This is a genomic window from Ralstonia sp. TCR112, assembly GCF_007997035.1.
GTDB classification, from domain to species: Bacteria; Pseudomonadota; Gammaproteobacteria; order Burkholderiales; family Burkholderiaceae; genus Ralstonia; species Ralstonia edaphi.
This window is the reverse complement of sequence record NZ_VOSS01000001.1, coordinates 1-56,215: the sequence shown is the minus strand read 5'-3', so window position 1 is coordinate 56,215 and position 56,215 is coordinate 1. Positions and strand designations below refer to the sequence as shown.

Genomic DNA, 56,215 nt, shown 5'->3' with positions numbered 1-56,215 from the left:
CTTCTCTTGCACTTCCTTGACCGGCAAGCCCTTGCCAAATTGCTTTTCGATCTGGATTTCGATCGGCATGCCGTGGCAATCCCAGCCCGGCACGTAGACGGCGTCCAGGCCGGTCAGGCCGCGCGCCTTGATCACCATGTCCTTGAGGATCTTGTTGACCGCGTGGCCGATGTGCAGATCGCCGTTGGCATACGGCGGGCCGTCGTGAAGGATGAACTTCTTCGCGCCTTTACGCGCGGCACGGATCTTCTTGTAGAGCTGCTTGTCCTGCCATTGCTTGACCCACAGCGGCTCGCGCTTGGGCAGGTCGCCGCGCATGGGGAAGGGCGTGTCCAGCAGGTTGACCGGGTACTTGCTCTTCTCCGGCGTAGGCTTCTTGGAATCGGACATGGTGTGATGTGGGGCAGATTCGGGCAATTCGGGTGGGTGCAGGCGCGGCTGACAGTGCAGGACGCGCGTGCGCAGCGTGTGGCTTCTGGGCGGCGAACGTGTCGGCCGCCTACTGAATTCGGTCGGTGGCGGAGGTGGCGAAGTCGCGCCGAAGCGTTGGCGACTCGCCGGCCGGCGGAACGGGCAGGCCGAAGAACTGCCGCGCGTGAACGCAGTCCTGCGCGATGGCGTCCTTCAGCGCATCGAGCGAATCGTAGCGAGCCTCGTCGCGCAGCTTCTTCATGAATTCCACGCGGACCAGCTTGCCGTAGACGCTGGCGTTGTAATCGAAGACATGCACTTCCAGCAGCACGCGGCCGGAGTCGTCCACCGTCGGGCGTACGCCAATGCTGGCGACAGCCGGCAGCGGCTTTTCGGCCAGCCCGTGCACCTGCACGACAAAGATGCCGGCCACTGCGGGCTTGCGATGCGAAATGCGCAGATTCAGCGTTGGGAAGCCCAGGGAGCGGCCGAGCTTTTGCCCATGCACCACGTGCCCGCTGATGGCATAACCGTGACCGAGCAGGCGGCGGGCATGTTCGAGGTCGCCCGCGGCCAGCGCCTCGCGCACGGCCGAGCTGGAGATGCGGATGCCGGATTCCGACACCGAGCCCATCTGCTCGACTTCAAAGCCGAACTGCGCGCCGGCGGCTTGCAGGTAGGTGAAATCTCCGGCGCGCTTGGCGCCAAAGCGGAAGTCATCGCCCACCAGCAGCCAGCGCGCGTGGAGACCATCCACCAGCACATTGCGGACGAATTCATCGGGCGTTTGGCCGGCAAAATGCGCGTTGAAATGCTCCACCACCACGCGGTCGACGCCCTGGCGGCGCAGGCTTTCCAGCTTGTCGCGCAGCAGCGCGATGCGCGTGGGCGCGCGGTCCGGCATGAAGAATTCGCGCGGATGCGGTTCGAACGTCATCACCGTGAGCGGCAATCCGCGTGCGTCGGCCGCCGCGCGTGCGCGGGCCAGCAGAGACTGGTGCCCGCGGTGCACGCCGTCGAAGTTGCCGATGGTCAACGCGCAGGGCGCGCGACTTTCGGCATTGGGCAGGCCGCGAAAGACTTTCACGAGAAGCGTCGGTGGTCGAGGAAAGGAGGAGTGCGTTTTTGTGCCGGATGGGCTGACAGCCAGCCAAAATCCAGCAAAACGCACATTATATAAGGGATTGCCCCATCCCCGGCGGGTCAAGGGAGGATGAACCTGGGTGTTGCACAATCGTCCGAACGATGCGCCCGCGCGGTTCATGCTTGCGGCACAATCCGGTATCCAGTTTCTTGCCGACATCTCCTTGAACGCCTCGCTGCGCCTTTTCTTCGCCAAGTTCGGGCTTGCCAGCCGCGCGCCGCTTGAACTGGACGCCCGAGCCAAGCTGCTCGCCGCCGTGCATCGCGGGGCGCCCATGGGGATTGCCGCCTCCGTTGTCCTGCCTGCTTTGACGGTCGCCGCGTTCTGGGACGCCTCGAACCGCCCGGTGCTGCTGGGCTGGTGCCTGATCATGCTGTGCCTGACGGCGTCGGGCCTGCGCTTCTATTTCGGCTACCGCTACGACCTGACCCGCATGACGCTGGCCGCGCACACCCGCAAGTGGTGGACGGGCATGCACGTCATGTCGGCGGTGGGCGGGGTGGCGTGGGGCTGTTCGGCGGGGCTGTATCTGATGTCGCCGTCGCTGGAGTTCAGCAGCCTGCTGATGATCGTGATCATCGGTGTGGCGGCGGCGGCGGTGTTGTCGCAGGCGCCGGTGCCGTCCAGTTTGCTGATCCTCGGGACGGGCATCCTGGCGCCGCACTTTGTGCTGGCCGAGCAGGCGTTTCCGGGGCACGGGCTGTATTTGCGGGGCGTGCTGCTGTTCTTTGCGGCGCTGCTGACTCGGCATGCCGTGAACATCCACAACACGCTGGTGCGCGAAATCCAGCTTGAGAACGAGAGCCGCCAGCTCGCGCGCCGCTACCAGGATGAAAAGCAGCGCGCATTGTCGGCGTCGGAAGAAAAATCGCGCTTCCTCGCCGCGGCCAGCCACGACTTGCGCCAGCCGGTGCACGCGATCGTGCTGCTGGTGGAGGCGCTGCGGGCGCGCAACCAGTCGGAATCCTTGGCGCCGCTCGTGGAGCAACTCGCTTCGGGTGCTGCGACCATCGATTTGCTGTTCCGCTCGCTGCTGGACCTGTCCAAGCTGGAGAGCCGCAAGACCTCGCCGACGCTGGAGCCGGTGGATCTGGGCGAGGTCATCACCGAAGTGGTTCAGCAGTTCATGCCGGATGCGCGCGCCAAGGGCCTGACGCTCGCGGCGCGTATTCCGCCGCTGCCCGTGTTCGGGATGGCCGAGCCGGTGCTGCTGCGTCGGGCGCTGTTCAACCTCCTGCAGAACGCGCTGCGCTATACCGAGCGCGGCGGCGTGATGGTGGCGCTGCGCGTGCGCCAGAAGCATCTGCGGATCGAGGTCTGGGATACCGGCATCGGCATCGCGCCGGAGCACCAGAAAGACATCTTCTCGACGTATTACCAGGTCGAAAACCCCGAGCGCGATCCGAGCCAGGGTCTGGGTTTGGGCCTGTCGATCTACAAGGAATGTGTGCGTCTGCTGCGCGGCACGTTTGGCGTGCGCTCGGTACCGGGGCGCGGCTCGATGTTCTGGATGGCGCTGCGGCCCGTGCCCGCCGAGATCAAGGCGCCGCTGGCGACGCAGCCGCGCGCCGAGCAGAAGCGCGCCGTGCTCGACCAGCCGCGGTTCTCTGGCGTGGTGCTGGTGGTCGATGACGACCCGCAGATCCGCAAGGCTTGGCACGCGCTGCTCGAAGCCTGGGGCGTCGAAGTCCATAGCGCCGCAGATGGCCGTTCCGCCGAGCAACTGCTCGCGCGCGGCATCCGTCCGCAGATCATCTTCTGCGACTTGCGCCTGCCCGGCGAGGAAGACGGCCTGCAATTGCTCGAGCGCTGGCAGGTCAGCCACCCCGATGCCCACGCCGTGCTGCTGACCGGCGATCGCAACTCGGCCGCCCTGGCGCGCGCCGAAGAAGCCGGCTATCTGCTGCTGGCCAAGCCGATGGACCCGAACATGCTGCGCGTGCTGCTCAAGCGCTGGCTGCGCGGCCGCTCGGCCGAGCCCCAGGTCGCTTACTGATACGGACGGGAATGTAAAACGGCGCCGTCGATGGCGGCGCCGTGATGGTCAGGCCAAGCGTGCAGATCAGGCCGCGCCTGTCAGGCGGAAGCGCTCCATGCGCGAGATGATCTGGATGCGCGTGCGCACGCCGAGCCGCTGCAAAATCGCCGAGACGTGCTCTTTGACGGTGTTTTCGGTCAGGCCCAACTGGCGTGCAATCGACTTGTTTGGCAGACCTTCGAGCAGCAGTGCCAGCACCGAGCCCTGACGCGGCGTCAGCCCCAGTTCCGCCGGCGTGATGGGGATGCCGTGCGAGGCGCCGCCCTTGCCGTTCGTGCCGCCCATATCGTCTTCCGACGGGAAGGATGCATCGCCGCCAAAGATGCCGGCGACTGCCTTGGAGAAGGCATGCGCATCGGCGTGCTTGCCGATGAAGCCGATGGCGCCCAGCGCTTGGGCCTTGGCGACGATTTCCGGCGTGTTTTCCGCCGACATGAAGGCAAAGCGCGCTTCCGGCAGTTTGCCGCGCAGCTCGCGCATGGCGTCGAAGCCGGTGCAGTCGGACAGCCACACGTCCAGCAGCACAACGTCCGGCCGGACGCCTTCTTCCACCAGCGCAAGCGCCTGGCGCCGGCCAATGGCCGCGTGCACCTGAACTTCAGGCAAGGCGTGTGCAAGAAACGTGGTCGTGCCAGACAAGGCGAGAGGGTGGTCGTCGACCACCAGCAGGCTACGCAGCGAGCTCGTCATTCTTATTCCCCGGTGAGGGCACTGCCCTCTTGTTGTTGTACGCGTGTCGACCCGGCGCGGGCGATGGCCGACGGGCCGGGCGTCTCACCCGGTGCCGATCGACCGTCACGGTATCGTCCGCACGATGTTGCAGCGCACGATGAACGGACGCTGGATGCGCGTCGGATCACCGCTGGCTGCCCACCCGACCCCTCGGGAGCGCGGACAATTATGGCGCTGAGATTATCAGAGCGCGCCAAAGCACGCCAACGGTTGCCCCTTCCTTTTATCGGCGCGACTGGGTTTTTTCCGGCACGCGTCGGCAAAATGCCACGGTGGCTGCAAAAGCGCCCGCGGCATGGCCGCGCAGGCGTCACACCCGATTTTCTCGGGGAACTCCGGCGCACTTGATAAAATGCCGCGATGAAAAACATCGTCATTCTCATTTCCGGACGCGGCTCCAATATGGAAGCCATTGTCCGCGCCTGTCAGGCAGAAGGTTGGTCGGGACGCATTGCCGCCGTCATTTCTAATCGGCCCGATGCGGCAGGACTTAAATTTGCCGCGTCGCACGGCATTGCCACCGCGGTGGTCGACCACAAGGCTTTCCCCGATCGCGACAGCTTCGACGCCGCCCTGGCGCAGGTGATCGACGGCTTTTCGCCTGATCTGGTGGTGCTGGCCGGCTTCATGCGCATCCTTACGCCCGGCTTTGTAAAGCGCTACGCGGGCCGCATGCTGAACATTCACCCGTCGCTGCTGCCGTGCTTCCCCGGTTTGCATACGCACGAGGCCGCGCTGGCCATGGGCGTGAAGGCGCACGGCGCCACGGTGCATTTTGTTACCGCTGACCTGGACCACGGCCCGATCGTGCTGCAGGCCATCATTGACGTGCGTCAGAACGACACGCCAGATTCGCTGGCCGGGCGGCTGCTGGCGCAGGAACACACGATTTACCCCCGTGCCGTGCGCTGGTTCGTGGAAGGGCGGTTGTCGGTCGAAGACGGTGTGGTGCGCGTCTCGCCGGACGAATCGCAGCTTGTCATTGGCGTCAACGCCCGGGAGGCAGCATGAGCCAGGATCGTCAGCGTTCGCGCGGCAACGGAAACGGCGGATCGGGCAACAAGCGCGCGGGTTCCGGTGGCGGTGGCTGGTATCGGGCGCCCCAGGGCAAGCCCGCGCCGCGCAGCGCTCCGCGTCCCCGCACGGGCGTGCATGGCAGCCATCTGGAGCACCTCGACAAGGTGCTTGCGCGCCTGCTGCACTTTGCGGCGCCCGCCGACATGGTGGTCAGCCAGTACTTTCGCGAGCACCACGAACTGGGCCACCGCGAGCGCGGCATCATCGCCGAAGCGGCGTTTGCCGTGCTGCGCCGAAAAGTGGAGTTCGGCCAGTTTGCCGAGAGCGGCACCGGCCCGGCGCGCCGTCGCCTCGTGCTGCTCGGCTTGTTGCAGACTGCCGGACGCGAGGCCATTGCCCCGTTCCTGAACCCGGCCGAAGCAGAATGGCTCGACCGCTGGGAAAACCGCGACCGCGCCGCGCTGGCGGCCCGCGTGCGCGCCAATCTGCCCGACTGGCTGTTCGACGCGCTGGTTGCCCAGCACGGTGCCGAGTTCACCGAAGCGCTGGCGCAAGCGTGGTTGACGCCAGCGCCGCTGGATCTGCGCGTGAACACGCTCAAGGGCGAGCGCGACGCCGTGCTCGCCACGCTGGCCGAAGCGGGCATTGAAGGCGCTGCGGCGCCGCTCTCGCCAGTGGGCATCCGCCTGGCGGGCAAGCCGGCGCTGAACAAGCTCGACATCTTCACCAACGGCACGGTCGAGGTGCAGGACGAGGGCAGCCAACTGCTGTGCCAATTGCTGGCGCCCAAGCGCGGCGAGATGGTGGTCGATTTCTGCGCCGGGGCCGGCGGCAAGACCCTGGCGATTGGCGCAGCAATGCGCTCGACGGGGCGCCTGTATGCCTTTGACGTATCGGAAAAGCGCTTGTCGAACCTCGGCCCGCGCTTGGCGCGCAGCGGCCTGTCAAACGTGCATCCGAGCCGTATCGACAGCGAGCACGATGCCAAAGTCAAGCGCCTGGCGGGCAAGATTGATCGCGTGCTGGTCGATGCGCCGTGCAGCGGCTTGGGCACGCTGCGCCGCAATCCGGACCTGAAGTGGCGCCAGTCTGCGCAGGCCGTCGAGGAAATGTCGGCCAAGCAGCTGTCGATCCTGACATCGGCGGCGCGGCTGTTGAAGGCGGGTGGCCGCCTCGTCTACGCGACTTGCAGCGTCCTGGCGCGCGAGAACCAGCAGGTGGTGGAGCAGTTCCTGGCCGCGCATGAGGACTTCGTGCTCGTGCCCGCCGGTGAAGTGCTGGCCGCGCAGAAGATCGCGCTGGAAATGGGGCCCTACCTCGAGCTGTATCCGCACACGCACCAGACCGACGGCTTCTTCGCGGCCGTGCTGGAGCGCCGCGCATGATGGTGCGCCGCTTGAGTTGGCTGCTGGCCGCATGGCTGTTGTTTGCCGCAGGTGGCGTGGCTCAGGCCCGCAGCGCGCCGCCGGTGCAGCCGGCCAAGGGCACGGTGCAGGCCGCGTTCACGCCCGACGACGACATCGAAGGGTTGTTGGCCGATGCCATCGACCAGGCTCGCGAGCAGGTGCTGGTGCAGGCGTATCTGCTGTCGAACAAGGCGATTACCCGTGCACTGCTGGCGGCGCATCAGCGTGGCGTGGATGTGCGCGTGCTGGCTGACCGCGAGCAGATGACGCGCTCCGGCGGCAGCCGCGTGCCCGAGGTCGCCAATGCGGGCATCCCCGTCTGGCTGGAGGTGCGCTACAAGAATGCACACAACAAGGTCATCGTGATCGACCCGCGGGGTGCGCATCCGGTGTTGGTCACCGGCAGCTTCAACTTCACGCAGACTGCGCAGCGCGGCAATGCCGAGAACGTACTGATCGTGCGCGGCGACGCCGATCTCGCCCAGCGCTATGCCGCCAACTGGCAGAAGCATGCGGGTGACGCGTTGCCCTATCGGACCCAGTAAGGGTTCGCAATCACCCGTCAACCCAATGAACGGATTGCCGCTGAACCTGAACCACATCGCGCTGGGCCACATGCTCGACGACATCGTGTCCGATCTCGGTGGCCCGCGCTTCATCTGGCAGCTGGGCGTGCTGGTGCTGGTGCTCGTTGCCGCCTGGCTGGTTGCACGCCCGATTTCGCGGCGCCTGCATGCAGCGCATGTGAACGAGACGTTCGCCCTGCGTTTTGCCTGGTCGAGCCTCGAGCGGGCGATGTTCCCGCTGATCGGCTGGCTGCTGGTGGTGGGCGCGCGCTATGCCCTGGTCGGCACCATGCCGATCAGCGTGTTCCGGCTGGCCGCGGTGCCGCTGTTTGGCCTGGCGATCCTGTATCTCGGCTTCTACGTATTGCGCCGCGTGCTGTCGGCCAATGGCGAGCTGCATGGCATGCTGGTCGTTGCGGAGCGCGTGCTGACCACGCTGATGTGGATCGGCATGGTGCTCTACGTGCTGGGCGTGCTCGGCGATGTGGTGGATTACCTCGACGGCATCCGTTTTGCGCTGGGCGGCAAGCAGAAGGTGAGCCTGGCGGCCATGCTGATGGGCGTGGTGTGGATTCTCGTCACCGTGTTGGTGGCGATGTGGTTCGGCTCGTGGCTGGACAGCCGCATCACGCGTGCTTCGGCCATTGATGCCAACCTGAAGGTGGTGCTGTCGCGCGTGACCAAGGCGGTGCTGCTGCTGGTGTCGCTGCTGCTCAGCCTGTCGCTGGTGGGCATCGACCTGACGGTGCTGTCGGTGTTTGGCGGCGCGCTTGGCGTCGGCCTGGGCTTCGGCCTGCAGAAGATCGCCAGCAATTACGTCTCGGGCTTCATCATCCTGCTGGAGCGCTCGCTCAAGCTGGGCGATCAGATCACGGTCAGCACGTACACCGGCATCGTTACGCAGATCCGCACTCGCTACACCGTCGTGCGCAACGGCGATGGCGATACGCTTGTCCCCAACGAACTGATGGTCGCGCAGGCCGTGCAGAACCACAACGAGCGCGGCACCGTGCGCGTGGCGGTGCGCGTCCAGGCATCGTATGCCGCCGACCCGGAAGCCGTGCTGGCGCTGCTGGTGCAATGCGCCGAGAGCATCCCGCGTGTTCTTCCCGAGCCGGCGCCCGCCGCGTTCATGGCCCTCTTTGCCGACAGCGGCATCGAGTACGAACTCGGCGTGTGGATCGGCGATCCGCACAACGGCAAGCTTGGCGTGCAGTCCGACCTGAACCGGGCGATCTATCGCCGCTTCAAGGAGGCGGGTATCGACATTCCGTATCCCCAGCGCGAAGTGCGTGTCCTCGGGTCGCTGGCCTTGCAGGGCGCGTCAGGCACTTCAGGTGATGCGGCAGCCGCATTTGGCTCCTCCGTGCCCGCCTAACATATCTGCAGGGGGAACGGGGCGCCCTTGTCTGAGGTCAAATCGGCGGTTTTCCCCCATGGAATAGAGGGGCTATTCGGTTAAAATGCTGAATGCTCCCTCGCAGGATCAGACGGCCCCTCGCAAAGGCATAGCACTTGCGACAAGGCGCCGCGAATACCTTGTATTGCGCTGGGGCGGAGGTCATATAAGCGGCGGCCGAAAGCTCGCCGATGTGACGCGCAAGTCGGGTGCCAGCACCCGAGTCCCCGCCAACCCGACCCCATTGTCGTAACGCTGCGACAGCGGATGGCCTTAAGAGGCAACCAAGTCTGGTTTATGGACCAAGGGTTGCTTTGATCACCCGAGTTGACCACGGAGAACACTTTGATCGACTCCTTTCTGACTTTCCTTGCTAACGGCACCCTGGATTGGGCCTGGTGGCAAGTTCTGATTTTCACGCTGGTGATGACGCACATCACGATCGCCAGCGTCACGATTTTTCTGCACCGCTGTCAGGCGCACCGGGCGCTGGACGTGCATCCCATCGCCGGACACTTCTTCCGTTTCTGGCTGTGGCTGACGACGGGCATGGTCACCAAGGAATGGACCGCCATTCACCGCAAGCACCACGCCAAGTGCGAAACCGAAGATGATCCGCACAGCCCGCAGACCCGGGGCATCCGCAAGGTGCTGATGGAAGGCGCAGAGCTGTATCGCGCCGAGGCCAAGAACAAGGAAACGATCCAGAAGTTCGGCCACGGTACGCCGGACGATTGGGTCGAGAGGAACGTGTATTCGAAGTTCACGTGGCAAGGCGTCGGTCTGATGCTGATCCTCGACGTGCTGATGTTCGGTGCGCTCGGCCTGACGGTGTGGGCCGTGCAGATGCTGTGGATTCCGATCCACGCTGCCGGCATCATCAACGGTCTGGGCCACTTCTGGGGCTACCGCAACTTCGACTGCGAAGACGCTTCGACGAACGTGTCGCCGTGGGGCATCATCATCGGCGGCGAAGAGCTGCACAACAACCACCACACGTACGCCACGTCGGCCAAGTTCTCGGTCAAGTGGTATGAGTTCGACATCGGCTGGGGCTACATCCGCGCGCTCGAAATCGTCGGTTTGGCGAAGGTCAAGAAGGTGGCGCCCAAGGCCCGCTTTGGCGACGTGAAGCCGGTCGACCAAAACACGCTGGAAGCCATCATCGCAAACCGCTACGACGTGATGGCCCGCTACGCCAAGACCGTCAAGGCGGCCTATCGCCAAGAGCTGGCCAAGCTGAAGGATTCGCGCGCTGTCGAGTACCGCGCGCTGAAGCCCGCCCGCAAGTGGTTCCACCGCGACGAGACCAAGCTGGGCGCGCCGCAGCGCGAGCAGCTCTCGCAAATCGTGTCGGACCACTCGGCGCTGCACACCTTCGTTGAGATGCGCCGCGAGCTTGGCGCCCTCTGGGGCCGTTCGAACGCCACGCGCGAGCAGCTGCTGCATCAGCTGCAAGAGTGGTGCAAGCGTGCCGAGGAAAGCGGCATCCACGCGCTGCAGGAATTCGCTGTTCGCCTGCGCCGCTACGCCTGAGTTTCTTGTTTCATAGGTGAAGCCCCGCTCCGCAGCGGGGCTTTTCTTTTGGGTAAACTGCCCCAACTCACATTTTTAACAAGCCGCGACAATGTATCGCGGTGCCAGTCCTCCTCACACGCTGTCCGTTTCATTGCCGCGCCAGCTTCTTGGCGCCTTCATAGCGCGAATGGACGCGGAGACCACCATGGAAACCCACATCAAGACGGTTGAATTCGAGCGCCCGGATATGCTTTCCGAGGCGCAATCCGGCGCAAGCTGCGTCGCCCACGCCTGGGCCAAGGTGCCGCCGGTGCTGTCGCGCGAGGAACGCGACGACCTGAAAGCCCGCATCAAGCGCCTGCTCAAGGAGCGCGAGGCCGTGTTGGTTGCGCACTACTACGTTGACGCCGACCTGCAGGACTTGGCCGAAGAAACCGGTGGCTGCGTATCCGATTCGCTGGAAATGGCGCGCTTTGGCCGTGATCATTCGGCCAAGACATTGGTCGTGGCGGGCGTGCGCTTCATGGGCGAGACCGCCAAGATTCTGAGCCCCGAAAAGACCGTGCTGATGCCGGATCTCGATGCGACGTGCTCGCTGGATCTGGGTTGCCCGCCGGATGAGTTCGCTGCCTTCTGCGATGCGCATCCGGATCGCACCGTGGTCGTCTATGCCAATACCAGCGCCGCCGTGAAGGCGCGCGCCGACTGGATGGTGACCTCGTCCATTGGCCTGAAGATCGTGCAGCACCTGCACGCCCAGGGAAAGAAGATCCTGTGGGCACCGGATCGCCACCTCGGCAGCTACATTCAGAAGCAGACCGGTGCCGACATGCTGATGTGGCAGGGCTCGTGCCTGGTGCACGACGAATTCAAGGGCGTCGAGCTTGACCTGCTGCGTGCCGAACACCCGAACGCGAAGATTCTCGTGCATCCGGAATCGCCGGAATCGGTGGTGGCGCAGGCTGATGTGGTGGGTTCGACTTCGCAACTGATTGCCGCGGCGCAGTCGTTGTCGGCGCAGGAATTCATCGTCGCGACCGACAACGGCATCCTGCACAAGATGCGGATGGCCGCCCCGGGCAAGCGCTTCATCGAGGCCCCGACGGCTGGTAACGCTGCCACGTGCAAGAGCTGCGCGCATTGCCCGTGGATGGCGATGAACGCGCTGACCAATCTGGCAGAGGTGCTGGAAACGGGTCGCAACGAAATCCACGTCGATCCGGCCATCGGGCAGCAAGCCGTGGTCTGCATCGACCGCATGCTCGACTTTGCCGCGCGCGAGAAAGCCGCGGTTCGCCCGCAAGGCGACCTGGCCGCCAACGCACAACTCTTTCAAGGAATCGGCCCGGCATGACGGCAACACAGATGAACACGACAAGTCTTGCCCCTTCGGCTGAGGCAATTTTCGATAGTTTTGGTCCGGCGCTGCGCGAGGCGTTGTCCGCCAACGTGGCCGCAGCCATTGCAGAGGACGTCGGCACGGGCGACCGCACCGGCTTGCTGATCCCTGCCGATCGCCATGCGCGGGCGCGGGTGATCGTCCGAGAGGATGCTGTGCTGTGCGGCACGCCCTGGTTTGACGCGTGCATGCGGGCCGTTGATCCGACGCTGCGCGTTACGTGGCGCCAGCACGAAGGCGACCGCATGGCGCCCAATTCGGTGGTGTGCGAGATCGAAGGCCCGGCGCGCTCGCTACTGACGGCCGAGCGCCCGTCGCTGAACTTTCTGCAATTGCTTTCCGGTGTGGCGACAACGACGTCGCGTTACGCCGAGGTCATTGCCGGCACGCGCGCCCGCGTGCTCGACACGCGCAAGACGCTGCCGGGGCTGCGCCTGGCGCAGAAGTACGCCGTGCGGATCGGTGGCGGTGAGAATCAACGCCTGGCGTTGTACGACGGCATCCTGATCAAGGAAAACCATATCGCTGCGGCAGGTGGTGTGACGGCGGCCCTGCGCGCGGCGCAGGCGTTGAATGCCGGCGTGACGATCCAGGTTGAGGTGGAAACGCTCGCGCAGCTGGATGAGGCGCTGGCGGCCGGTGCCACGTCCGTGCTGCTCGACAATTTCGAGCCGGCTGCGATGCGCGAGGCTGTGCGCGTGACCGCGGGGAGGGCGCTGCTGGAGGTGTCTGGCGGCGTGAATATCGAGACGATCCGCACCTTTGCCGAGACGGGCGTAGACCGCATCTCCGTCGGCGCGCTCACGAAAGACGTGCGCGCAACCGACTTCTCTTTGCGGATCGTCGACTAAGCCCAGGCCTCAGCGTTTCCGGGCGATTTGCCGATGGGTCGGCTGCATGACCGTCGGCAGCGCCTTGGGAAGCGTTTCGGGGTAGTCGCGCGAGAAATGCAGGCCGCGACTCTCATGCCGTGACAGCGCGCTGTCGACGATCAGCGAGGCAGCCTCGACGAGGTTGCGCAATTCCAGCAGATCGTGGCTCACGCGGAAGTTGGCGTAGTACTCCGTAATTTCTTCGCGCAACAGGGCAATGCGGTGCTGCGCGCGCTCAAGCCGCTTGTTCGTGCGCACGATGCCGACGTAGTTCCACATCATGCGGCGCAGTTCGTCCCAGTTGTGCGAGACGACGACTTCCTCATCGGGATCGGTCACGCGGCTTTCGTCCCATGCGGGAATCTGCACCGACGTTGGGCCGGAGGCCGGTTGCGCGAGGATGTCTTCCGCCGCGCCGCGCCCGATCACCATGCATTCGAGCAACGAATTGCTCGCTAGGCGGTTGGCGCCGTGCAGGCCGGTGTAAGCCGTCTCGCCGACGGCGTACAGGCCAGCGATATCCGTGCGGCCAAGATGGTCCGTCACCACGCCGCCGCACGTGTAGTGCGCTGCCGGCACGACCGGAATCGGTTGGCGCGTGATGTCGATGCCAAGCTCCAGGCAGCGCGCCATGATGGTCGGGAAATGTTCCTTGAGGAACGCCGGGCTCTGATGGCTGATATCGAGATAGACGCAGTCCAGGCCGCGCTTCTTCATCTCAAAGTCGATGGCGCGGGCGACGATATCGCGCGGCGCCAACTCCGCTCGCTCATCGTGCGCAGGCATGAAGCGCGTGCCGTCGGGCAGGATCAGCTTGCCGCCTTCGCCGCGCACAGCTTCGGTAATCAGGAAGGACTTCGCGAACGGGTGGTACAGGCACGTGGGGTGGAACTGGATGAACTCCATGTTCGCCACACGGCAGCCCGCGCGCCATGCCATGGCGATGCCGTCGCCGCTGGCCGTGTCCGGATTCGTCGTATAGAGATAGACCTTGCCCGCACCGCCCGTGGCCATCACGGTTTGGCTCGCGGTAATCGTCTTGACGTGGCCTGACGCAATGTCGAGTGCGTAGAGGCCATGGCAGCGCATGCCGGGCAGGCCCAGCTTCGCGTCGGTAATCAGGTCGATCGCGAAATGGTCTTCCAGCAGCGTGATGTTCGGGTGATTGCGCACCTTCTCAACCAGCGTCGTGACCACGGCATGGCCGGTGGCATCGGCGGCGTGGATGATGCGTCGATGGCGATGGCCGCCTTCACGCGTCAGGTGGAAGCCGAGTTCGGCCTGCTCGTCGCGCGTAAAAGGCACGCCATGGCCAATCAGCCATTCAATGGCAGCGCGGCCGTTTTCGACGATGTAGCGCGTAGCGGCCTCATCGCACAGTCCTGCCCCGGCAATGAGCGTGTCGTCGACGTGCTCGTCATGGCTGTCACCTGAATCGAGCACTGCGGCAATGCCGCCCTGTGCCCAATCGCTGGCGCCTTCCGGCAGGCTGCGTTTGCTGATGACGACCACGCGACGGTGATCGGCTAGGTGCAGGGCGACGGTCAGGCCCGCCAAGCCGCTGCCAACAACGGCAACATCGAAATTCATGGAAGACGCGGGATGCGGTGCGGGCGCGGCTGGAGGTAACACAGTCGCGTGTCAATCGGAAAGAGAAGCAGTGTACACCGCAGCATGCGCCAAACAGCAGGCAACAAAAAACCCGCCTGAGAGCGGGTTTTTGCTGTCGGTCATGCCGACGGAAACAAGATGCGCAATCCGCGAGGATTACTTGATCTTGGTTTCCTTGTAAGCGACGTGCTTGCGGGCGACGGGATCGAACTTCATGATCTCCATCTTTTCCGGCTTGGTGCGCTTGTTCTTGGTGGTCGTGTAGAAATGACCCGTACCTGCGGTCGATTCCAGCTTGATCTTGTCGCGTCCGCCTTTGCTGGCCATGTTTAACTCCTAATTAGACTTCGCCGCGTGCGCGCAGGTCCACGAGCACTTCGTCGATGCCTTTTTTATCGATCAGGCGCAGACCAGCGTTCGAGACGCGCAGGCTCACCCAGCGGTTTTCGGATTCGACCCAGAAGCGGCGATTCTGCAGGTTCGGCAGAAAACGGCGCTTGGTCTTGTTGTTTGCGTGGGAAACGTTATTGCCGACCATCGGCGCTTTCCCGGTCACTTGACAGACGCGTGCCATGGAGCACTCCTAACTAAATTCGTTGGCTACAGTTTGCGACCGGGCGATGGGACCAAAACCAAGCGCAGCGCCACTGTAGAGGTGGGACTTCAGCGAAACGCGGATTATACACACAAAACCGCTGACAAATCAACGAGATCGATGGATTGCTGTTGGGCACCGCCCGATGCGGCCTCGGCACTACATTTTGCCGTGTTCCAGGAAGCCGTAGACATGGCTGCGGCCAACGATCATGTGATCCAGAACGATCACATCGAGCGTGGCCAGTGCACGGCGCAGCTCGCGTGTCAGGGTGATGTCGGACTCGCTGGGTTCGGTGTTGCCGGTAGGGTGGTTGTGGGCAAGGATCACTGCGGCTGCATTGTGATGGAGTGCGCGCTTGGCGATCTCGCGCGGGTAGACGCGGGCTTCGGTCAGTGTGCCGCGGAAGAGTTCTTCCCAGGCGATCAGCCGGTGCCGTACATCTAGAAAGAAGCAGGCGAAGACTTCGTGCGGCCGGTGGCCGAGTGTCAGGCGCAGAAAATCCTTCACGCTTTGTGGAGACTCGAAGGTCTGCCCCTGGGTGAAGTCTTCCTTCAGCGCGCGCCGGGCAACTTCCAGCAGCGCGTGCAGCTGTGCGTACTTGGCGGGGCCCATACCGTTGATCGACGAGAACTCCTCTTGTGAGGCATGGCACAGCCGCCCAAGTGATCCAAAGTGCGCCAGCAGTTCGCGAGCGAGGTCGACGGCGCTTTTGCCCGGCATGCCGACGCGCAGGAAGATGGCCAGCAGCTCCGCATCGGAGAGGGCGGCGGGGCCGTGGGCGAGCAGCTTTTCTCGGGGCCGCTCGTGGGCGGGCCAGTCGACGATTGCCATAGGATGCGATGAACGGAAGAAAGGCCCTGCCAGCGGGAGTGCGGCGCGCGACACGCCTGCGGCCGCGCGGATGGCTGACGTACAATAACGGGTTACTTTTTGGTCAAGCAGGTTGAGCGTGCAAAATTTGGTGAACGAGGCGTCCGCGACGGCGCCAGGCGGCGCAGGCAAGGTGGTCGGCCCAGATTCATTTCTGACGCTGCACTACCGCATCGCGCTGGAAAACGACACGGATATCGTCACCACCTTCGACGACAAGCCGGCCACGCTGCTGCTCGGCCAGGGCCAGATGGCGCCGACGCTGGAGCAGGCGTTGCTCGGTATGCGCGAGGGCGAGCGCACGACATTCCGCCTGGCGCCCGAGCATGCGTTCGGCCCGCGCAATCCAGAACTGCTGCAGCGCGTGTCGCTGGCCACGCTGCGGGAAAACTCTTCGTTCGAAGAGGACTACCAGCCGGGCGACCTGGTTGAATTCAATGCGCCCAGCGGCGGTAAATATGCCGGCGTGCTGAAGGAAGTCGGCGAGACCTCCGCGCTGTTCGACTTCAACCATCCGCTGGCCGGCCAGACGATCGTGTTTGAAGTCCAGCTGATCGGCATTCTTTGATATGAGCAATGCCGTGAACGCCCCGCTCGATCCCATTGATCCTGTCACCCAGGCCGACGCAGAGGTTCTGTTGGCGCAGCCGCGCGGCTTCTGCGCCGGCGTGGATCGCGCCATCGAGATCGTCGAGCGCGCCTTGGAGCTGTTTGGCGCGCCCATTTACGTGCGTCACGAGATCGTGCACAACGCCTATGTGGTGGGCGATCTGCGCAACAAGGGCGCGGTGTTCGTGCAGGAACTCGATGATGTGCCTGTGGGCGGCACGGTGATCTTCAGCGCGCATGGTGTGTCGCGGGCGGTGCGTGAGGCGGCCGAGGCGCGCGGTCTGCGCGTGTTCGATGCGACCTGCCCGCTGGTGACCAAGGTGCACGTCGAAGTCTCGAAGATGCGTGCGCAGGGTTTCGAGATCATCATGATTGGGCACAAGGGTCATCCCGAGGTGGAGGGCACCATGGGGCAGGCCAACGACGGCATGCTGCTGGTCGAGTCCGTCGATGATGTTGCGCACCTCGAAGTGAAAGACCCGACGCGACTGGCTTACGTGACACAGACCACGTTGTCGGTGGACGAGACCCAGGAGATCGTGGCGGCCATCAAGGCGCGCTATCCGGCCGTGCACGAGCCCAAGAAGCAGGACATTTGCTACGCGACGCAGAATCGCCAGGACGCCGTGAAGTTCATGGCGCCGCAGGTGGAAGTGGTGATCGTGGTCGGCAGCCCGAACAGCTCGAACTCGAATCGTCTGCGTGAGTTGGCCGAAAAGCTGGGCGTGCCTGCCTATATGGTGGATACGCCTGAACAGGTAAAGCCCGAATGGGTGGCCGGCAAGCGCCGGGTGGGCCTGACGGCCGGGGCATCGGCGCCCGAAGAGCTGGCGCAGTCGATTGTCGATCGGCTCAAGGCGCTGGGCGCGCGTACCGTGCGTCCGCTGGACGGTATCCAGGAAAACATGTCCTTCCCCCTTCCGAGGGGGCTTCAAATCAATTGAATGCGTTTATGTAAATGCCCACTTAAAAGCGCACAAAAACTGTGCGCCCTAATGCGGTGCATAAAGCGCTTTTGAGGAATCAAGGCCACTTCTTCGGGGAGTGGCCGTTTTGTTTTGTGCGTTGCAAAAACCTCTTCAACACCGGCGAAGCCTTGATTTATCGTGGCAATCGCCCGCCAAGCCGCATGGGTAGGGGGTTTCCCCTAGTCTGGCATGCTTCTTGATATGGCTATGCGCCGTTCGCGAATGCCTGCGCGAAATGACGCCTGTTTGGGCATTGGGGAAAGCCCGTAAAGCGGCGTAGTTACTGTAAAAATCGTTGTTGCGACGCGTATTGCATCCGCAATAAAAGGGGATACAATTCGCGCGTTTCAAATTGAAACAATCGGCGCAGGGGGAGCGGCCGGGAGGCAGGACGCTCTTCTTGCTCTTGCGAGATCTAGGAGATCACTCATGCAAATTAAGTTTGCCAAAGTTCTGCCGCTTGCGGCTGCCGTGGCACTCGTAGCAGCTTGCGGTAAGAACGAGGAAAAGCCCGCAGACCAAGCTGCTGCACCTGCAGCAACGTCGGCTCCGGCTGCTGCTGCCGGTGGCGGCGAGACCGTCGTCAAGATCGGTCACGCGGCTCCGCTCACGGGCGGTATTGCTCACCTTGGCAAAGACAACGAAAACGGTGCACGTCTGGCCGTTGAAGAAGCCAACAAGGAAGGCCTGACCATCGACGGCAAGAAGATCAAGCTGGAACTGGTCGGTGAAGACGATGCGGGCGACCCCAAGACGGGTACCGCCGTGGCGCAGAAGCTGGTTGACGAGCACGTTGTTGCCGTCGTCGGCCACCTGAACTCGGGCGTTTCGATCCCGGCCTCGAAGATCTACAGCGATGCAGGCATCGTGCAGATCTCGCCGTCGTCGACCAACCCCGACTACACCAAGCAAGGCTTCAAGACGACCTACCGCGTGGTTGCAACCGACGCGCAACAAGGTCCGGCTCTGGCGAACTACGCCGCCAAGACCCTGGGCGCCAAGACCGTGGCCATCGTTGACGATGCCACCGCCTACGGTAAGGGCCTGGCCGACGAGTTCGAGAAGACCGCGAAGGCTGGCGGCGTGAACGTCGTCGCGCGTGAGGCAACCAACGACAAGGCGACCGACTTCAAGGCCATTCTGACCAAGATCAAGGGCAAGAAGCCGGACGTGATCATGTACGGCGGCATGGACGCCACCGGTGGTCCGTTCGCCAAGCAAGCCAAGGAACTGGGCATCACGGCCAAGATCGTTGGCGGCGACGGCGTGTGTACCGACAAGGTGGCCGAACTGGCTGGCGACGCAATCGACAACATCGTCTGCTCGGAAGCAGGCCTGGCGCTGTCGAAGATGGAGAAGGGCGCAGACTTCGAGAAGAAGTACCAAGCGCGCTTCAACACGCCGGTGCAGATCTACGCACCGTTCACGTATGACGCCGTCAACGTGATCATCGACGCGATGAAGCGTGCCAACTCGGCCGATCCGGCCAAGATCCTGGCTGCCATGCCGGCAACCAACTACAACGGCGTGATCGGCAACATCGCGTTCGACGACAAGGGTGACCTGAAGCAAGGTTCCATCACCCTGTACAACTACAAGGACAAGAAGAAGAGCGTTCTTGACGTTGTGAAGATGTAATCGAAGGGCTACCGCCCTGAAAACGGCACCGCGCCTACCCTAGCGGTGCCGTTTTTTATAGCCTCGCCAGTTACACAAGGCCCTCACCATGGGCGCGTTCGGCAGGCCGCTTACCAGCAACCTCACCTTACCCATCCGATTGATCGCATACCTTGCGGGCACGTCATCCCGTCGCCTACAACAAAGCAAGGCATAGCAGGAGCTGTTCTCATGGATATCTTTATCCAGCAGATCGTGAACGGTCTGGTGCTCGGCAGCATTTACGCGCTGATCGCACTTGGCTACACCATGGTCTACGGTATTCTCGGCATCATCAACTTCGCCCACGGCGATGTTCTGATGGTCGGTGCAATGTCTGCCCTGACTGCCATCAACTTCCTCCAGAAGTACTTCCCCAATCTGCCTGACTGGCTCACGCTGGTGTTCGCGTTGCTGTTTGCAATGCCGGTCTGCGCCATCGTGGCCTACACCATCGAACGTGTCGCTTACCGGCCGCTGCGCAATGCGCCGCGCCTGGCGCCGCTGATCACCGCCATCGGCGTGTCGATCGTGCTGCAGACGCTGGCGATGATGATCTGGTCGCGCAACCCGCTCACCTTCCCGCAACTGCTGCCTTCGAGCCCGATTGATATCGGCTCCACGGGCGCAACGATTACGGGCAAGGAAATCGTCATCATCGTGGTGTCGATCCTGGTGATGGTCGGGCTGATCCTGCTGGTCAACCGCACCAAGCTCGGCCGTGCGATGCGCGCGACCGCCGAGAACCAGCGTGTGGCAGGCCTGATGGGCGTCAACCCGAACTTCGTGATCTCCGCCACCTTCATGATCGGTGCTGCCATGGCAGCGGTCGCTGGCGTGATGATGGCGACCAACTATGGCAACGCCCACTTCTACATGGGCTTCATCCCTGGCCTGAAGGCGTTTACCGCCGCAGTGCTGGGCGGCATCGGCAACCTGGCCGGCGCCATGGTCGGCGGCATGCTGCTGGGCCTGATCGAAGCACTGGGTGCCGGTTATATCGGCGATCTGACTGGCGGTGTGTTCGGTTCGAACTACCAGGATGTGTTCGCATTCATCGTGCTGATTGGCGTGCTGCTGTTCCGCCCGTCCGGCATCATGGGTGAACGCGTTGCGGACCGCGCATAAGAAGGGGAGCGCCATGACAGAAAATTTCAAAGCGCCGATGAAGACGCGCGCCGCGTTGTACGGCTTCCTGATCCTTGCGATCTTCGCGCCGTTCATCGTGGGAGCCGCAGGTGGCAACTACTGGGTACGCGTGCTGGACTTCGCACTGCTGTACATCATGCTGGCCCTGGGCCTGAACATCGTGGTCGGCTTTGCCGGCCTGCTCGACCTGGGCTACATCGCGTTCTACGCGGTGGGCGCCTACATGATGGCGTTGCTGGGTTCGCCGCACCTGACCAACCAGTTCGAGTGGATCCACAACCTGTTCCCCAATGGGCTGCACCTCATCGTCTGGTGGGTGATTCCGCTGGGTGCCGGGCTTGCGGCGCTGTTCGGCATTCTGCTGGGCACGCCGGTGCTGAAGCTGCGCGGTGACTACCTCGCCATCGTGACGCTGGGCTTTGGTGAAATCATCCGGATCTTCATGAACAACCTCGACCGCCCGGTCAACATCACCAACGGTCCGAAGGGCATCAACCTGATCGAGCCGGTCAAGATCTTCGGGTTCGACTTTTCGAAGCGCCACGATTTCTTCGGCATCCGCTTCGACTCGGTCTACATGTACTACTACCTGTTCGTGATCCTGGCCGCGATCATCATCATCGTGTGCCTGCGGTTGCAGAACTCGCGTATCGGTCGTGCATGGGTGGCGCTGCGTGAAGATGAAATCGCCGCCAAGGCGATGGGCATCAACACGCGCAACATCAAGCTGCTGGCCTTTGCGATGGGTGCGTCGTTCGGTGGTGTGTCGGGTGCGATGTTCGCGTCGTTCCAGGGCTTCGTGTCGCCGGAATCGTTCGTGCTGTGGGAGTCGATCTACATCCTGGCGATCGTGGTGCTGGGCGGCATGGGCCATATCCCGGGCGTGATCCTGGGCGGCATTCTGCTGGTCGGTTTCCAGGAGTTGCTGCGTGCGCTGGCCGAGCCGGTGCAGAACAAGCTGTTCGGCCATGTGATCGTGGAAGCGGAAGTGCTTCGTCAGCTGCTGTTCGGCCTGGCGATGGTGGTGGTGATGCTGTATCGCCCTGCGGGCCTGTGGCCCTCGCCGCGCAAGGAAGACCGTCCGCAAAAGCAGCGGGCTGGTGGACTGTCCCGTATCTGATGGAGGCACGCACATGAGCAACAACAACGTCCTCCTCTCGATCCGAGGAGTCCAGAAGCGTTTCGGCGGCCTGCAAGCGCTGTCCGACGTGAGCCTGGAAATTCGCGAAGGCGAAATCTACGGCCTGATCGGCCCGAACGGCGCCGGCAAGACCACGTTCTTCAACGTCATCACGGGGCTGTACACGCCGGATGCCGGCGAATTCGTGCTGGGCGGCACGCCCTACCAGCCGACCGCGGTGCATGAAGTGGCCAAGGCCGGCATTGCGCGCACGTTCCAGAACATCCGCCTGTTTGGCGACATGACTGCGGCGGAAAACGTCATGGTCGGCCGCCACGTCCGCACCAAGGCCGGCCTGATCGGCGCGGTGTTCCGCACCAAGGCGGCACGCGAAGAAGAGCAGTCGATCGAAGACTGGGCGCACGACCTGCTGGATTACGTCGGCATCGGCAAGTACGCCAACTACACGGCGCGCAACCTGTCGTACGGTCACCAGCGTCGTCTGGAAATCGCCCGTGCCCTGGCCACGCAGCCCAAGCTGCTGGCCCTGGACGAGCCGGCCGCCGGCATGAACGCCACGGAAAAGGTGGAACTCCGTGGCCTGCTCGACAAGATCCGTTCCGACGGCAAGACCATCCTGCTGATCGAGCACGACGTGAAGCTGGTGATGGGCCTGTGCAATCGCCTGACCGTGCTCGATTACGGCAAGGTGATCGCCCAAGGTCTGCCGCAGGAAGTGCAGAGCAACCCGGCCGTGATCGAGGCCTACCTCGGCGCGTCAGCGCACTGACGCAGAGGAACGGAATATGAAACCAGTAATGTTGAAGATCGACAGCCTGAAGGTCGCGTACGGCGGCATCCAGGCGGTCAAGGGCGTGGATCTGGAGATTCGCGAAGGTGAACTGGTCACGCTGATCGGTGCCAACGGCGCCGGCAAGACGACCACCATGAAGGCCATCACCGGCCTGCAGGGCTGGGCCGGCGGTGATGTGCAGTATCTGGGCAAGTCCATCAAGGGCGTGCCGAGCTACAACCTGCTCAAGCAGGGCCTGGCGATGGTGCCGGAAGGCCGCGGCGTGTTCGCGCGCATGACCATCACCGAGAACCTGCAGATGGGCGCCTTCACGCGCAACGACGAGGCCAACATCAAGGCCGACATCGACCGCATGTTCGGCATCTTCCCGCGTCTGAAGGAACGTGCAAACCAGCTGGCCGGCACGATGTCGGGCGGTGAGCAGCAGATGCTGGCCATGGCGCGTGCGCTGATGAGCCAACCGAAGCTGCTGCTGCTGGACGAGCCGTCGATGGGTCTCTCGCCGATCATGGTCGAGAAGATCTTCGAGGTCGTGCGCGACATCTCGGCGCAAGGCGTGACCGTGCTGCTCGTCGAGCAGAACGCGCGTCTGGCGTTGCAGGCTGCGCACCGCGGCTACGTGATGGACTCCGGTCTCATCACCATGAGCGGCGATGCCAAGCAGATGCTCGACGACCCGAAGGTGCGCGCCGCCTACCTGGGCGAATAAGCACCCTTAAGCATCATGAAGAAGCCCCGCAATCGCGGGGCTTTTTCTTTGCGCGTGCTAGACGTTTCAGGCCGACGTGGCTGTGTAGATGTTCGGCCGATGCAATTGCATGAAGCCAATGCCCTCGGGCACATCGGTAAAGCCATGCTTGCGATAAAGCCAGTCGGCGCCCGTTGTCACTAACACTGTGCGCCGTAGCGTCTGCAGGTCCGGATGCTCACGCAGAAAATCCATCAGCGCGTGCGAGACGCCTTTCCCACGCCATGCCGGCAGCACGAACACATCGCACAGATACGCAAACGTCGCGCGGTCGGTAATGACCCGCGCAAAGCCCACGAGATCGCCATGCGAGCCATCGTCGTTCCGTCGATAGGCGGCAAAGCACAGCGAGTTCGCGACGGATCGGTCGAACACGTCGCGCGGCAGGCCGCGGGCCCAATACGTTTCCTGTGAGAGGAACTGGTAAATCTGGTCCAGCGGAAGCCACGCGGAATCATCGGACAAAACGATCCCCGTGGCCGGAACTTCTCGCGTCACGGCCATGGCAAACCTCAGAGTGGAAACAGGGGAGGGCGATGCAGGGGCGACGCATTGCGCGCCGCCCGGGTTAATGCGGTGCGCCTTAGGCGTGCGCCTTCAGCAACGTGCGCAGCATGCCGATCATCGTGTCGATTTCTTCGGTCGTCACATTCAGCGCAGGCATGAAACGGAGGATGTTCGGACGCGGGGCGTTCAGCAGCAGGCCCGTCGGATTCATCTCGCGTGCCGCTTCAACCAGTTGGCCGCCGATGTCCTTGCCGAGCAGCAGGGCGCGCAGCAGACCGTTTCCGCGCTCGCCGGCCAGGCCGAACTCTTCGCTCAGCTTGAGCAGCTGCGTGCGCAGATAGGCGCCGCGTTCTTCCACGCCTGCCAGAAAGCCCGGCGCCAGCAGTTGCTCGATCACCGAGCAGCCAACGGCCGTCATCAGCGGGTTGCCGTTGTAGGTGCCGCCCTGGTCGCCGGCTTCGAAGCTCGCAACTTCATCGGTGCACAGCAGGGCCGACAGCGGCACGCCGCCGCCGATGCCCTTGCCCAGCGTCATGATGTCCGGCTCGATGTTCGAGAGCTGGTAGGCGAAGAGCGTGCCGCAGCGGCCGCACCCGGCCTGCACTTCATCAACGATCAACAGGATCTTGTGCTTCTTGGTCAGCGCGCGCAGTTGCTGCATGAATTCCGGCGTGGCCGGCAGCACGCCGCCTTCGCCTTGCACCGGCTCAAGCATCACGCCGACCGTCTCGTCGGTGATGAGCGCCTCGACCGAGGCGATGTCGTTCAGGATGGCCTTCGGGAAGCCCGGCACCTGCGGCGCGAAGATGGTGTCCCAGCCTGCCTTGCCGGATGCGCTCATGGTGGCGAGCGTGCGGCCGTGGAAGCTGTGGTCGAACGTGATGATCTGGAAGGCGCCGTTCTTATGCTTCTTGCCCCACTTGCGGGCGAGCTTGATGGCGCCTTCGTTGGCTTCGGCGCCGCTGTTGGCGAAGAACACCTTGTCGAAGCAGCTGTGCGCCGTCAGCAGGCCGGCCAGCTTGGCCATCGGCTCGTTGTAGAACGCCGGGCTCGGGTTGATCAGCTTCCGGGCCTGTGCGTTCAGCGCTTCGATCATGCCGTCGTTGCAGTGACCGAGGCAGTTGACGGCCCAGCCTTGCACGAAGTCCAGGTATCGCTTGCCGTTGTGGTCCGTCAGCCACGAGCCCTTGCCTTCGGTGAAGACGATCTCGGGCCGGTTGGTGATGTACATCAGGGACTGGACGGGGTAGTCAGCAAACGCCATGGCAAAGCTCCAGAAAAAGGCGGCAGGAAGATGAAAAACCGAAAAAACGCGCGTTGGAAAAAGACAAAGGCCACGGGGGGCGCCCCGTGGCCTTGTGATCGTCGAATCCTGTGAACCCGATATGCAATCAGCAGACAGCCGCGTGGCTTCCCGGGGGGAGCAACGTACGGCGGCGTCGGAGGTGCAGGGCTTGGTTCATAAGGCGCAAGAATAAGACGGATGCCAAGTCAAGTCAAAACGAAATTTTGGCCTTCTTGGGATTTGTGCAACGTCAGCCGGCCGGGTGAAGGTCTGCCTCCGAGGTGAAGGAATCGGCGAAGAACGCGTCCGGATGCATCCCGCACTGGGCAGCGAAGTCCGTGCGGGCGGAGTTGATCACCACCGGCGCGCCGCAGGCGTAGACCTCGTGGCCCGACAGATCGGGGTGGTCGGCCATCACGGCTTGGTGGACGAAGCCGGTGCGGCCCGTCCAGGCGTCTTCGGGCAGGGCGTTGGAGACGACCGGCACGTACGTGAAGTTCGGCAGCGTGCGCGCCCATTCTTCGGCCTTGGCGTGCATGTACAGGTCTTGCGGCCGGCGGCCGCCCCAGTACAGCGTCATCGGCCGTGTGCTGCCGATGAACTGGGCATGCTCGATGATTGCCTTGATGGGTGCGAAACCGGTGCCCGAGGCCAGCAGGATGATCGGCTTGTCGGATTCTTCGCGCAGGAAGAAGCTGCCCAGCGGACCCTCGAAGCGCAGGATGTCGCGCTCCTTCATGGCCGGGGCGCCTTCCTTGGCACCAAACACGTAGTCGGTAAAGGCGCGCCCGGCATGTGGCGGATGTGCAGCTCGATCGGGCCGTCGTCGTGCGGCGGGTTGGCGATCGAGTAGCTGCGGCGCTTGCCGTCGCGCAGGAGGAATTCCACGTACTGCCCGGCCAGAAATTGCATACGCTCGGTGGCAGGCAGTTGCAGCTTGACGATGGTGACGTCCGGCGCGGCCTTCTCCAGCGACGCGACGCGGCATGGGATCTTCTTGATGGGGACATCGCCGGCGCCGTGCACTTCGCGCACTTCGATGGTGACGTCCGTGGCGGGCGTGGCGCAGCAGAACAGCGCGCGGCCTTCGGTGGCCTCTTGGGCGCTCAGCGCGTTGGGCGAGTGGTTGCCCTGAACGATGGAGCCTTCGCGCACGAGGCCCTTGCATGAGCCGCACGCGCCGTTCTTGCAGCCATACGGAAGGCCGATGCCCTGGCGCAGCGCCGCTGCAAGGATGGTCTCGCCGTCTTCGGCCTGGAACTGGCGGCCGCTGGGCAGCACGTTGATCTGGTAAGCCATCTACAATCCGAATATGTTGAAAAGAGTGTCTGGTCGCCCTGATGGGCATGCAATGGTGGTCAATCCGGCAGCACGTCCGATGGTGAATCAGTCAGTCGCTCGGCCATCCCAATCTGCACTGCGCTTGGGCCGTCCCCGCGTGGTGATCGTCGGCTGCGGCGATGTCGGGCAACGCTGCCTGGCGATGCTTCGCACGCGTTTTCGCGTCTTTGCCGTCACCTCGCGCCTTGAGGGTCGCGCTGCGTTGCGCGAAGCCGGTGCCGTGCCGATTGTCGCCAATCTGGACGATGCCGCATCGCTGCGCCGCCTGCGAGGGTTAAGCCCCCGCGTGCTGCATCTCGCGCCGCCGCCTTCTGCCGGCAACGATGATCCGCGTACCGCCGCGTTACTGCATGCGCTGGCGGGCCCGGCCCCGGTTCCCCGGGCCACAAAACGTCGCATTTTACCCGAGCAGGCGCGCAGGTCGGGGGGCTTCACTGGCCGCTTGAAAACTCACTTCCAAGCGCGCGCGTTCGTGTACGCCAGCACCAGCGGCGTCTACGGCGATGCGGGCGGTGCCTGGGTCGACGAATCCCGGCCGGTAAAGCCAACCACGGCGCGTGCCCAGCGCCGTGTCGCTGCGGAGCGTCGTGTGCGCTGGTTCGGCGCGGGCGGCGGCTGGCGCACGTCTATCTTGCGTATTCCCGGCATCTATGCGGCTGACCGGCTGCCCGTCGCGCGGCTCCAGCGCGGTACCCCCGCCTTGCGCGCCGAGGACGATGTCTACACCAACCACATCCACGCCGACGACCTCGCGCGCGCTGTCATTGCCGCGCTGTTCCGGGGGAAGCCGCAGCGCGTTGTGCATGCAAGCGACGCATCGGAGCTGCGCATGGGCGATTACTTTGACGCCGTAGCCGACGCGCGCGGCTTGCAGCGGCCGCCGCGCATTTCGCGCGCCGAGGCGATCCAGCAGATCGAGCCGTCGCTGCTGTCTTTCATGAGCGAATCGCGGCGGCTGCGCAACACGCGGCTTGCGCGCGAGTTGCGCGTGGCGCTGCGCTACCCGACGGTGGCCGATTTCCTCAGTAGCGGGGCCTGACATGAAGGCGCCTGCGCCCGCCCCTGCACCGCCGTCGCTCGGCGCCCGGCTGCGCGCTGCGCGGTTGGCGCTTTGGCTGTCGGCCGCGGTGGTGGGTGTAGGCGTCTCTTGGTTTGCCGCGTGCTTCGTGGCCGATTCGATGAGTGCGCGCGAGATGCAGCAGATGGTCGCCGCGCGGCGGCAGCTGGCTGCGCAGGTGGCGGAGGGGATGTCGAGCCAGATCACGGCCGACGTGGCGCTGCTGCGCGCGTTGCCGCAGACGCTCGCCCAGATCGATGCCATTCCGCGGGCAGTGGAGCGCGTCGACACCCGGCGCTGGAACCTGATGGATCAGGGCTCGCGGGCCCAAGAGGCCAGGTCGCATCCGGAAGTGGTCGACATCGATGCATTCCTGGACGCCACCGCAGGCAACCTCGGGCTGGACTACCTGTGGGTCGTCAACCAGCACAATTACGTGGTGCTCTCCAATAACGCCGGCCATGCCGATTCGTTCGTCGGCGTGCAGTCGAGCATGCAGCCTTACATGAAGGAGGCGATGCTGGGCGGCCTGGGCGAGCAGTTCACGGTCGGGCGGGTGACGGGCGTGCCGGGCCTCTTCTTCGCCGCGCCGGTGTATGACGCCGGTGGTTACCTGGTCGCGGCGATGGGCACCAAGGTGAGTCTTGCAAGGCTGCAGCACTGGGTGTCGCATCCGACGTCGCTGGTGGCCGATCCGAACGGCTTGATCATCCTGTCGACCGATGCGTCGCTGGTGGGCAAGATCCTGCCCGATGCGCGCTTGCAGCGCATGGGTGCCAGCGACCGGTACAACGCCTACCAGCGCGTCGACTTCGAACCCTGGCCCTATCAGCCCACCGCGAAGGCGCATCACGACGTGCCCGGCTGGGTGCCAGCCGAGGTGCGCGATACGCTGGCCTGGCGCGAGGGCAGCGCGACGCCATCGCTCACCGTGTCGCGCAATGCGAGTGCGGACCTCACCGTTGTCGTGGCCGAGCCGCTGCCGACGTGGGGCCAGCAGATCGCCAACCATGCGCGCAATCGCATGATCGGTTTCGTGTTGTTCGTGAGCGTGCTGGCGACATTCGCGCTGGTGGCGTGGTCGTTGGTGCGCGAGCGGCAGCACCACCGCGTGACGCGCCATCTGAACCAGCGGCTGCAGCGCACCAACAGCGCGCTCGCCAACGAGGCGCATTTCGACCATCTGACGGGCGTGCTGACGCGCCGGCGCTTCCTCGCGCTGTTCGACACGGTGCTCACGCGTTCCCACAATCGCGCCGAGCCGCTTGTTCTCGTGTTGGCCGATCTGGACCACTTCAAGCGGATCAACGACACATGGGGCCACGCCGTGGGCGACATGGCGCTGCAGCGCTTTGCGTCGCTTGCCACGGGCGTGCTGCGCAGCAGTGACCTGGTTGGGCGTTTGGGCGGCGAGGAATTCGCCATGGTGATGGGGCGCACCACGCTGGAAACGGCCACCGAGGTGGTGGAGCGCCTGCGTACGGCGGTCGCCGAGACCGACGAGAGTTTCCCGACCGGGCTGTCGATGACCGTCAGCATGGGCATGACGGTCTGCCGGCCGGGCGATACGGCGTCGGAGATGCTGAAGCGCGCCGATCTGGCGCTGTATCGCGCCAAGGAAAGCGGGCGCAACCGGCACGTGGCCGGCTGAGACGAGCGACTAACGCGCGACGCGGCCAGCGCGTCGGCGGCGCAGTTCGAGGTGCGTGCGCGTGCCCACGAGCGGCCCACGTCGGAAACGCTCGCGGCGCTGTTCCTCATCAAAGAACGCCAGCGACGGCTTGACCAGATCGCTGCGCGAGACAATGCCCACCAGCGCGCGCGATTGCGAATCAGCCACCACCGGCAGCCGCTCCAACCCATGCACTGCGAGGCGCGTGGCGACGATGCGGCAGGTCTCGCCGGGCAGCGCCATCACGGGGGCATTCGCACCAAACAACTCGGCCACGGTGACGGCGCCGCGCTTCTGGCCCGCCAGCAGCGCATCGCGGTCCAGCATGCCGATCAACGTGCCATTCGGGCCGCCTCGCACCACCGGAAACGCACGATGCGCCTGCTTGGGACCAAAGCGGTTGGCGAGTGTATCGGCCAGCGTGGACTGTGCGTCGATGGTTTGTACCGAACGCGTCATCACCTCATCGACGGCGTGGCGCTCGAGCGGATCGACAGCGTATTCGCGATAGATGTGGAAGCCGCGGCGCGCGATCTTCTCGGTCATGATCGAGCGGGGCATGGTCAGCACGACAAAGCCGTAGGACACCGCGACCGCCAGCAGAATCGGCAGCAGGGCGTTCACGTCGTGTGTGAGCCCGAAGGCGAAGACGATGGCCGTGAGCGGGGCGCCCAGCACACCGGCCAGCATGGCGGCCATGCACACGAGCGGCCACAGGGCTGCGTCGCCACCGGGCAGCACCGGGCCGATGAGCACACCAAGACCAGCGCCCATCATCAGCAGCGGAGCGAGCACACCGCCCGACGTGCCGGAGCCCAGCGCGATCACCCAGATGATGGCCTTGACCACCAGCAGCGCCAGCGCAACGCGGATGGCGAGATGGTTGTGCAGCAAATCGCCGATGACGTCGTAGCCGACGCCCAGCGCTCGCGGCTCGAAATAGCCGCCGATGCCCACCACCAGGCCACCGATGGCCGGCCACCACATCCAGTGGATCGGCAGGCGGCCGAACAGGTCTTCGGTTTTGTACAGCGCCATCGACAGCGAGCGTGCCAGCGCGCCGCACAGCAACCCGGCGACCACGCAGGAGCCCAGCGCAGGCAGCGTCGCGGGCGCGGTTTCCAGCGGGAAGAGCGGACCGGGCTCCAGCACCAAAACGCGGAGGAAGCCCGCCACGGCACATGCCACCGCCACCGGCAGCATGCTTCGGGGGCGCCATTCGAACAGCAGCAGCTCCACCGCCAGCAGCAGCGCCGCCACGGGCGTGCCGAACACGGCAGTCATGCCGGCCGTGGCGCCGGCCACCAGCAGCGTCTTGCGCTCGGCGGCGGTCAGCTTGAAGAACTGCGCGAACAGCGAGCCGATCGCGCCGCCGGTCATGATGATCGGGCCTTCCGCGCCGAACGGACCGCCGCTGCCGATCACGATGCCCGACGACAGCGGCTTGAGCACCGCCACCTTCGGCGACATCTTGCTCTTGCCGAACAGGATGGCCTCGATGGCCTCGGGAATGCCGTGGCCGCGGATCTTCTCCGAGCCGAAGCGCGCCATCAGCCCAACGATCAGCCCGCCGATGAGCGGCACCGCAATCACCCATGCGCCGAGCGTGTTGGTGGCCGGCGAGCGGTCGGCCAGCGACAGCGTCTGGAAGAAGAACAGGTTGGTGAAGAAGCGGATCAGGTTGAGCAGCACCACGGCTGCCAGCGTGGCAAACGCCGCGATGACGACCGCCAGCGCTGTGGTGCGGAACAGCGTGGTGTCGGTCGCAAAATCGCGCCGGTGCTGTTGGTGTTCAAGGGTTTGCATGAGGTTACTGCTCGGCGGAGGGTTCGGCGGGGTGATCGAGGTGCGGGATCTTGAAGGCGCGGCTGAAGGTCGACAGCTCACTCTGGTGCAGTCCGGCCAGCAGCGCGACGAGGTGGTCACCCTTCCTGGAGAGATGGACTTCGACCTGGCGCGCGTCGGTGTCGCTCTGGCGACGTTCGACCAGGCCCGCTTCTTCGCAACGCGTGACGAGCGCCGCCGTGCCGTGCGGCGCGGCCTGCAGGCGTTCGGCCAGTTCGCCGACGGTGGCCCATTCGCGCCCGGCATAGCCTTTCACGTGCAGCAGCAACTGGTACTGCAGCGGCGTGATGCCCTTGGCGTGGATCAGATCTTCGGAGGCGCGCAGGAAGCGGCGCAGGTGGTAGCGGAAATCGGACAGACTCTCGAAATCCTGTTTGGACAAAGGTCGGCTGGGGGTAGACATGGCGGAATCAAGCGGTTCGTGGCGGAATATATCACGGCGTGACATATTGTGAAAAGCGCGCCCTGTTGCTGTCTTGCGCACCTCGAGTGCACTCGGGATCGCATGGATTGTTGATTGGCAATCAAGACTGTTTCGTCAACCGGCGGGTTTTTCTGCAAAGGTTGAGCCCGCACACTGCGGTCCATGCTCATTACACCGGTTGGGGGCGCTCCGCCTTCAGCGCCCTTGGACCGGCCAAAACCATGTCCCCCACACTCGACAAACTGACACACGGCGGCTTCAGCATTGGTATCGAGCTGCCGCTCGACAACGATTGGTCCCCCTCCGGGGATGCCAAGCGCCTGCGTGATGGGCGCCGCCACGGTGTGCCCGATATCGAGCACCACGCAAAGCTCGCGCAACTCGCGGACTCGCTCGGCTTTCGCGCCTTGTGGGTGCGCGATGTGCCGGTCTACGACCCCGCATTCGGCGATGCCGCGCAGGTGTTCGAAGTGTTCTCGTATCTGGGCTATCTGGCCGGCATCACCCGCAACATCCTGCTCGGCACGGCGGCTGTTGTGCTGCCGCTGCGCGAGCCGCTGCTGACGCTCAAATCGGCCGCGACGATTCAGGAACTGAGCGGCGGCCGTCTGCTGCTCGGCGTGGCCAGCGGTGACCGGCCTGTGGAATATCCGCTCTTCGGGCGCGACTTCGAATCGCGCGGCGCCAGCTTCCGCGACCAGATCGCGCTACTGCGTGACGGCGCGCGGGGCAGCTTGCCCGCCGGCTTGGAAATCCTTCCGGCCGTGCGGACGCCGCTTCCGCTGCTGGTGGCCGGCCTCGCGCAACAGACGCCGGCCTGGATCGGCGCACACATGGACGGTTGCCTCGCCTATCCGGGCACGCCGGCCGACCACGCGCAACGCGCCGCCGCATGGCGTGCCGTTGCCGGCGACAAGCCCTACGTGAGCTTCATCCACCTCGACCTGGCGGAAGACCCGCACGAACCGCTGCAGCGTCATCGCTTTGGCGCGCGCGGGGGGCGCATCGCACTGTCCGAAGAATTGGCGGCGATGCGCGAAGCCGGTGTGCAGCATATCGGGCTGCATTTCCGCCGGAATCGTCGCCCGCTTGCTGAAACGTTTGCGGAAATCGCGGCAGAGGTCCTGCCCGCTTTCCATTCCTCTGCCTTGGAGTACACCGCATGAATTCCATCCAAACTTCCACCGAGCGCGAACGCAGCAGCGCGACGCTGCCGCTGCTCGCGCTTGCCGCCGGCGCCTTTGGCATCGGCACCACCGAGTTCTCGCCGATGGGCCTGCTGCCCGTGATTGCCGACGGCGTGCATGTATCGATTCCGCAGGCCGGCATGCTGATCAGCGCATACGCCATCGGCGTGATGGTCGGCGCGCCGATCATGACGCTGTTGCTCGCACGGTGGCCGCGCCGCAAGGCGCTGATCGCGCTGATGAGCATCTTCACCATCGGCAACCTGCTGTCGGCCGTCGCGCCGGATTACACGACGCTGCTGCTCGCCCGGCTCGTCACCAGCCTCAACCACGGCGCGTTCTTCGGGCTGGGTTCCGTGGTGGCCGCCAGCCTTGTGCCGCGCGAGAAGCAGGCCAGCGCTGTGGCAACGATGTTCATGGGACTGACGATCGCCAACGTGGGCGGCGTGCCGGCCGCGACGTGGCTGGGCCAGATGATCGGCTGGCGCATGTCGTTTGCCGCCACGGCAAGCCTGGGTCTCATCGCCATCGCAGGCCTGTTCACCGCACTGCCGAAGGGTGATGCCGGCAAGATGCCCAACCTGCGCGCCGAACTGGCCGTGCTGACACGTCCCGTCGTGCTTGGCGCGCTTGCCACGACGGTGCTCGGTGCCGGCGCGATGTTCACGCTTTACACGTACGTTGCACCGACGCTTGCACAGCTGACCGGCGCCTCGCCGGCGTTCGTGACGGCCATGCTGGTGTTGATCGGCATCGGTTTTTCGATCGGCAACATTGCTGGCGGCCGCCTGGCCGATCGCTCGCTCGACGGCAGCCTGATCGGCTTCCTGTTGCTGCTGATCGTGACGATGCTCGCGTTTCCCGTGCTGGCCAAGACGCACGTCGGTGCAGCCGCCGCGCTGCTGGTGTGGGGCATTGCCACCTTCGCGGTCGTGCCGCCGCTGCAGATGCGCGTGATGCGCGCCGCGGCTGAGGCGCCGGGCCTTGCATCGTCGGTCAACGTGGGCGCGTTCAACCTCGGCAATGCCCTGGGCGCGGCAGCGGGCGGTGCGGCCATCTCCGCAGGCCTGGGCTACGCGGCGGTGCCGATTGTCGGCGCGGTGATTGCTGCGGCAGGGCTTGCACTGGTTGGCCTGCACGTCGTGCAGCGCCGGACGCGCCTTGCCATGAACCCCTGATTCGATTTTCCTTGGAGCGCAAGATGAACAAGATTCCCGCTTTCGGCCTCGGCACGTTTCGCCTGAAGGGCCAGGTCGTCATCGACTCGGTCCGCAACGGCCTCGAACTCGGCTACCGCGCAATCGACACGGCGCAGATCTACGGCAACGAAGCCGACGTGGGCGAGGCGATTGCCGGCTCAGGCGTGCGCCGCGAAGACCTCTTCCTCACGACCAAGATCTGGGTCGACAACTACGCCAAGGACAAGCTGGCGCCGAGCCTCGAAGACAGCCTCGCCAAGCTGCGTACCGATTACGTCGACCTCACGCTGATCCACTGGCCTGCGCCCAACAACGGCGTGTCGCTCGAAGAATTCATGACTGCGCTGGCAGACGCCAAGGCCCGGGGTTTGACGCGCGAGATCGGCGTCTCGAACTTCAACATCGCGCTAACGCAGCAAGCGATGGCCGCGGTCGGCAAAGACGCCATCGCGACGAACCAGATTGAGCTGAGCCCGTATCTGCAGAACCGCAAGCTCGTCGATTTCTTGCAGCACGAGGGCATTCACGTCACGTCGTACATGACGCTCGCCTACGGCAAGGTGCTGGGCGATCCGGTGATCGGCGCGATTGCACAGCGGCACGAGGCGACGCCGGCGCAGGTGGCGCTGGCCTGGGCGATGCAGCTGGGCTATTCGGTGATCCCGTCGTCGACCAAGCGTGAAAATCTTGCGAGCAACCTGCGCGCACAAACGCTGCAACTGACCGCCGACGACATGGCGCAGATTGCCGCGCTTGAGCGCAACGGCCGCGAGGTTTCACCAGACGGGCTGGCGCCGCAGTGGGATTGAACGTCGCGCTACCGACGCAATAGAAAAAGCCGCTCCGAAGAGCGGCTTTTTTCACGGTGACGAGCGCTTGGCCCGCGTTGCATCAGTCGTCCAGTTGCGACAGGTCGCGCACGGCGCCCTTGTCCGCCGACATGACCAGCTTGGCGTACGCCTTGAGCGCGGCCGACACCTTGCGCGGACGCGGCTGCGCAGGCTTCCAGCCCTTGGCGTTCTGCTCTTCGCGGCGACGCGCGAGTTCTTCATCCGACACCAGCACGTTGATCGTGCGGTTGGGGATGTCGATGCGGATCTTGTCGCCGTTGCGCACCAGGCCGATGGCGCCACCTGCAGCCGCTTCCGGCGAGCAGTGACCGATCGACAAGCCCGACGTACCGCCCGAGAAGCGGCCATCCGTCAGCAGCGCACAGGCTTTGCCCAGGCCCTTGGACTTGATATAGCTCGTCGGGTACAGCATTTCCTGCATGCCGGGGCCGCCCTTCGGGCCTTCGTAACGCACGACCACCACGTCGCCGGCCTTGACCTTGTCGGCCAGGATGTTCTCGACCGCTTCGTCCTGCGATTCCGTCACGTGCGCCGTGCCTTCGAACACGAGGATGCTTTCGTCCACGCCGGCGGTCTTCACCACGCAGCCGTCCAGCGCGATGTTGCCCCTCAGCACGGCCAGGCCGCCTTCCTTGGAGAACGCATGTTCGTGCGAGCGGATGCAGCCCTCGGCGCGGTCCAGGTCCAGGCTCGGCCAGCGCGTGTTCTGGCTGAACGCGACCTGCGTCGGGATACCGGCAGGGCCGGCACGGTAGAACGTCTGCACGGCTTCGTCCGACGTGCGGACGATGTCCCACTTGTCCAGCGCGTCCTTCATCGTGGGCGCGTGCACGGTGGGTGCGTCGGTGTGCAGCTTGCCGGCGCGGTCCAGCTCACCGAGGATGGCCATGATGCCGCCCGCGCGGTGCACGTCTTCGATGTGGTACTTGTTCGTATTCGGCGCAACCTTGCACAGCTGCGGCACGACGCGCGAAAGGCGGTCGATGTCCGCCATCGTGAAGTCGATCTCAGCTTCCTGCGCGATGGCCAGCAGGTGGAGGATCGTATTCGTCGAGCCGCCCATCGCGATGTCGAGCGTCATGGCGTTCTCAAAGGCCTTGAAGCCGACCGAACGCGGCAGCACGCGCTCGTCTTCCTGCTCGTAGTACTGGCGGGCCAGTTCAACGATGCGGCGGCCGGCGCGCTTGAAGAGCTGTTCGCGGTCTGCATGCGTGGCGACCACGGTGCCGTTGCCGGGCAGCGACAGGCCGAGCGCCTCGGTCAGGCAGTTCATCGAGTTGGCCGTGAACATGCCCGAGCACGAACCGCAGGTCGGGCAAGCCGAGCGCTCGACTTCTGCAACTTCCTCGTCGGAATACTTGCTGTCGGCTGCGATCACCATCGCGTCGATCAGGTCCAGCTTCTTGATCTCGATGGCCTTGGTGACGGGGTTGGCCAGGCGCGTCTTGCCTGCTTCCATCGGGCCGCCCGAGACGAAGATCACGGGAATGTTCAGGCGCATCGCGGCCATCAGCATGCCCGGGGTGATCTTGTCGCAGTTCGAGATGCAGACCATGGCATCGGCGCAGTGCGCGTTGACCATGTATTCGACCGAGTCGGCAATGATGTCGCGGCTGGGCAGCGAATACAGCATGCCGTCGTGGCCCATGGCGATGCCGTCATCCACGGCAATCGTGTTGAATTCCTTGGCAACACCGCCCGCGGCTTCGATCTCGCGCGCGACGAGCTGGCCCAGGTCTTTCAGGTGCACGTGGCCGGGAACGAACTGGGTGAACGAGTTGACCACCGCGATGATCGGCTTCTGGAAGTCTTCGTCTTTCATGCCGGTGGCGCGCCAGAGCGAGCGTGCCCCCGCCATGTTGCGGCCGGCGGTGGAGGTTTTGGAACGGTATGCGGGCATTTTGGGTGCTGAAGAAAGTCGATGGTGGGGCGGGCCACGCGGATAAAGGCCCTCGCGCGCCCGTGCGATCAACCTCTTGAGCCGCGCCCGGGGCAAAACCGCCATTATCCCACGCCACGCGGGGCGTGTTGCCGGCTGTCATCGCGTTGCCGAACGCCCAATGAAAAAGCCGCTTCTGCGTGAACAGAAGCGGCTTGAATTCTGGTGCCCGAGGCCGGAATCGAACCGGCACGCCTTGCGGCGGGGGATTTTGAGTCCCCTGCGTCTACCAATTTCACCACTCGGGCAGGTGCTGATGAGCCGGCAATTATGCCAGAAGTCCGGCCAGCCAAACAAGGCGGGCCGGAAGACGTTCAATCCGTCTGCTGGTTGTTCTGCTGCTCGAGCACGCGCAGCAGCGACGCCGTATCGTCATATCCCCAGCCATTGGCGACCAGCGTATTGAGCTGCGAAGCCACCAGCTCCATCGCCGGCATCTGCAGGCCGAGTTCCTGGGCGATCTCTCGCACGAGGCCGAAATCCTTGTCGTGCAAGCGCGCTTCGATGCCGGCGGCAAAGTTGCGCTCGGCCATCTTGGGCCCTTCCAGGTCGAGCATGCGGCTGCCGGCAAAGCCCGGGCCGATGGCGGCCAGCACGCGCGACGGATCGGTGCCTTGGGCGCGTGCAAACAGCATGGCTTCGGCAATGCCCTGGATGTTGATGACCTGCACGATCTGGTTGCACGCCTTGGCGACCTGGCCCGCGCCGTGATCGCCGACGTGCGTGATCGTCGTGCCGAGCAGTTGGAGCAGCGGCCGTACGCGTTCCAGCACATCGGCCTTGCCGCCGACCATGATCGACAGCGTGGCCTTCTGCGCGCCGGCGGTGCCACCTGAGACCGGCGCATCGAGGAACTCCAGGCCCGCCGCTTCCAGATCAGCTGCGATCCGGCGCGTGGCCACAGCGGAAATCGTGCTGTGATCGATGCAGACCGCGCCACGCGGCGCGCCATGGATGACGCCGTCCGGCCCGAGCAGCACGCTTTCCACATCGGCCGTGGACGTGACGTTGGTGAAGATCACCTCCGCGTCGCGCGCCGCTTCGGCGGGGGTGTTGCAGGGCTCGGCGCCGAGGGCGCGGGCGTTGTCGGCGGCTTCCGGACGGCGCACATAGGCGCGCACGGTGTGTCCGGCGGCAATCAGGTGCTGGACCATCGGCGTGCCCATGTTGCCGAGGCCGATGAAGGCAATGCGTGTCATGGCAAATCTCTGCGTGTTGGATTAGCGCGGGCCAGCGTATGCGAAACGGCCGTTCTTGATGATGCCCATCACGCGCGAACGTTGGTCGAAGCCTTGGTGATCCTGGGCATTCAGGTTCAGCACGCCGTTGGGCACGGTCAGATCGCGCGTGGTTTCCAGCGCGTCGCGCAAGGCGGCGCGGAAGGCGGGGGTGCCCGGCGTGGCGCCGCTCTTAAGCGCCCGCGCCGTGGCATTGTCGAGCAGCTGCCACGCGCCCCATGCATCGCCCGCGAACTGCGTGACGGTGTTCGCGCCGTACTTGGCTTCATAGCGATCGGCAAATTCCACGGCCACCTTGCGCACCGGGTGGCTGGCCGGCAACTCGCGCGCCACCACCACGGGGCCGGTCGGGAAGAGCGTGCCTTCCACATCCTTGCCGCCCACCTTGAGGAATTCGGTGCTCGCGATGCCGTGCGTCTGGTAAATGCGGCCCTTGTAGCCGCGCTCGACCAGCGTGCGCTGGGGCAGGGCGGCCGGGGTGCCGGCGCCGGCAATCAGGATGGCGTCAGGCTTGGCCGCCATCAACTTGAGGATCTGGCCCGTCACGCTGGTATCTGTGCGCGCAAAGCGCTCGTTGGCCACCACGCGCAGCTTGCGTACCTCGGCCAGCTTCGAGAATTCACGCCACCAGCTCTCACCATACGCATCGGTAAAGCCGATGAAGCCGACGGTGTGCACGCCGTTGTCCGCCATGTGCTGGGTGACGAGCGTGGCCATCTGCGAATCGTTCTGCGGCATCTTGAAGGCCCAGCGCCGCTTGGCGTCCTGCGGCTCGACGATGGAGGCGGACGCTGCCAGCGTGATCATCGGCGTTTGCCCCTCGGCTACGGCATCGAGCGAGGCCAGCGCCGTCGGCACGATCGTCGGGCCGACGATGACATCGACCTTGTCTTCGGCGATCAGCTTGCGCACGTTGCGCACCGCCATCGACGGGTCGGAGGCATCGTCCAGCACGATGACCTGCGCGCGCTGGCCGCCGATGGTCGCCGGCCACATCTGTACGGTGTTCTTGCTGGGAATGCCGATGGCCGCGGCGGGGCCGGTGGTGGACAACACCACACCCACGCGGATGTCCGCTTGGGCGGGCAGGGCGATGGCGGCAGCGCTGGCAAAGAGCGCCATGCCGCACAGCAGGCGACGTCGGGTCGTCATGGAATCTCCGGGAGGTTCGAGTGTTGCAGATTGCCGGCGGATCAAAGCTCGTACGCTTCGTGATCGCCGGACATGAGTTGTTCGACCAGCTTGCGCGTGAGCGTCGGCGCAAACAGTTCGATGAAGGTGTAGACGAAGCCGCGCAGGTACGCGCCTTGTTTGACGCCCAGATGCGTGACGTTGGTGCCGAACAGGTGCCCGGCCGGAATGGCGCGCAGGTTGCGGTCGCGCTCGGCGTCAAACGCGACGCCGGCCACGATGCCCACACCCAGGCCCACTTCCACGTACGTCTTGATGACGTCCGCGTCGATGGCTTCGAGCACGATGTCGGGCTTGATCTGCCGCAGTTCGAAGGCGTGGTCGATCTTGGGGCGCCCGGCAAAGTGCTGGTCGTACGTGATGAGCGGATAACCCTTCAGGTCTTCCAGCGTCAGGTGCTGGCGAGACAGAAGCGGATGATCGGGCGGCGTTACCACCACATGCTGCCACTGGTAGCCCGGGATCGAGATCAGATCCTTCACGTGCGACATGCCCTCGGTGGCGATGGCAAGGTCGGCCTGGTCGTGCAGCACCATCTCGGCAATCTGCGCGGGCGTGCCCTGCTGAATGGAAAGGCGCACCTTGGGGTATTTGCGCGTGAACTCGGCAATCGCCTTGGGCAGCGCGTAGCGCGCCTGCGTATGCGTGGTGGCGATGGTGAAGTTGCCCTGGTCCTGCGCGGCGTAATCCTTGCCCACGCGCTTGAGGGTTTCGACCTCTTCCAGGACGCGCTCGACGGAGGCGAGGATGCGTCGGCCGGGCTCTGTGAGGCCCCGGATGCGCTTGCCGTGCCGGGTGAAGATATCGACGCCCAGCTCTTCTTCCAGCTCGATGATGGCCTTGGAGACGCCGGGTTGTGATGTATAGAGCGCTTTTGCGGCCTCTGTCAGGTTGAATTTCTGCCGCACGGCTTCGCGCACGAAGCGGAATTGGTGAAGGTTCATGGCTGCGCGGTCGATAAAGAAGAACGGGTGCGAACTGAACGCTACTTATAACCGACACCATATAAACAAACAATTTTTTATTGGTTTGGGATATGAGGCCAGTTCATTACGATGCTCGAACTTCGTGATAACACGCCCTCACTGTCTCCCGCGCCATGACGCTCGCCTATACGGTTTCCGGTTTGCTGGTCGGCCTGTTGGTCGGCCTGACGGGCGTTGGCGGCGGCTCGCTGATGACACCGCTGCTGACGCTGATGTTCGGCTTTTCGCCGGCGACCGCCGTGGGCACTGACCTGGCATTCGCTTCGTTGACCAAGGGCGTCGGCACGATCGCGCACCGCAGCCACGGCCATGTCCGCTGGGACATCGTCAAGCGCCTCTGCCTGGGCAGCCTCCCCGCGGCGCTGGTGACCGTGATCGTGCTGAAGAACGCCGGCAACCTCGACGCTGAATGGATGCACCTGATTCGCCTGACGATTGGTGTGTCCGTCATCCTGACCGTGATTTCGCTGCTGTTCCGCCAGCGCGTGCTGGGCTGGTTGGCCCGCAACCCGCGCTATCGCCTCCAAGGCTCGGCGCTGGCCGTGGCCACCGTTGTCGTTGGCGCGGTCCTGGGTGTGCTGGTGACGGTGTCGTCCATTGGCGCCGGTGCCGTTGGCGCGACCCTCATCCTCGTCCTGTATCCCGAATTGAAGAGCGCCGAAGTGGCTGGTACCGACATCGCCTATGCGGTGCCGCTGACCGCCGTGGCGGGCCTGGGCCATATGTACCTGGGCACGATCGACTGGAACCTGCTGGTGTCGCTGCTGGTGGGCTCCATCCCGGGTATCTGGCTGGGGGCGCGCCTGTCCAAGAATCTGCCGGAACGTCTGGTGCGCGGCGCGCTTGCCGCCACGCTGACGATCACGGCCATCAAGCTGGTGTCGTGATGCGTGATTTCATGCCGGCCCTGCTTGGTTGTTGCTGCTGTCGTTGAACCGACGGCAGCAGCCACACAAAGAACCGTTTCCCCCAATTGAATCGCACGCCGGCCCAGCCGGATTGGACTGAACAGTCATGTACCAATACGACGCTTACGATCACCGCCTCGTCGCCGACCGCGTCGCGCAATTCCGCGACCAGGTGCGCCGCCGCATTTCGGGCGAACTGACGGAAGAAGAGTTTCTGCCGCTGCGTCTGCAGAATGGTCTGTACTACCAGCGCCACGCCTACATGCTGCGCGTGGCGATTCCGTATGGCCACCTGCGCGCTAAGCAACTGCGCATGCTCAGCCACATCGCCGCCGAGCATGATCGCGGCTACGGCCACTTCAGCACGCGCCAGAACATCCAGTACAACTGGATCGAGCTGGAGCAGGTGCCCGACATCCTCGCCAAGCTGGCCTCGGTCGAGATGCACGCCATCCAGACCTCGGGCAACTGCATTCGCAACATCACGACCGACCAGTTTGCCGGCATCGCGCCGGATGAGTTCGTCGATCCGCGTCCGCTGGCGGAAATCCTTCGCCAATGGTCGACGTTCATTCCTGAATTCGCCTTCCTGCCGCGCAAGTTCAAGATTGCCGTGTCGGCCTCGCGTGAAGACCGCGCCGTGACGCAAATGCACGACATCGGCGTCTATGCCTATGAGAAGGACGGCCAGACGCTGCTGCGCATCCTGGCCGGCGGCGGCATGGGCCGCACCCCGATCCTGGGCGCGATCATCAAGGAAGACCTGCCGTGGCAGCACATGCTGTCGTACATCGAGGCCGCCGTGCGCGTGTACAACCGCTACGGCCGCCGCGACAACAAGTACAAGGCGCGCATCAAGATTCTCGTGAAGGCCATCGGCGCGGAAGAATTCGCCCGCCAAGTGGAAGAAGAGTGGCAGCACATCAAGGACGGCCCGTCGACCATCCCGCAGGCCGAGTTCGACCGCGTGGCGCAATTCTTTGCGCCGCCCGCCTACGAAAAGCTGGCCGACACCGACGCCGCCTATGAAAAGGCACTCCTGGAGAACAAGGCGTTCGCCCGCTGGGTGAGCCGCAACGTGCATCCGCACCGCGTGCCGGGCTACGCCGCGGTCACGCTGTCGCTCAAGCCGGGCGTGGCGCTGCCCCCGGGTGATGCGACGGCCGAGCAAATGGCGCTGGTGGCGGATTGGTCCGAGCGCTTCGGCTTTGGCGAACTGCGTGTCGCGCACGAGCAGAACCTGATCCTGCCGGACGTGAAGAAGCACGACCTGTTCGCGCTGTGGCAACTCGCCAAGGAACACGGCATGGCCACCGCCAACATCGGTCTGCTGACCGACATCATTGCGTGCCCGGGCGGCGATTTCTGCTCGCTGGCCAACGCCAAGTCGATCCCCATCGCGCAGGCGATCCAGGCGCGTTTCGACGATCTCGATTACGTGCACGACCTCGGCGAGCTGTCGCTCAACATCTCGGGTTGCATCAACTCGTGCGGCCACCACCACGTCGGCAACATCGGCATCCTCGGTGTCGATAAGCACGACGAAGAGTGGTACCAGGTGTCGCTGGGCGGCGCCCAGGGCAACGATTCGGCGATCGGCAAGATCATCGGGCCGTCGTTCAAGGCCGAGGAGATGCCTGACGTGATCGAACGCATCATCGACACCTTTGTCGCCAACCGCAGGGAAGACGAGCTGTTCATCGACACCTACCACCGCATCGGCATGGCCCCGTTCAAGGAACGCGTCTACGCCCGTGCAGAAGCCTGAATGCCGAGGGAAACGAACATGAGCAAGATCATCAAGCTGCAAAACGGTGCCCCGAAAATCGTGGCTGACGAATGGACCGTGCTGCGCGCGCCGGAAGGCGGCGAGTTGACGCAAGCCGATGTGGACGCCGCCGCGCACGCCATCGTGCCGCTGGCCTATTGGCAAGCCCATCGTGACGCACTGCTCGGCCGCGCGCGCGCCGGCACGCTGGCCGTCTGGTTGGCTCCGGACGATGAGCCGTTCGCGCTGGAGGCAGACCTGCCGAACCTGTCCCTGGTGGCGGTGGATTTCCCGGTCTTCCGCGATGGCCGCGGCTACAGCACCGCCTTCCTGCTGCGCCAGCGCCTGGGCTTCACGCGCGAGCTGCGCGCCATCGGCGACGTGCTGCGCGACCAACTCGACTTCATGCGCCGTTGCGGTTTCGACGCCTATGCCGTGCGCGCAGACAAGAACATCGATGATGCACTGAATGGCTTCGGCGAGATCAGCGTGCGCTACCAAGGTGCCGTCGACGAGCCGCGTCCGTTGTTCCGCCGCGAGCGTGCCGTTCAGGAGGCCGCGTGAGCGACGTGCAAGACGTGAGCGTGTCCGAAGTGCCGGTGTCCGCAATCGGTCGCCCGGTGCTCTGGACGCGTCCGGCCTACACCGGCACGGCTGAAGCCCTGGCCGCGAAGGAAGCTGCGCTGCTTGAGCGCCTGGCAGAGATCGCCGCCAAGCACGGCGTGGCGAAGTTCGCCACCAGCCTGGCTGCCGAAGACATGGTCGTGACCGATGCGATCCTGCGCAGTCCCGAGGCCGTGCGCGCGCACCTGCCGATCTTCACGTTGCAGACGGGCCGTCTGCACGCCGAAACGCTGGAGATGCTCGATCGCGTCCGGGCGCATTACGGTTATGCCATCGAGCAGTACGCGCCGGACGCCCGCGCGGTGGAAGCCTACGTGCGCGACCACGGCCTCAACGCTTTTTACGACAGCATCGAGCTGCGCAAGGCGTGCTGCAACATCCGCAAGGTGGTGCCGCTGAACCGCGCGCTCAAAGACGCCGACGCGTGGCTCACGGGCCAGCGCCGCGAACAGGCCGTCACGCGTGCTGATCTGCCGTTTGCCGAAGATGACGAGGCCCGCGGCATCGCCAAATACAACCCGCTGTTCGACTGGTCCGAGGCGGAAGTCTGGGCGTACCTCGAGCAGCACAACGTGCCGACCAATGCGCTGCACGACAAGGGCTATCCCAGCATCGGCTGTGAGCCCTGCACGCGCGCAGTGCGCGCCGGCGAGGATGTGCGCGCGGCCGGTGGTGGTGGGAATCGCGCGACAGCAAGGAATGCGGTCTGCATGCGGCAAATGCGGTGACAAATTCGGCGACGAGCCCGTCGCAAAAGAATTGAGCGAAAGCGAAGGAAGAATCATGGGAGTGATGAGCGAGATCCCCGGCACGGCCTTGACGCCCGTGCAGAACGAACACCTCGACTGGCTGGAAGCCGAGTCGATCTACATCATCCGCGAGGTGGTGGCCGAGTGCCGCAACCCGGCGCTGCTGTTTTCCGGCGGCAAGGATTCGATCGTGATGCTGCATCTGGCGCTCAAGGCCTTCCGCCTGGGCGATCGCAAGATCGAGCTGCCGTTCCCGCTGGTGCATATCGACACGGGCCACAACTACCCGGAAGTGATCACCTTCCGCGACGAGCAGGTTGCGAAGCTGGGCGCGCGTCTGGTGGTCGGCCATGTCGAAGATTCCATCAAGCGCGGCACCGTGCGCCTGCGCAAGGAAACGGATTCTCGCAACGCCGCACAGGCCGTCACCCTGCTGGAAACGATCGAAGCGAACGGTTTCGATGCCCTGATGGGCGGCGCCCGTCGCGATGAAGAAAAGGCCCGTGCGAAGGAACGCATCTTTTCGTTCCGCGACGAATTCGGTCAGTGGGATCCGAAGGCGCAGCGCCCGGAACTCTGGAGCCTGTACAACGCCCGCATGGCGCAGGGCGAGCAGATGCGCGTGTTCCCGATTTCCAACTGGACGGAACTCGACGTGTGGCAGTACATCGCCCGCGAGAACCTCGCCCTGCCGCCGATCTACTACGCGCATCAGCGTGAAGTCGTGCGCAAGAACGGCCTGCTGGTGCCGGTTACGCCGATCACACCCAAGGCCGACGGCGACGTGAGCGAAGTGCTGTCGGTGCGCTTCCGCACCGTGGGTGACATCAGCTGCACCTGCCCCGTGGCGAGCACCGCCGCCACGCCGGCCGAGATCATCGCCGAGACGGCCGTGACCGAGATCACCGAGCGTGGCGCCACGCGCATGGACGACCAGACGAGCGAAGCCTCGATGGAAAAGCGCAAGAAGGAAGGGTATTTCTGATCATGACAAATCAAGCATCGCACCAAGGCCTGCTGCGCTTCATCACCGCCGGTTCCGTTGACGACGGCAAGAGCACGCTGATCGGTCGCCTGCTGTACGACAGCAAGGCCGTGCTGACCGACCAGCTGCAAGCGCTGGCCAACGCCAAGAACAAGCGTACTGCCGGCGAGCAGATCGATTTTTCGCTGCTGACCGACGGCCTTGAAGCCGAGCGCGAGCAGGGCATCACGATCGACGTGGCGTACCGTTATTTCTCGACCGCGCGCCGCAAATTCATCATTGCCGACACGCCGGGCCACGAGCAGTACACGCGTAACATGGTGACGGGCGCCTCGACCGCGCACGCCGCCATCATCCTGATTGATGCGACGCGCGTGACGTCCGTCGACGGCAAGACCGAGCTGCTGGCCCAGACCAAGCGCCATTCGGCCATCGTGAAGCTGCTCGAACTGCAGCACGTGATCGTGGCCATCAACAAGATGGACCTGGTCGACTACAGCGAAGCGCGCTTCAACGAAATCCGCACCGCCTACGATGCGCTGGCCGCACAACTCGGCCTACGCGACGTGCGCTACGTGCCGGTCTCGGCCCTGCGCGGCGACAACATCGTGCATCCGTCCGAAGCCATGCCGTGGTATCAGGGCGAGCCGCTGCTGGCGCTGCTCGAAGACCTGAAGGTGGAAGAGACCGCGCCCGTGGGCGACGATGCGCTGCGCTTCCCGGTGCAGCTGGTGGCGCGCCAGGACGGCTCGCAGGCGGACGACTTCCGCGGCTACATGGGCCGCGTCGAAGCCGGCACCGTGCGCGTGGGCCAGGCCGTGCGCGTGCTGCCCGCGAACCGCGAAACGACCGTGGCCGAAGTGCTGACGCCCAATGGCGCAGCCGCTTCTGCCGGCCCCGGCGAGACCATCACCGTGCGCCTGGCCGACGACGTGGACATCTCGCGCGGCGACACCATCGTCGCAGCCCCGACGACTGCCGCCAACGCTGCCAAGAAGCTGCACGCGGACCTGTGCTGGTTCGACGAACACGAACTGAACCCGGCCCGCAAGTACGTGCTGAAGCACACGACGTCCACCGTGTTCGCACGCGTGTCGGACGTGGAGCGCGTGCTCGATGTGCATACGCTGTCGCACGAAACTGGCCGCAAGCAGATCGCGCTCAACGATATCGGCACGGTCAACATCAGCCTGCAAAAGCCGATCGTCTGCGATACGTACGGCGACAACCCGGCCACCGGCGCGTTCATCCTGGTGGACGAAGCCACGCACCATACGGTGGCGGCTGGCATGATCCGTGCATTTTCCTGATGTGAAAGGGGCGCGTAAGTTGCGCCCCGCAGGAAAAAGCAAAGGAACCTAGGCAATGGAAGCGAAGACCCCCAAAACGCTTGGCCACGTGAGCCTGATTGGTGCGGGCCCTGGCGCCGCAGACCTCATCACGGTGCGCGGTGCACGGTTGTTGGGCGAAGCCGAGGTTGTGCTGCACGACGCACTGGTCTCGCCGGAGGTCCTCCAGTACTGCCCGCAGGCCGTGCTGATTGCGGTCGGCAAGCGCTGCGGCAAGCGCTCGACCGCGCAGCGCTTCATCAACCGCCAACTCGTCGATCTGGCCACCAAGTACCAGCGTGTCGTGCGCCTCAAGGGCGGCGATCCGATGCTGTTTGGCCGGGCTGATGAGGAATTGCAGGCGCTCGAACAGGCCGGTATCGGCTACGAAGTCGTGCCGGGCATTACCGCCGCGCTGGCAGCTGCGTCCGCTATCCGGCAGCCGTTGACCAAGCGCGGCGTCGCTCGCAGCGTCGCGTTTGTTACGCAGGCCAAGGCGACCGATCCGGATACGCCGCAACCCGAAAGCGTCGTGCCGGAACCCGCGGCGCAGGCCGATTCGCTGGTCTACTACATGGGCCGTGATCAAGCCGCCTCCATCGCTGCGGACCTGATCGCCCGTGGCCGCGCGCCGTCAACGCCCGCCTGGGTGGTCGAGGCCGCAACCACACCGGAGCAGCGCTCGGCCTGTTTCACGCTGCGGCAAATGGCCGATGGCGCCGCCGCGCAGTGGATCAACCCCGAACACCCGAGCCTGCTGATGATCGGCGACGCGTTTGCCGCGCGGGCTACGGCATCCGCGCCGGAAGTCCTCGTCAGCGAGCCGCACATCCTGGCCGCCTGAGCGACGCTCAGAACGCTAGCGCCACCTTCCCGAACACCGTTCCGGCGTCCATCGCCCGGAACGCTTCCCGCGCTTCCTGCCACGGCCGTACCTGATCGACGATCGGGCGCAAGCCGTGCACCGCCAGCGCCCGGTTCATCGCCTCGAACGACGCGCGCGATCCGACCGACGCCGGCCGGATCACCGCCTTGCGCGCGAAAATCTCCAGCGGATTCACGCCACCCTCGCGCCCGGCCAGATAGCCGACCAAGTGGATCTGCCCGCCAACCCGCAACGCTTTCAGCGAGCGCTGCAGTGTGCCCCCGCCACCCACTTCGATGACGTGATCGACGCCGCGGCCGTCCGTGCGCGCGAGCACCGGTTCGTGCCATTCGGGCGTCACGCGGTAGTTGATCGTGTCCGATGCGGGCACACCCAGCCGGCGGACGCGCTCCAGCTTGGCGTCGCTGCTCGACAGCACGATGGGCCGCGCGCCGGCCATCAATGCGAACTGCACCGCGAACATCGCTACACCGCCCGTGCCTTGCACGAGCACGGTCTCGCCGGGTTGCAGGCTGCCCGCTTCGATCAGGCAATGCCACGCGGTCAGGCCTGCGCAGGGCAGGGTGGCGGCTTCGGTGTCGCTCAGGTGCGGCGGCACGACCACCGCGCCGCCCGCGTCCAGGCGGATGGTGTCGGCCAGCCAGCCGTCGATCGGGCCGCCGAGCATGCGCCGCGTGTCGGCATTGCGAAAGTCGCCGCCGTCCCAGCGTTGCCAGAAGGTGCCTGCGACACGGTCGCCAAGGCGCACCCGCGTTACGTTGTCGCCGACCGCCACGACTTCGCCCACGCCGTCGGACAACGGGATCAGCGGCAGCGGAAAGCGCGTGAAGAACGTGCCAGAAACGATCTCCAGATCGCGGTAGTTCAATGAGGCGGCTCGCGTGTGCACGATGATCTCGTCGGGACCCGGCGTGGGGTCGTCGCGCTCGATGGCGCGCAGGGCGTCAATGCCGTAATCGTCGGTTAGTGCCAGAGCTTTCATGGGTTCCTCGTTGTCGGTGGAAGCGGACTGTGTGCAGGGCGCGTCTGGCGATACTGTCGCGCCTGGCTTAAGATGAATCCAATTCAATTTGGTCAGAAAAAACATAACGATTGGGAATATCGCCATGCTCGAGGAGATGCGCACTTTTGTGTTGTTGGCGCAGACCGGCTCGATCGCCCGCGTGGCCGAGCGCCTGCCGCTGACGCAACCGGCCGTGACCAAGCAGATTCAGCGGCTGGAGCGCGCGCTGGATACGGTGCTGTTCGACCGTCGCGTTAAGCCGTTCCGACTCACAGCTGAGGGCGAAGCGGTGCTCGCGCGGTGCCGCACCATCGTTGGCGAGTTCGAAGCCCTGCGCGGCAGCGTGCGCGCAACGGGTGAGCCGGAGGGCGTGCTGCGCGTCGGCGTGAGCCACGCGGTGGGCGATGCGCGGTTTGCGCGCGTGCTGGCTGGTCTGCGCGAGCGTTATCCGGCCGTGTCGTTCCGGTTGAGTTGCGAGTGGGGCGGCGTGCTGCGAGAGCGTCTCAACCGCGCAGAGCTGGACGCCGCGCTGTGGCTGGCGCCGTCCGGCGCGCGCGGTTACCACGCCGATGCCGGCATCCGCGTGATCGGCACCGAGCCGGTCCGCTTGATCGCCGCGCCCTCGCGCAAGCTGCCGGCCACGCTGTCGATGGCGCAAGTGACCGACGAGGCCTGGGTGCTGAACCCGGCCGGCTGCGAGATGCGGGCTTGGCTGCTGGGCCGCTACGAGGCCGATCGATTGACGCCGAACGTGGCTGCCGAGGTGCAATCGGTGCCGCTGCAGCACGCGCTGGTGGCCGAGGGTTTCGGGCTCGGTTTCGCGCCGGTGAGGCTGATCGAGCCGCAGATTGCCGAGGGCACGCTGTCAATGCACAGGCTTGCCTCGGCGCCCTCCGTCTGGGATGTTTGCGTGCAGCGCGCACCCTCGCTGGGGCGCCTGGCACGTGTGGTGGATGCGCTTGAAGCCGCGCTGTCCACCGAGGCGGCAGCGGCGCGTTAATCATCTAAGCCATCTCTGGACGCCCGCGAATGCCGCACGTCATCATCGAATACACCGCCAATGTCGAAGCCGATGCGCGCATTCCTGAGCTGATGCGCGTGCTCAACGAAGTGCTGATCGGCCATGCGGATGTGTTTCCCGTTGGCGGCATCCGCACGCGTGCGCTGCGCCTCGATCAGTACCGCATGGCCGACGGCGCCGAAGATGACGCCTTCATCCACGTGACCTTCCGCATCAAGGCAGGCCGGCAAAAAGCCGTGACGGGGCCGATCTGTGCAGCCATGTTCGCCGCCATGCGCGCACATCTGGCCGACGTATTTGCGCGCCGCTATCTCGGGTTGACACTGGAGTTGGTGGAGTTTGACCCGCATGGCTTTCACGTCGAGAACAACGTGCATGCGCGTTTTGCGCGCGTCGCGGAACCGCGGTAGGACGTCTGGCTTAGCCGAGTTGCCGCACGCAGTAACCCGCGATGGCGTCGAGCACGGCGTCGTCTTCGCCAACGGCGTCGACGCAGCGGATGGAGAGTGCGGGGTGGGCCTGCGCGCATTGCGCGACCAGCGCCGGCACGTCGCGCCGCAGGTGTCCGCCCTGGCCGAAGAACACCGGCACGATGGTGATGCTCTGTGTGCCGCTTGCGGCCAGGTCGTCGATAGTGCTCGGCAGATCGGGCGCCATCAGTTCAAGAAAGGCGAGGCGCGTGTCGACGTCGGGTTGCTGTGCAGCCAAACGCGCTTGCAGGCGATCGAATGGTTCGCGCCAGCGGGCATCGCGAGCGCCGTGTGCGAACAGGACAAGCGCGCGCTCGGCCATCAGTGGCGCTCCACCCAGCGCAGGCTGACCAGCGCCAGTGCCAGATACAGCGCGCCCGGCACGATGGCCGTGAAGATGGCCGGCCAAGTGTTCAGCAGGCCGACGTGCGAGAAGAGGTTGTTGACGAGCTGGAACGACAACCCGAGCATGATGCCGCCGAATACCTTCAGGCCAACCGCCCCCGCACGTGCATGCAGGTACGCAAAAGGCAGCGCCAGCGCCATCATCACCAGCACGGTGAACGGGTAGACCACCTTCTTCCACAGCGCGATCTCGTAGCGCTGCGTGTCCTGCTTGTTGTCGCGCAGGTGGCGGATGTACTGGAAGAGGTCCAGCGTGGCCATGCGGTCAGGCGTCACCATCAGCACCGACAGGATCTGCGGCGTCAGCTCGGATCGCATCTCCTGCTGCGGCAGCTTGGTTTGCTCGCCGCGGAAGTCGGGCGCCAACGCATCGGGAGCGCCGGGCACGGCCTGCACCGTGTCCTGCGGGGCGACGGTGCCCGGCTTGCGCGGGAATTCAATGAAGCGCGTCTCCGTCACGCCATTCAGTTGCCAGTTCTGGTGGCCTTGATAGCGCGCCTGCTCCGCTACGCGAATCGAACTCAGGCGGTAGTCCGAATCGAATTCATAGATGCGCAGCCCCTTGATGGACTGGTCGGGTTGCAGCGACCCGACATTGACGAAGCGGGTGACTTCGCCGCCCGTGCCGTCCGGCTTGGCGGGGCCGCGATCCTTCACCCAGACGCCCGAGCGGAACCCGGCCGACACCGTCGCCCCCAGCGCTTCCAGTCGCACCTTCTGTGCGTACTCTTCGGCCTTCGGGCCGATGAATTCACCAAAGATGTACGTCACCAGTGCCAGCGGCAGTGCAATCTTGAACAACGACAGCAGCGCGCGGCGTGTATCGAGCCCCGCCACGCGAAAGATCGTAAATTCCGACTGGCTCGCCATCTGCGAAAACACATAGATGGCGCTGATGAGCGCCGCCACCGGAATCACTTCATACACGCGTGTCGGCGCCTGCAGCATCACGTGGAAGAAGGCAACGAGCGTGGTGTAGCGTCCGACCACCGAGCCCAGCTCGCCCAGCATGTCGAAGAAGATGAACAGCGCCAGCACCGCAAACAGGATGAAGACGAATACGCCGTAGATCTGGCGCGCGAAGTATTTCTCGTAGACCGGCATCTTCATCACGCACCCGCCTTCTTGGGTGCGAAGCCGAGCAGGGCGGAAATCCCCTTCAGGCCGGCCGCGCTGTAATGCCGGAAGCGGAACAGCAGCACCGCGCAGATGAAGGCGACCAGGTGGATCGGCCACCAGGCCATGAACACATTCATCTTGCCCTGCGAGACCCACGCCTGCGACAGGTTCAGCAGGTTCGAATACGTCAGGTAGATCAGCACCGCGAAGATCATTGGCGTGTAGCGGCCCAGGCGCGGGTTGACGTAGGCCAGCGGAATGGCGATCAGCACGAAGTTCAGCGCCAGCAGCGGCAGGCCGATCCGCCAGACCAGTTCGCCGAGGTTCTCGGGCGTCGGGTTGGCCAGCAGATCCTTCGTGGAGCGGCTCTTGGTCGGCAGGTTGGCGTCAGCCTGCGGCGGCTTGTTGGCCACCTTCACGCCGTATTTGTCGAATTCGACGATGCGGTAGTCGAGCTTGCCGGGGGTGCCTTCATAGCGGCGGCCCTTGTCGAGCACCACAAAGCGGTCGCCGTTGGGCATCGTCTTGAATTCGCCCGTCTTGGCCATCGCCACGCCGATCTTGTCCTGCTCCGCATTGGCGACGAACAGGTTGCGGGCGTGCTTCATGCCGTTATCGACGCCCTCGATGAACAGCACGTAGTTGCCGTGCGCGGGCTCGATGAAGCGGCCGGCGGAGATCATCGACAGCACGTCGCGCTGCTCGAAGCGGTCTCGGAACAGCGCGCTCTGCTGGTTGGCCCACGGCCAGCCGAACAGCGCCAGCAACGCCACCAGCACGATGAACGGCAGCGAGAAGCGCAGCACCGGGCGGATGAAATCCGTCAGGCTGATGCCCGAGGTGAACCACACCACCATCTCGGAATCCTTGTACCAGCGCGTCAGCACCAGCAACACCGAGATGAAGAGCGTGGCGCACAGCAGAATCGCCAGGTAGCCCAGCGTTGCGAGGCCGATGAGGAGCAGGACGTCATTCGGGTTGGCCTCGCCGTTGGCGGCCATGCCGAGAATGCGGATCACCAGGGTGGTCAGCATGAACGTCAGCAGCACGAGGAAGACGGCGCCGGCAGTAAAGGACAGCTCGCGTCGCAGGGCTTGTTCGAAAATCATGCGGATGCGGGAAGGGAGGACGAGGTCTAGGCCAGGTTGGGACGATGCGTGCCCATCTAGGTTCCATCGGAGCCCCCGCGCAAAATGGCGGATAATGTGGGCTTTCGTTGACTCGCCTCATAGAGAGAAGCGCGATGGAATTTAGCACAAAAGCCCTGGACTGGGCCAAAGCCGGCGCCCTGGCCGCCAAGAGCGATTGCCTCGTGATCGGTCTGTTCGAGTCGCAGACCCTTGCCGGCGCCGCAAAGGCGCTGGACGTGGCCACCAAGGGCCTGGTTGCCCGTCTCGTCAAGCTGGGCGACTTTGAGGGCAAGCGCGGTACGTCGCTGCTGCTGCACGAAGTGGCCGGCGTGGGCGCCGCGCGCGTGCTGCTGGTCGGTCTGGGCAAGGAAGCCGACTTCACCGACCGCGCCTACGCCGAAGCCGTGCGCACAGCGCTGCGCGCGCTGGCCAGCACCAAGGCCGCCAGCGTGACGTGGACGCTCACCGAGCACACCGCGCGCGACAAGGACACCGCCTGGGCCGTGCTGACCGCCGTCACGCTCATCCGCGAAGCCAGCTACCGCTTCATCGAGCGCCATCCGGAACTCAAGAGCAAGCGCGACAAGAACGGCACCAGTCTGCGCAAGCTGGTGCTGGCCGTGCCGACTGCCGATGCCAAGGCCGCCAGCGTGGCCGCAGCGCGCGGCACCGCCATCGCCAACGGCATGGACCTCACGCGTGACCTGGGCAACCTGCCGTCCAACATCTGCACGCCGACGTACCTGGCCAATACCGCACGCCAGATCGCCAAGGATTTCAAGCTCAAGGTGGAAGTGCTCGGCCGCAAGCAGATCGAGGCCCTGAAGATGGGGGCTTTCCTGGCCGTGACGAAGGGCAGCGTGGAGCCGCCGGCATTTATCGTGCTGCGCTACGACGGTGGCCCGGCCAAGCAGGCGCCGGTGGTGCTGGTCGGCAAGGGCATCACGTTTGATACGGGCGGCATCTCGCTCAAGCCGGGTGAGGGCATGGACGAGATGAAGTACGACATGTGCGGCGCTGCCTCCGTGCTCGGCACGCTGCGTGCTGTGGCCGAAATGGGCCTCAAGCAGAACGTCATCGCCGTGGTGCCGACCTGCGAGAACATGCCCAGCGGCGTCGCCACCAAGCCGGGCGATGTGGTGACCAGCATGTCGGGCCAAACCATCGAGATCCTGAATACCGATGCCGAAGGCCGCCTGATCCTGTGCGATGCGCTCACCTACGTGGAGCGCTTCAAGCCGGCCGTGGTGATCGACGTGGCAACGCTCACGGGCGCCTGCATCATCGCGCTGGGCCACATCAACACCGGCATGTACGCCCGCAGCGATGCGCTGGCCGATGCCCTGGTGGCGGCGGGCAAGCAGTCGCTCGACACCGCGTGGCGCATGCCGCTGGACGAGGAATACCAGGAACAGCTCAAGTCCAATTTTGCCGACATGGGCAATATCGGCGGCCGCCCGGCCGGCAGCGTGACGGCCGCCTGCTTCCTGGCGCGCTTTACTGAAAAGTACGACTGGGCCCACCTCGACATCGCAGGCACGGCGTGGAAGAGCGGCGCGGCCAAGGGCGCCACGGGCCGCCCGGTACCGCTGCTGACGCGCTTCCTGATGGACCGCGGTTGACGAGCCGGAGGCACTGCACCGTATGACCCGCGTCGATTTCCACAGCAATGTGCCCGTCAAGCTGGCGTATGCCTGCCGGCTCGTGCGCAAGGCCTACGGCGCAGGCCAGAAGGTGATCGTGGTCGGGGATCAGGCTGCGCTGCAAGCGTTCGACACGCAGTTGTGGACGTTCAGCCAGCTCGATTTCCTGCCGCATTGCGGCCTGCGGCATCCGCTGGCCGCGCAGACGCCCATCCTGCTGGCCGATGCAACTGAGCCGCTGGACGACGCACCGCATCACGACATCCTCGTCAACCTGTCGTTCGATCCGCCGCCGCTGTTCGCGCGCTTCGAGCGGCTGATCGAGATCGTGGGCGATGACGATGCCGATCGCGCCGCTGCGCGCGATCGCTTCCGTTTCTACCGCGATCGCGGTTACCCGATCCAACACCACGACGTGGGGCGCGCATGACCGACGGACGCTATCCCGGGTCCCAGGCGGACAACAACATTCCAGTTCTGACGGAGATTGTCGAGCTGGAGGATGCCGCGCCCACGGCAGCGCCCGCCGCGACGCCGCCCGCGCCCGTTGCGGCTCCCGGCGTAGATGTGCCGCCCGCCCTGCGCGAGCAGGGCCTTGCGCCGACTTCGGCCATGCCGCCCGCCGGCACCGACGCGGCCCGCGTGATGGGCGACGTGATGTGGCGTTTCCAATCCGAATGGCCAGCGCTCATCGAAGCGCAGTGCCGTGCCGCCATGGAGTCGCGCCTGTCGTTGCTGAGTGAGCAGCTCGCAGCGGAATTGACCCGCACGCTGGAGGCCCGCCTGATGGATTGGCTGGGCGCCGCGCTGGACGATGCGCTCGCCGCGCAGCAGAAGCCACCGCATCGCTGATCGCACAAAGAAAAACCCGCCGTCTGGCGGGTTTTTTGTGGGTGTCGCCAACAACTCAGTCCGTTACCGCGCCCTTGCTAGCCGTTGCTGCCAGTTTCGCGAACTTCGCCAGCACGCCACGCGTGTAGCGCGGTGCGGGTTGCTTCCACACGGCGCGGCGCCGGGCAAGCTCATCGTCGGGCACATTCAACTGCAGCAGGCGCTGGTGCGCATCGATGGTGATCGAATCACCGTCGTGCACGAGGCCAATCGTGCCGCCCACGTACGCTTCCGGTGCGACGTGCCCGACCACCATGCCCCACGTGCCGCCCGAGAAGCGCCCGTCGGTGATAAAGCCGACCGACTCGCCCAGGCCCTTGCCGATGATGGCCGACGTCGGGGCCAGCATCTCGGGCATGCCCGGACCGCCCTTCGGCCCGAGATAGCGCAGTACGAGAATGTCACCGGCCTTGATCTGGTCGCCCAGGATTGCGCTCATGGCGCTTTGCTCGTCGTCGAACACGCGCGCCGGGCCGGTGATGACCGGGTTCTTCAGGCCGGTGATCTTCGCCACGGCGCCTTCCTCGGCAAGATTGCCTTTCAGGATGGCGAGGTGGCCTTCCTTGTAGAGCGCCTTGTCGATCGGCAGGATCACGTTTTGATCGGCACGCGGCTGGTCGGGCACGTTGGCGAGTTCTTCCGCCAGCGTCTTGCCGGTGATGGTGATGCAATCGCCGTGCAGCAGGCCGGCGTTGAGCAGGATCTTCATGACCTGCGGGATGCCGCCGGCGGCGTGCAGATCGGTCGCCACGTACTGGCCCGACGGCTTGAGGTTGCAGATGACCGGCACGCGCTGGCGCACGCGCTCAAAGTCATCGATGGTCCATTCCACTTCGGCCGCGTGGGCGATGGCCAGGTAATGCAGCACGGCGTTGGTCGAGCCGCCGGTCGCCATGATGACGGCCACGGCGTTTTCGATGGACTTGCGCGTGATGATGTCGCGCGGCTTCAGATCGCGGCGCACGGCTTCGACCAGCACGCGGGCGGATTCGGCGGCGCTGTCGACCTTCTCCTGATCGGGATTGGCCATCGTCGACGAATACAGCAACGACATGCCCAGCGCTTCAAACGACGAACTCATGGTGTTGGCCGTGTACATGCCGCCGCACGAACCGCTCGACGGGCAGGCGTTTTTCTCGATGCCCTCGAAGTCCTCCTCGCTCATGCGCCCGGCGGTGAATTCGCCCACGGCCTCGAACGACGACACGATGGTCAGGTCCTTGCCCTTCCAGTGCCCCGGCTTGATGGTGCCGCCGTACACGTAGATGCCCGGCACATTCGTGCGCGCCAGGGCGATCATGCCGCCGGGCATGTTCTTGTCGCAGCCGCCGATGACGACGACGCCATCCATCCATTGGCCGTTGACGCAGGTCTCGATGCAGTCGGCAATCACTTCGCGCGAGATCAGCGAAAACTTCATGCCCTCCGTGCCCATCGACATGCCGTCGGAAATGGTGGGCGTGCCGAAAGTCTGCGGATTCGCGCGGGCGTCCTTCACGGCAGCCACCGCGGCATCGGCCAGCTTTTGCAGGCCGGAGTTGCACGGCGTGATGGTCGAATGGCCGTTGGCCACGCCGATCATCGGATTGTTGAAGTCGTCTTTCGTGTAGCCCAGCGCGTAGTGCATCGAGCGGTTGGGCGAGCGCGCCACGCCCTGTGTGATGTGCTGGGAACGCTTGTTGTCTGGCATGGGGGTCTCCGTGGGATCGGCACTATCGTTGTAGTCAACTGCCTGGCGCCCAGCATGCGCTTGGAGAAATGGCGCGTCAAATATATTATTGAGCGATTATTGAGTCGTAAAAAGTATCAATTGCCGATATGGATCTGCGCCAGCTTCGCTACTTCGTGACCGTTGCCGAAGAACTGCATTTCGGGCGCGCCGCCGAGCGGCTTTCGATGACGCAGCCGCCGCTGTCGC

General features: G+C 64.7%; 52 protein-coding genes, 1 tRNA gene and 2 pseudogenes (1 of these 55 cut by a window edge). 33 read left to right on the top strand and 22 right to left on the bottom strand.

All coding sequences use genetic code 11. From position 1 onward, the window contains the following. Together ileS and FUT88_RS00270 are read right to left on the bottom strand one after the other, a co-directional pair. A protein-coding gene (ileS, locus tag FUT88_RS00275; RefSeq protein WP_147213333.1) for an isoleucine--tRNA ligase crosses the window boundary here: on the bottom strand, positions 1-390 show its 5' portion. The gene continues 2,490 nt to the left of window position 1, outside the view; 390 of the gene's 2,880 nt are visible here — the first part of the coding sequence; it begins with the start codon at positions 388-390; its stop codon lies beyond the left edge, outside the window. Between the two features lie 109 nt (positions 391-499). Beyond that, complete coding sequence (locus tag FUT88_RS00270; protein ID WP_045787515.1) at positions 500-1,498, bottom strand: bifunctional riboflavin kinase/FAD synthetase; 999 nt, start codon at positions 1,496-1,498, stop codon at positions 500-502. Between the two features lie 220 nt (positions 1,499-1,718). Here FUT88_RS00270 and FUT88_RS00265 point away from each other — a divergent pair, with 220 nt between their 5' ends. After that, the gene (locus FUT88_RS00265) at positions 1,719-3,551 is read left to right on the top strand and encodes a hybrid sensor histidine kinase/response regulator (RefSeq protein WP_092973020.1); all 1,833 of its coding nucleotides are present in this window, start codon (positions 1,719-1,721) and stop codon (positions 3,549-3,551) included. Positions 3,552-3,617: 66 nt separating this feature from the next. Here FUT88_RS00265 and FUT88_RS00260 read toward each other — a convergent pair whose 3' ends face one another. Further along, a complete protein-coding gene (locus FUT88_RS00260; protein ID WP_027680729.1) occupies positions 3,618-4,283 on the bottom strand; it encodes a response regulator transcription factor in 666 nt (221 codons plus the stop codon). A gap of 402 nt (positions 4,284-4,685) precedes the next feature. On the opposite strand from FUT88_RS00260, the gene purN reads away from it, so the two are divergent. The 7 genes from purN (at position 4,686) to nadC (ending at position 12,481) form a co-directional block, all read left to right on the top strand. Next, the gene (gene purN / locus FUT88_RS00255; RefSeq protein WP_147213332.1) at positions 4,686-5,336 is read left to right on the top strand and encodes a phosphoribosylglycinamide formyltransferase; all 651 of its coding nucleotides are present in this window, start codon (positions 4,686-4,688) and stop codon (positions 5,334-5,336) included. Next, a complete protein-coding gene (locus tag FUT88_RS00250) occupies positions 5,333-6,727 on the top strand; it encodes an RsmB/NOP family class I SAM-dependent RNA methyltransferase (RefSeq protein WP_147213331.1) in 1,395 nt (464 codons plus the stop codon). The genes purN and FUT88_RS00250 overlap by 4 nt, the downstream gene beginning before the upstream one ends. Continuing rightward, complete coding sequence (locus tag FUT88_RS00245; protein ID WP_147213330.1) at positions 6,724-7,293, top strand: phospholipase D family protein; 570 nt, start codon at positions 6,724-6,726, stop codon at positions 7,291-7,293. Before FUT88_RS00250 ends, FUT88_RS00245 begins: the two co-directional genes overlap by 4 nt. 25 nt (positions 7,294-7,318) lie before the next feature. After that, the gene (locus tag FUT88_RS00240; RefSeq protein ID WP_147213329.1) at positions 7,319-8,692 is read left to right on the top strand and encodes a mechanosensitive ion channel family protein; all 1,374 of its coding nucleotides are present in this window, start codon (positions 7,319-7,321) and stop codon (positions 8,690-8,692) included. 366 nt (positions 8,693-9,058) lie between these two features. Continuing rightward, positions 9,059-10,249, top strand: a complete 1,191-nt coding sequence (locus tag FUT88_RS00235) for an acyl-CoA desaturase (protein WP_147213328.1) — start codon at positions 9,059-9,061, stop codon at positions 10,247-10,249. Positions 10,250-10,436: 187 nt separating this feature from the next. Further along, positions 10,437-11,585 carry a quinolinate synthase NadA gene (nadA, locus tag FUT88_RS00230; RefSeq protein ID WP_147213327.1) on the top strand — a complete coding sequence of 383 codons (1,149 nt, stop codon included), beginning with the start codon at positions 10,437-10,439 and terminating at the stop codon, positions 11,583-11,585. Then, positions 11,582-12,481, top strand: coding sequence for a carboxylating nicotinate-nucleotide diphosphorylase (gene nadC / locus FUT88_RS00225; RefSeq protein ID WP_147213326.1), 900 nt, complete (start codon positions 11,582-11,584; stop codon positions 12,479-12,481). Before nadA ends, nadC begins: the two co-directional genes overlap by 4 nt. A gap of 9 nt (positions 12,482-12,490) precedes the next feature. On the opposite strand, the gene nadB is transcribed toward nadC, so the two are convergent. From nadB to radC, 4 genes are all read right to left on the bottom strand, one after another. Continuing rightward, entirely contained in the window at positions 12,491-14,092 is a 1,602-nt protein-coding gene (gene nadB, locus FUT88_RS00220; RefSeq protein ID WP_147213325.1) for an L-aspartate oxidase, read from the bottom strand. A gap of 177 nt (positions 14,093-14,269) precedes the next feature. After that, positions 14,270-14,440: a 50S ribosomal protein L33 gene (gene rpmG / locus FUT88_RS00215; protein ID WP_003262397.1), complete on the bottom strand. Its 171-nt coding sequence runs from the start codon at positions 14,438-14,440 to the stop codon at positions 14,270-14,272. Positions 14,441-14,453: 13 nt separating this feature from the next. Beyond that, the gene (gene rpmB / locus FUT88_RS00210; protein ID WP_004631999.1) at positions 14,454-14,687 is read right to left on the bottom strand and encodes a 50S ribosomal protein L28; all 234 of its coding nucleotides are present in this window, start codon (positions 14,685-14,687) and stop codon (positions 14,454-14,456) included. A gap of 180 nt (positions 14,688-14,867) precedes the next feature. Beyond that, the gene (gene radC / locus FUT88_RS00205; RefSeq protein ID WP_147213324.1) at positions 14,868-15,542 is read right to left on the bottom strand and encodes a RadC family protein; all 675 of its coding nucleotides are present in this window, start codon (positions 15,540-15,542) and stop codon (positions 14,868-14,870) included. Positions 15,543-15,660: 118 nt separating this feature from the next. Between radC and FUT88_RS00200 the strand changes: the two genes are divergently transcribed. The 7 genes from FUT88_RS00200 to FUT88_RS00170 all read left to right on the top strand — a co-directional run bounded on the left by FUT88_RS00200 (position 15,661) and on the right by FUT88_RS00170 (position 22,606). Next, positions 15,661-16,149 (top strand): peptidylprolyl isomerase, encoded by a 489-nt coding sequence (locus FUT88_RS00200; protein ID WP_147213323.1) that lies wholly within the window; start codon positions 15,661-15,663, stop codon positions 16,147-16,149. A gap of 1 nt (position 16,150) precedes the next feature. Then, positions 16,151-17,134: a 4-hydroxy-3-methylbut-2-enyl diphosphate reductase gene (gene ispH / locus FUT88_RS00195; RefSeq protein ID WP_147213322.1), complete on the top strand. Its 984-nt coding sequence runs from the start codon at positions 16,151-16,153 to the stop codon at positions 17,132-17,134. 453 nt (positions 17,135-17,587) lie between these two features. Further along, positions 17,588-18,796: a branched-chain amino acid ABC transporter substrate-binding protein gene (locus tag FUT88_RS00190; protein ID WP_147213321.1), complete on the top strand. Its 1,209-nt coding sequence runs from the start codon at positions 17,588-17,590 to the stop codon at positions 18,794-18,796. Positions 18,797-19,006: 210 nt separating this feature from the next. Beyond that, a complete protein-coding gene (locus FUT88_RS00185; RefSeq protein WP_092972803.1) occupies positions 19,007-19,942 on the top strand; it encodes a branched-chain amino acid ABC transporter permease in 936 nt (311 codons plus the stop codon). Positions 19,943-19,955: 13 nt separating this feature from the next. Next, a complete protein-coding gene (locus FUT88_RS00180; RefSeq protein WP_027680741.1) occupies positions 19,956-21,083 on the top strand; it encodes an ABC transporter permease subunit in 1,128 nt (375 codons plus the stop codon). 13 nt (positions 21,084-21,096) lie between these two features. Next, entirely contained in the window at positions 21,097-21,873 is a 777-nt protein-coding gene (locus tag FUT88_RS00175; RefSeq protein WP_004632013.1) for an ABC transporter ATP-binding protein, read from the top strand. Positions 21,874-21,889: 16 nt separating this feature from the next. Beyond that, positions 21,890-22,606 carry an ABC transporter ATP-binding protein gene (locus FUT88_RS00170; protein ID WP_004632015.1) on the top strand — a complete coding sequence of 239 codons (717 nt, stop codon included), beginning with the start codon at positions 21,890-21,892 and terminating at the stop codon, positions 22,604-22,606. Between the two features lie 66 nt (positions 22,607-22,672). On the opposite strand, the gene FUT88_RS00165 is transcribed toward FUT88_RS00170, so the two are convergent. The 3 genes and pseudogenes from FUT88_RS00165 to FUT88_RS00155 form a co-directional block, all read right to left on the bottom strand. Continuing rightward, complete coding sequence (locus tag FUT88_RS00165) at positions 22,673-23,149, bottom strand: GNAT family N-acetyltransferase (protein WP_147213320.1); 477 nt, start codon at positions 23,147-23,149, stop codon at positions 22,673-22,675. Between the two features lie 79 nt (positions 23,150-23,228). Beyond that, the gene (locus FUT88_RS00160) at positions 23,229-24,416 is read right to left on the bottom strand and encodes an acetylornithine transaminase (protein ID WP_147213319.1); all 1,188 of its coding nucleotides are present in this window, start codon (positions 24,414-24,416) and stop codon (positions 23,229-23,231) included. A gap of 271 nt (positions 24,417-24,687) precedes the next feature. After that, a pseudogene (locus FUT88_RS00155) lies at positions 24,688-25,736 on the bottom strand (CDP-6-deoxy-delta-3,4-glucoseen reductase). A gap of 79 nt (positions 25,737-25,815) precedes the next feature. Here FUT88_RS00155 and FUT88_RS00150 point away from each other — a divergent pair. Further along, entirely contained in the window at positions 25,816-26,817 is a 1,002-nt protein-coding gene (locus FUT88_RS00150; protein WP_186829207.1) for an NAD-dependent epimerase/dehydratase family protein, read from the top strand. Position 26,818: 1 nt separating this feature from the next. Then, complete coding sequence (locus FUT88_RS00145; RefSeq protein ID WP_147213317.1) at positions 26,819-28,486, top strand: sensor domain-containing diguanylate cyclase; 1,668 nt, start codon at positions 26,819-26,821, stop codon at positions 28,484-28,486. Between the two features lie 9 nt (positions 28,487-28,495). Here FUT88_RS00145 and FUT88_RS00140 read toward each other — a convergent pair whose 3' ends face one another. Both FUT88_RS00140 and FUT88_RS00135 read right to left on the bottom strand, forming a co-directional pair. Then, a complete protein-coding gene (locus tag FUT88_RS00140) occupies positions 28,496-30,313 on the bottom strand; it encodes a chloride channel protein (protein ID WP_147213316.1) in 1,818 nt (605 codons plus the stop codon). A 4-nt stretch (positions 30,314-30,317) separates the two neighbouring features. Further along, positions 30,318-30,755, bottom strand: coding sequence for a MarR family winged helix-turn-helix transcriptional regulator (locus FUT88_RS00135; protein ID WP_147213315.1), 438 nt, complete (start codon positions 30,753-30,755; stop codon positions 30,318-30,320). A gap of 242 nt (positions 30,756-30,997) precedes the next feature. On the opposite strand from FUT88_RS00135, the gene FUT88_RS00130 reads away from it, so the two are divergent. The 3 genes from FUT88_RS00130 to dkgB are packed head-to-tail and all read left to right on the top strand — an operon-like array spanning position 30,998 to position 33,971. After that, positions 30,998-31,942: an LLM class oxidoreductase gene (locus tag FUT88_RS00130; protein ID WP_147213314.1), complete on the top strand. Its 945-nt coding sequence runs from the start codon at positions 30,998-31,000 to the stop codon at positions 31,940-31,942. Beyond that, complete coding sequence (locus tag FUT88_RS00125) at positions 31,939-33,141, top strand: MFS transporter (RefSeq protein ID WP_147213313.1); 1,203 nt, start codon at positions 31,939-31,941, stop codon at positions 33,139-33,141. The genes FUT88_RS00130 and FUT88_RS00125 overlap by 4 nt, the downstream gene beginning before the upstream one ends. Positions 33,142-33,164: 23 nt before the next feature. Next, positions 33,165-33,971 (top strand): 2,5-didehydrogluconate reductase DkgB, encoded by an 807-nt coding sequence (gene dkgB, locus FUT88_RS00120; RefSeq protein ID WP_147213312.1) that lies wholly within the window; start codon positions 33,165-33,167, stop codon positions 33,969-33,971. An 82-nt stretch (positions 33,972-34,053) separates the two neighbouring features. Here dkgB and ilvD (FUT88_RS00115) read toward each other — a convergent pair whose 3' ends face one another. The 5 genes from ilvD (FUT88_RS00115) to FUT88_RS00095 form a co-directional block, all read right to left on the bottom strand. Beyond that, positions 34,054-35,913, bottom strand: a complete 1,860-nt coding sequence (gene ilvD / locus FUT88_RS00115) for a dihydroxy-acid dehydratase (RefSeq protein ID WP_147213311.1) — start codon at positions 35,911-35,913, stop codon at positions 34,054-34,056. Between the two features lie 202 nt (positions 35,914-36,115). After that, a tRNA-Leu gene (locus tag FUT88_RS00110) sits at positions 36,116-36,200 on the bottom strand. Positions 36,201-36,266: 66 nt separating this feature from the next. After that, positions 36,267-37,151: an NAD(P)-dependent oxidoreductase gene (locus FUT88_RS00105; RefSeq protein WP_102066635.1), complete on the bottom strand. Its 885-nt coding sequence runs from the start codon at positions 37,149-37,151 to the stop codon at positions 36,267-36,269. A 21-nt stretch (positions 37,152-37,172) separates the two neighbouring features. Continuing rightward, positions 37,173-38,342 carry an ABC transporter substrate-binding protein gene (locus FUT88_RS00100; RefSeq protein WP_147213310.1) on the bottom strand — a complete coding sequence of 390 codons (1,170 nt, stop codon included), beginning with the start codon at positions 38,340-38,342 and terminating at the stop codon, positions 37,173-37,175. Positions 38,343-38,383: 41 nt separating this feature from the next. Then, complete coding sequence (locus FUT88_RS00095) at positions 38,384-39,325, bottom strand: CysB family HTH-type transcriptional regulator (protein WP_147213309.1); 942 nt, start codon at positions 39,323-39,325, stop codon at positions 38,384-38,386. A gap of 155 nt (positions 39,326-39,480) precedes the next feature. Here FUT88_RS00095 and FUT88_RS00090 point away from each other — a divergent pair, with 155 nt between their 5' ends. The 7 genes and pseudogenes from FUT88_RS00090 (at position 39,481) to cobA (ending at position 46,573) form a co-directional block, all read left to right on the top strand. Next, positions 39,481-40,254, top strand: coding sequence for a sulfite exporter TauE/SafE family protein (locus FUT88_RS00090; protein ID WP_147213308.1), 774 nt, complete (start codon positions 39,481-39,483; stop codon positions 40,252-40,254). Between the two features lie 127 nt (positions 40,255-40,381). After that, a complete protein-coding gene (locus FUT88_RS00085; protein WP_147213307.1) occupies positions 40,382-42,043 on the top strand; it encodes a nitrite/sulfite reductase in 1,662 nt (553 codons plus the stop codon). 18 nt (positions 42,044-42,061) lie between these two features. Further along, on the top strand, positions 42,062-42,607 hold the full coding sequence (locus FUT88_RS00080; protein WP_147213306.1) for a DUF934 domain-containing protein: 546 nt from the start codon (positions 42,062-42,064) through the stop codon (positions 42,605-42,607). After that, positions 42,604-43,430 (top strand): annotated as a pseudogene (locus FUT88_RS00075) (phosphoadenylyl-sulfate reductase). The gene FUT88_RS00080 and the pseudogene FUT88_RS00075 overlap by 4 nt, the downstream one beginning before the upstream one ends. A gap of 20 nt (positions 43,431-43,450) precedes the next feature. Further along, complete coding sequence (gene cysD, locus FUT88_RS00070; protein WP_147213305.1) at positions 43,451-44,401, top strand: sulfate adenylyltransferase subunit CysD; 951 nt, start codon at positions 43,451-43,453, stop codon at positions 44,399-44,401. 2 nt (positions 44,402-44,403) lie between these two features. Beyond that, positions 44,404-45,711, top strand: a complete 1,308-nt coding sequence (locus tag FUT88_RS00065; RefSeq protein WP_147213304.1) for a sulfate adenylyltransferase subunit 1 — start codon at positions 44,404-44,406, stop codon at positions 45,709-45,711. A 55-nt stretch (positions 45,712-45,766) separates the two neighbouring features. Continuing rightward, complete coding sequence (gene cobA, locus FUT88_RS00060; RefSeq protein WP_147213303.1) at positions 45,767-46,573, top strand: uroporphyrinogen-III C-methyltransferase; 807 nt, start codon at positions 45,767-45,769, stop codon at positions 46,571-46,573. Positions 46,574-46,580: 7 nt separating this feature from the next. On the opposite strand, the gene FUT88_RS00055 is transcribed toward cobA, so the two are convergent. Next, positions 46,581-47,597 (bottom strand): zinc-dependent alcohol dehydrogenase family protein, encoded by a 1,017-nt coding sequence (locus tag FUT88_RS00055; RefSeq protein ID WP_147213302.1) that lies wholly within the window; start codon positions 47,595-47,597, stop codon positions 46,581-46,583. 124 nt (positions 47,598-47,721) lie between these two features. Here FUT88_RS00055 and FUT88_RS00050 point away from each other — a divergent pair, with 124 nt between their 5' ends. Together FUT88_RS00050 and FUT88_RS00045 are read left to right on the top strand one after the other, a co-directional pair. After that, a complete protein-coding gene (locus FUT88_RS00050) occupies positions 47,722-48,618 on the top strand; it encodes a LysR family transcriptional regulator (protein WP_147213301.1) in 897 nt (298 codons plus the stop codon). Positions 48,619-48,647: 29 nt separating this feature from the next. After that, positions 48,648-49,049 (top strand): 5-carboxymethyl-2-hydroxymuconate Delta-isomerase, encoded by a 402-nt coding sequence (locus tag FUT88_RS00045; protein WP_147213300.1) that lies wholly within the window; start codon positions 48,648-48,650, stop codon positions 49,047-49,049. 10 nt (positions 49,050-49,059) lie between these two features. Here the strand turns inward: FUT88_RS00045 and FUT88_RS00040 are convergent, their stop codons facing one another. Genes FUT88_RS00040 through lptF form a run of 3 tightly spaced genes read right to left on the bottom strand, consistent with a single transcriptional unit; the run spans position 49,060 to position 51,742 of the window. Further along, positions 49,060-49,431 carry a sirohydrochlorin chelatase gene (locus tag FUT88_RS00040; protein ID WP_147213299.1) on the bottom strand — a complete coding sequence of 124 codons (372 nt, stop codon included), beginning with the start codon at positions 49,429-49,431 and terminating at the stop codon, positions 49,060-49,062. Then, on the bottom strand, positions 49,431-50,624 hold the full coding sequence (lptG, locus tag FUT88_RS00035) for an LPS export ABC transporter permease LptG (protein WP_147213298.1): 1,194 nt from the start codon (positions 50,622-50,624) through the stop codon (positions 49,431-49,433). The genes FUT88_RS00040 and lptG overlap by 1 nt, the downstream gene beginning before the upstream one ends. After that, the gene (gene lptF, locus FUT88_RS00030; RefSeq protein ID WP_147213297.1) at positions 50,624-51,742 is read right to left on the bottom strand and encodes an LPS export ABC transporter permease LptF; all 1,119 of its coding nucleotides are present in this window, start codon (positions 51,740-51,742) and stop codon (positions 50,624-50,626) included. Before lptF ends, lptG begins: the two co-directional genes overlap by 1 nt. Before the next feature lie 134 nt (positions 51,743-51,876). Here lptF and FUT88_RS00025 point away from each other — a divergent pair, with 134 nt between their 5' ends. Genes FUT88_RS00025 through FUT88_RS00015 form a run of 3 tightly spaced genes read left to right on the top strand, consistent with a single transcriptional unit; the run spans position 51,877 to position 54,258 of the window. Beyond that, entirely contained in the window at positions 51,877-53,385 is a 1,509-nt protein-coding gene (locus tag FUT88_RS00025; RefSeq protein WP_147213296.1) for a leucyl aminopeptidase, read from the top strand. Between the two features lie 22 nt (positions 53,386-53,407). Next, positions 53,408-53,836, top strand: coding sequence for a DNA polymerase III subunit chi (locus FUT88_RS00020; protein ID WP_147213295.1), 429 nt, complete (start codon positions 53,408-53,410; stop codon positions 53,834-53,836). Further along, entirely contained in the window at positions 53,833-54,258 is a 426-nt protein-coding gene (locus tag FUT88_RS00015; RefSeq protein ID WP_147213294.1) for a DUF2486 family protein, read from the top strand. The genes FUT88_RS00020 and FUT88_RS00015 overlap by 4 nt, the downstream gene beginning before the upstream one ends. A 55-nt stretch (positions 54,259-54,313) precedes the next feature. Here the strand turns inward: FUT88_RS00015 and ilvD (FUT88_RS00010) are convergent, their stop codons facing one another. Continuing rightward, positions 54,314-55,987, bottom strand: coding sequence for a dihydroxy-acid dehydratase (gene ilvD / locus FUT88_RS00010; RefSeq protein ID WP_147213293.1), 1,674 nt, complete (start codon positions 55,985-55,987; stop codon positions 54,314-54,316). Positions 55,988-56,115: 128 nt separating this feature from the next. On the opposite strand from ilvD (FUT88_RS00010), the gene FUT88_RS00005 reads away from it, so the two are divergent. Further along, positions 56,116-56,215: LysR family transcriptional regulator (locus tag FUT88_RS00005; protein WP_147213292.1), on the top strand; the 100-nt coding region annotated here is incomplete at its 3' end.

Coding starts and splice junctions, on each gene's coding strand:
- FUT88_RS00260 (WP_027680729.1), bottom strand. CDS start 4,283: ATGACGAGCTCGCTGCGTAGCCTGCTGGTGGTCGACGACCACCCTCTC.
- purN (WP_147213332.1), top strand. CDS start 4,686: ATGAAAAACATCGTCATTCTCATTTCCGGACGCGGCTCCAATATGGAA.
- FUT88_RS00250 (WP_147213331.1), top strand. CDS start 5,333: ATGAGCCAGGATCGTCAGCGTTCGCGCGGCAACGGAAACGGCGGATCG.
- FUT88_RS00245 (WP_147213330.1), top strand. CDS start 6,724: ATGATGGTGCGCCGCTTGAGTTGGCTGCTGGCCGCATGGCTGTTGTTT.
- FUT88_RS00240 (WP_147213329.1), top strand. CDS start 7,319: ATGAACGGATTGCCGCTGAACCTGAACCACATCGCGCTGGGCCACATG.
- nadA (WP_147213327.1), top strand. CDS start 10,437: ATGGAAACCCACATCAAGACGGTTGAATTCGAGCGCCCGGATATGCTT.
- nadC (WP_147213326.1), top strand. CDS start 11,582: ATGACGGCAACACAGATGAACACGACAAGTCTTGCCCCTTCGGCTGAG.
- nadB (WP_147213325.1), bottom strand. CDS start 14,092: ATGAATTTCGATGTTGCCGTTGTTGGCAGCGGCTTGGCGGGCCTGACC.
- rpmG (WP_003262397.1), bottom strand. CDS start 14,440: ATGGCCAGCAAAGGCGGACGCGACAAGATCAAGCTGGAATCGACCGCA.
- rpmB (WP_004631999.1), bottom strand. CDS start 14,687: ATGGCACGCGTCTGTCAAGTGACCGGGAAAGCGCCGATGGTCGGCAAT.
- radC (WP_147213324.1), bottom strand. CDS start 15,542: ATGGCAATCGTCGACTGGCCCGCCCACGAGCGGCCCCGAGAAAAGCTG.
- ispH (WP_147213322.1), top strand. CDS start 16,151: ATGAGCAATGCCGTGAACGCCCCGCTCGATCCCATTGATCCTGTCACC.
- FUT88_RS00190 (WP_147213321.1), top strand. CDS start 17,588: ATGCAAATTAAGTTTGCCAAAGTTCTGCCGCTTGCGGCTGCCGTGGCA.
- FUT88_RS00185 (WP_092972803.1), top strand. CDS start 19,007: ATGGATATCTTTATCCAGCAGATCGTGAACGGTCTGGTGCTCGGCAGC.
- FUT88_RS00180 (WP_027680741.1), top strand. CDS start 19,956: ATGACAGAAAATTTCAAAGCGCCGATGAAGACGCGCGCCGCGTTGTAC.
- FUT88_RS00175 (WP_004632013.1), top strand. CDS start 21,097: ATGAGCAACAACAACGTCCTCCTCTCGATCCGAGGAGTCCAGAAGCGT.
- FUT88_RS00170 (WP_004632015.1), top strand. CDS start 21,890: ATGAAACCAGTAATGTTGAAGATCGACAGCCTGAAGGTCGCGTACGGC.
- FUT88_RS00165 (WP_147213320.1), bottom strand. CDS start 23,149: ATGGCCGTGACGCGAGAAGTTCCGGCCACGGGGATCGTTTTGTCCGAT.
- FUT88_RS00160 (WP_147213319.1), bottom strand. CDS start 24,416: ATGGCGTTTGCTGACTACCCCGTCCAGTCCCTGATGTACATCACCAAC.
- FUT88_RS00150 (WP_186829207.1), top strand. CDS start 25,816: ATGGTGAATCAGTCAGTCGCTCGGCCATCCCAATCTGCACTGCGCTTG.
- FUT88_RS00145 (WP_147213317.1), top strand. CDS start 26,819: ATGAAGGCGCCTGCGCCCGCCCCTGCACCGCCGTCGCTCGGCGCCCGG.
- FUT88_RS00140 (WP_147213316.1), bottom strand. CDS start 30,313: ATGCAAACCCTTGAACACCAACAGCACCGGCGCGATTTTGCGACCGAC.
- FUT88_RS00135 (WP_147213315.1), bottom strand. CDS start 30,755: ATGTCTACCCCCAGCCGACCTTTGTCCAAACAGGATTTCGAGAGTCTG.
- FUT88_RS00130 (WP_147213314.1), top strand. CDS start 30,998: ATGTCCCCCACACTCGACAAACTGACACACGGCGGCTTCAGCATTGGT.
- FUT88_RS00125 (WP_147213313.1), top strand. CDS start 31,939: ATGAATTCCATCCAAACTTCCACCGAGCGCGAACGCAGCAGCGCGACG.
- dkgB (WP_147213312.1), top strand. CDS start 33,165: ATGAACAAGATTCCCGCTTTCGGCCTCGGCACGTTTCGCCTGAAGGGC.
- ilvD (WP_147213311.1), bottom strand. CDS start 35,913: ATGCCCGCATACCGTTCCAAAACCTCCACCGCCGGCCGCAACATGGCG.
- FUT88_RS00105 (WP_102066635.1), bottom strand. CDS start 37,151: ATGACACGCATTGCCTTCATCGGCCTCGGCAACATGGGCACGCCGATG.
- FUT88_RS00100 (WP_147213310.1), bottom strand. CDS start 38,342: ATGACGACCCGACGTCGCCTGCTGTGCGGCATGGCGCTCTTTGCCAGC.
- FUT88_RS00095 (WP_147213309.1), bottom strand. CDS start 39,325: ATGAACCTTCACCAATTCCGCTTCGTGCGCGAAGCCGTGCGGCAGAAA.
- FUT88_RS00090 (WP_147213308.1), top strand. CDS start 39,481: ATGACGCTCGCCTATACGGTTTCCGGTTTGCTGGTCGGCCTGTTGGTC.
- FUT88_RS00085 (WP_147213307.1), top strand. CDS start 40,382: ATGTACCAATACGACGCTTACGATCACCGCCTCGTCGCCGACCGCGTC.
- FUT88_RS00080 (WP_147213306.1), top strand. CDS start 42,062: ATGAGCAAGATCATCAAGCTGCAAAACGGTGCCCCGAAAATCGTGGCT.
- cysD (WP_147213305.1), top strand. CDS start 43,451: ATGGGAGTGATGAGCGAGATCCCCGGCACGGCCTTGACGCCCGTGCAG.
- FUT88_RS00065 (WP_147213304.1), top strand. CDS start 44,404: ATGACAAATCAAGCATCGCACCAAGGCCTGCTGCGCTTCATCACCGCC.
- cobA (WP_147213303.1), top strand. CDS start 45,767: ATGGAAGCGAAGACCCCCAAAACGCTTGGCCACGTGAGCCTGATTGGT.
- FUT88_RS00055 (WP_147213302.1), bottom strand. CDS start 47,597: ATGAAAGCTCTGGCACTAACCGACGATTACGGCATTGACGCCCTGCGC.
- FUT88_RS00050 (WP_147213301.1), top strand. CDS start 47,722: ATGCTCGAGGAGATGCGCACTTTTGTGTTGTTGGCGCAGACCGGCTCG.
- FUT88_RS00045 (WP_147213300.1), top strand. CDS start 48,648: ATGCCGCACGTCATCATCGAATACACCGCCAATGTCGAAGCCGATGCG.
- FUT88_RS00040 (WP_147213299.1), bottom strand. CDS start 49,431: ATGGCCGAGCGCGCGCTTGTCCTGTTCGCACACGGCGCTCGCGATGCC.
- lptG (WP_147213298.1), bottom strand. CDS start 50,624: ATGAAGATGCCGGTCTACGAGAAATACTTCGCGCGCCAGATCTACGGC.
- lptF (WP_147213297.1), bottom strand. CDS start 51,742: ATGATTTTCGAACAAGCCCTGCGACGCGAGCTGTCCTTTACTGCCGGC.
- FUT88_RS00025 (WP_147213296.1), top strand. CDS start 51,877: ATGGAATTTAGCACAAAAGCCCTGGACTGGGCCAAAGCCGGCGCCCTG.
- FUT88_RS00020 (WP_147213295.1), top strand. CDS start 53,408: ATGACCCGCGTCGATTTCCACAGCAATGTGCCCGTCAAGCTGGCGTAT.
- FUT88_RS00015 (WP_147213294.1), top strand. CDS start 53,833: ATGACCGACGGACGCTATCCCGGGTCCCAGGCGGACAACAACATTCCA.
- ilvD (WP_147213293.1), bottom strand. CDS start 55,987: ATGCCAGACAACAAGCGTTCCCAGCACATCACACAGGGCGTGGCGCGC.